The following is a 57,671-nucleotide window of genomic DNA, read 5'->3' as shown; positions in this document are numbered from 1 at the left end:
AAACGCGAGCAGACTTTCCCTGACGGTCTGAGCTGACTTGATATCGTTGGCTGCGGCCAGCGGATAGGCGCTGTAATAGTGGATGGTTTCGAGCTGGTTGTACTGAATATAGCGATGGAAAGGGGTTAAAGCGACCGACTTGGAATAGCGTATATTCCATTTCCAGAACAGATCGAGCCCGCCCGGTATCGCGAAGGTGAACGAGTCCACATACTGATCCCAGCTGCCATTGAAATTACTGAAAAACAGCATGTAGCTGTACTTCAGTTTTTCTTTAGGCTGCTCAGGCGAGACATGCGGAAATTGCTTACGTCCGACAATCACCCAGCGCGCGTAATGGATTAAAGACAGTGTGATCAGACCTTGCAAAGTGCTCGGGCGTTTCAGTGCAACCCAGAAAAACAACTTATTCACCCATGCCGTGTACCAGCGTACTGGTGTGATGACATTCATCGCATAGGCTTTACCGGCAATGTTCGACATATTCGTCTCCCAAATAGCGAGTCCGTTGGAAATTCGTAGTAAGGGGATACTGTGAATGTAGCGGTGCAGCGGTGCAGCATTAAAGCGCGGATCAGCATAGCATATTGCCAAAACGGAAGCTTGTCATTTTTATCTTGATGTTGTCATGATGTTGCGATGATGTTGTTAAATTCACGCAGACTTACTGCATAAAAAAACCCGCCAGCTGGCGGGTTGAGTGTGTTTGAAAACGCTGACTGTTACTTGACTTCAGGACGCGCATCGATTGCTGGCAGCACTTTCACGCGTAAGGCGCTGGCCTGGCCCGCAGAGCGGTAGACCCTGTGATTCGCTTTGATAAAGTCGCTGGCCTTGGCTTCGTAGATATTCGGCACAAAGGTTTGCGGATTGCGGTCTATGAAGGGGAACCAGGAAGACTGCACCTGCACCATGATTTTGTGACCGCGTTTAAAGGTATGCAGCACATCATTGATGCTGAAGCGCACCGGCGTGATCTGTCCCGGCACCATAGCCAGAGGCTGACTGAAACTTTGGCGATAACGCGCACGGAAAGGCTCGCCACGCACCAGAGTTTGCTGATGACCGCGTTGTACGCCTTGTTCTTTCAGATCGGGAGGCGATACGTCGATCAGCTTGACCACGAAGTCGGCATCGCTGCCAGTCACGCTCACAAACAAATCGGCTTCCAGCGGTCCAGCCAGCGTGACATCCTGCTCCAGCACATCCGTTTCCCAGCTCAGTACATCGGGACGGCTGCTGGCAAAGCGCTGGTCAGCAGCGACATAATTTTTACTCCAGCCATTCATGATCTCAGTGGTGTAGGGCACAGGTTTGGCCGGGTCGCTCAGGTATTCATCAAAGGCCGGTTGCTGTTCGGCCGGTGCACTGAAACGCAGCTTGCCATCGGCATGGAAATACAGAGTCTGATCTTTGACTTGCTGCGGCGGCCAGCTGTCAAAACCACGCCAGCGGTTGGCACCGGTTTCAAACATCCAGGCTTCCGGCAAACGCGGCTGCTCAGCGCCTTTCAGATGGTGACGGAAAAACGCCAGCTCGACGGGCTGATAATTGTTCACCGTCTTGTAGCCAAAGTGCGCATCGCCAACCTGATCGCCATTGCTGCGGGTCCAGCCACCATGTATCCAGGGCCCGATCACCAGGGTGTTCTGGATGCCGGGATTGAGTTTTTCTATCGCCTTATAGGTCTGCAAAGGCCCATATAAATCTTCGGTGTCATACCAGCCGCCCACGGTCAGCACCGCTGCCTTGATATTTTTCAGATGCGGCAGCAGATTACGGCTTTGCCAGAACTGGTCATAATCGGGATGCGCGATGATGTCGTTCCAGAACGGGATACCACCCTTAAAGTGGTTTGCATTCACATTCGTCAGCGGTCCCAGTTTCAGGAAAAATTCATAGGCATCCGGTGTGCCGTAATTGAATTCGCGCCAGCCGCGTTTTTCTGTCGGTTCCGGACGCGGTACCCCGAAGCTGTGAAAGAAGGTAAATGCCATAGACAGATTCAGCGCACCGTTTCTATGCATATCATCGCCGCGGAACCAGTCAGCTATCGGTGCCTGCGGTGAAATCGCCTTCAGCGCCGGATGGCTGTCGATTGCACCGGCCGAGGTATAAAAACCGGGATAGGAAATACCCCATTGCCCGAACTTGCCATTTTGCTGAGGCAGGTGCCTGATCAGCCAGTCTATGGTGTCGTAAGTGTCTGAGCTTTCATCGACATCATTGCTGCCACGTTTGACATCGATATGCGGCCGCATATTGAGGAACTCGCCTTCCGACATATAGGTGCCACGCACGTCCTGGAATGCAAAAATATAGCCTTCTTTTTCATACTCAGCGGTCGGTCCCAGCATGCCCTTATACTGATCCGCGCCATACGGTGCGATCGAATACGGTGTACGCACCATCAGCACCGGATAAGTCTTTTTGCGATCCGCATCATTCGGCACATACACCGAAGTAAACAAGCGTTTGCCATCGCGCATGGGGATACGGTATTCGAATTTGGTGTAATGCTCGCGGATGTAATCGGCGCGCTGCTTGAGCGGATCGACACGCGCATCCTGACTGGCAGCGGCTTGTGGCGCAGCAGATACCGGCAGCGTAGCGCCGGCGACAACAAAAGCGGCCAGCACACTGGCCAGCAATGGAGTAGATTTCATGAAGTTCCTGTCAGAGCTGAGGCATGAGAAACCGGGAACTGCCCTCACATCAGACAGGCAGCGGCTTGCAGGCTTAGTATGCCAGAGCGCCTGGAAGTTCCATGCGCAGTGTGGAAATATATAAATACGACTAATAAAAAGTCACTGCCATTCCTGTCAGATCAAAAGTAGTCGGGCACATTGCAAAATAACGCGCCTGTCCTAAGCCTGTTCAATGGCAGAAAGATAGTATGAAAAAAATCAAAAGACTTCTGTGATTTCACATGCAATGCATGCCGAACTAATTAGGGAGAGAAGCCCATAAATAGAATGACGCTAACACGACACCTACCACGTATCCGCTAAACATGATAGCAACATAGAAAAGATCATTTTTTGATTCGTTCATTTTCATAAGCTCTCAACATTATTTTGAAAGATATCGTTCGAAGATTTTCACTTTGCCTATCTGAGCAGATGCGCAAACGGAAATTAGTCAGGTGCTGACAGTTTCCATTTTGTCAGAACGTTGGGAACGTTTCATGCACATTGTGGAAATAAACTCACAGTTTTCATGCAGACTTTTGTCTGATACGTCTTATTCCAGTCGTGCTGCGATAAAGCCGCCTAACGCCGCACATAAAATAAGTACGAAATACAGCACGAGTACTAACTTCGATTTTTTGATACCGGTTGCGTTATTTTTTTCTTCACTGACTTCAATGCTCATCGGTGCAGCCTTTCATTGCAGAGGTCCGTAAAACTCACCTTGAACATACCAGTCGGCTGGAATTTTCCGATACAGGCTGAACAAAATAAGGATATCCCCGGCAGCACCAATTAAATTAAAAATGGATACCCAGGAAAGCAGACCTACGTAAGATGGAATATAGAACGCAAGTATAAACGGCAATACCGTCAACACAAAAATGGGGAAAACTAAAGCAAAAAAATATCGGTTGCGACTGAGTAAACCCTGATACGAAACATAGGGGAAAACAGATTTCGGATCAAATCCTATATATGTGTGCTGACTGATGCCCATACGCGGAAATGCCAGCAAATGACATATTTCATGCACGACCAGTACCGATAACAATATCAAAAATCCCTGCAACGGATTCAGGCGGAAAATCGCGTTAATCTGTTTGAATGACCAGAATTGTGTCCAGATCACATAAGCTAATGGCATGAATAAAAGCGTACCTAAGGCTGAGGCTTTCACATGCAAATTCACATAGTCAAAGCCAAACCGGTGCGGCGTGATTTTTACTTCATCAATTGGTGGCGGTAAGCCTAAGCGAAATTTCATAAATACTAAGCTAAATTCTCGGGAAGTCCATGGGCCTGTTCGCATTTAAATTGCGTGTCTTGTCAGACCGGATGTAAAGCAGCCGAAGGCAGCTCACTCATCCTCTTCCGGCCGGTATTCCGGTAGCGGGGCTTCGATGTCGGTGATGCTGTCTTTGCCTTTGGCCTTGGCTAGCTGCAGGGCTTGCGTCGCTCTTTGCAGCATGATGTCGGGCGTATCCTTGATGGCGTTGGTGGTGAGGCCGGTACAGAAGCTGATTTGTAATCCGGGTGCGACGGCATTCCAGTCGCACTGGCTGACACGTTGTTTGAGGCGGGCGATGGCTTTCAGGCTTTGGTCCAGCCAGGTGGTTGGCATGATGATGGCAAATTCATTGGCGGCGACCCGGCCGAAAGAATCCAGCGTACGTAACATGGTCAGCGCTTCTTTGGCCACCATTTGCAGCACTTGTTTGGCGACGGCCTGTCCATGTTGTTCCAGTATCAGTTCCAGCCCGTCGATGCTGATCACAGCCAGCGTAAAGGTGTGGCCGGTACGGTAAGAGCGCGCCAGCTCTGAATCCAGATATGACAGCAGGGTGCGCCGGTTATAAGCACCGGTCAGGTGGTCGTGTTCGGTGAGGCTGTCTAACTGCTTCAGCAATTGCTCCAGATTCGGCACCAGATTGTCCTGTTTGCCGTGGACTTTAATGTCCTCGATCAGCCGGGTCAGCTGTGACCGCGCATGCTGCAAGGGTTGTTGCGAATCTGTTGGCATGTCCTCTCCGACGGGATTGCTGGTGGCCTGTCAGGCCGGGTATGGTTTGGTCCTGCGTATCCTGGATGCGCCTGCAGAGTTAGCGGATGTCACTTACAATAGCGCGGCCTTACTTTAGCATTTTGTCAGCCATAACACTATCGTGATTCCAGCCGTCTCTCCTTGTCAAGCTGTGCAGAGTGATCTGTTTCCCGGTATCCGTTTATGGATGAAGCGGGATGATTTGCTGCATCCTGAGGTGTCTGGCAATAAATTCCGTAAGCTCAAATATTCTCTGCTGGCCTTGTCGGGTCAGCCGTTGGTACTCAGCATGGGGGGCTTATGGTCTAACCATTTGCACGCACTCGCGCATGCTTTACAACTGCGCGGCATGCAGGGACGTTTCCTGGTGCGTGCACATGCGGGGATGGACAGTGCGATGCTGGCCGATTGCCGCGCGTTGGGTATGCAGCTGGTGTGCGTGAGCCGCGAGGATTACCGTCGTTTGCGTCAGGAACCGGATTTCTGGCGCCAGTACGCGCAGCCTGATGAGGGATATAGCGAGGCGGTCTGGCTGCCGGAAGGCGGCAGTGCCGCGAGCGCTTTGCATGGCGTGGCTGAGCTGGTGCCTGAACTGGAGCAGGAATTAGGTTTTTTACCTGATCATGTCTGGCTGGCAGCTGGAACCGGTGCCACTGCCGCCGGGGTGCTGGCAGGCATGCGCGGACGTGGTCAGGTTACAGCAGTGGCGAGTTTTCCAAATGCGGCTTATCTGCAACAGGAGGTGGCGGATTTGTTACGTCAGGCTGGCTATCCGCAATGGCAGAATTTCCAGCTGCTGACCGATTTTCATCACGGTGGGTATGCGCGGATGTCGCCTGAATTAACTGAATTTTGTAAAAATTTTTATGCCAGCACTGGTATCCCGACGGAACCCGTCTACACTGGCAAGATGTTGTATGCATTGCATCAGCTTTGCCTGAACGGCTTGGTTCCGCCGAGGCAGACGGTGGTGGCAGTGCATACCGGTGGCATGCAGGGTGTGCGTGGTTTTCCGGGTTGGGCCTCATTCTGAGTGGATTTTTCGTGTCACAAAAATGCTTAATAACTTTGTCGTTGATACTCCTTGGCCTGTCAGTGAGCGGCCGGGCCGGCGCGCGCGCCGAAGAAAAATTGCGCATTGCCGTCATTGAAACCCTGGATTATCCGCTCAATGTATTTGATAAGCCGCATCAGTTGACGGGCGGTTTGCTGAAAGACTATACCGATGCGATTGCGCGGGGCTTGCAGGCACAAGTTGTGTATCAGACTTACTCGCGGCGCCGGGTAGAACCGGCGCTGCAGCGTGGTGACGCTGATCTGGTTTGTTATTTCAGTCCGCAATGGATGGATCAGCCCTCAGATTTGCAGTGGAGTCTGCCGAATCTGCCGCAGTTCGAGCGCGTGCTGGTGCGTAAGGGGAATGCAGTGCCGACCAGCTATCCTGCTCAGCTAATCGGAAAAAAAATTGCTACCCAGCTGGCCTATCATTACCCACAGATACAGCAAGAAGTGGCAGCCGGTAAAATTCAGCGTCTGGATCAGGTAGAAGTCGCCAGTATGTTCCGGCTGGTGGCGATGGGCGCGGCCGATGCGCTGATCACCTCTGAGCCTGAGATAGAAGGCTATTTCAAACTGCATCCCGAACAAAAGCCGCACTTCAGTGTCGCCCCTACGCTTTTTTCCAAGGTCTATACCCAATGTGCGCTTTCTGCAAAATCCGCCTGGAAAATAGAGCAGATTAACCGCCAGATTCAACGTTTGCTGGACAGTGGCGAACAAAGCAGGCTGTTACATCAATACGGCTTGACTGAAAAATAAAGCTGCAACGCCGTTATCCAATCAAAAAAATTTTTCATTCCAAAAGTCCCCGTATTTATTGAGTACTGGCCGCATTTCGTCTTGTGAGCCGCGTCCTTGCTCAGTCTTTCTCTTCAAACTGAATACAAATCAGCCTTGGCAGCGGATTTAATTTATTTCATTTTTCTTCAGTGTTGTAAATTGCCGACGAGAAATTAGAGGCGCCGCTCAGTTGCAGGCAAAAATGGACTGAAATCGCACGAAATTTGTGCATTTTTTGTCGAAACCACGATTCCATATCGCGCACATTTGGTGCATTTTAGAAAATGCTGGTGCGCAGCATTCATTTTTGACAAAATTTATCGTCAAAATGATTTATAAATTCGTCAAAATGTAATTTTTAACGGATTTTTGACGTCATTTTGCTCACTATTCTTGGACAAAATTTCCCCCTACACTGAGCCAACGTTGTTGAAGTAACTAGCCCGGCGGGGCTGCCACATGGGCGCAGCGATGCGCAAATAATGAATGATTTCCGGCAGTGAACTGACTGGAAATCCATATAACCAGGGAGAAGTACACATGCGGTTTCAATCACGATCCATCCTCGCAACACTCATTTTGTCTGCTGTTTCCAGCGGTGCTTTTGCAGCCAGCCACACGGTCGAAAATCTGACCATATTCGCTGGTGAAAAAGCGGCTTCTGCAAAAGATGTGCTGGCCAAAAACGCTGCAAAATATGGACTGCCAGCCAGTCTCGATAATCTGGTGCTGACCAAGGTGCAGGATTCCCTGCTCGGTAAGCATTACTACTATCAGCAAATGCTGCGCGGTATCCCGGTGGATCGCGCTGAAATCGTCATTTCTATCAGCCATAAAGGCGACTTGCTCAAAGTCTTCAATGAGACTAAGCCAGTGTCTGCACAGGCCGATGCCAATGCCGTCAATCAGTTGTATGTGCAAAAGCAAATCACTACAGAGCAGGCTTTGGATAAAGCCTGGACCAATATGAAAGTGCAGCACAAACTGGTGGATGCACCGAAGACCGATCTGGTCTGGATTGCAGGCCCTGCCGGTTTCCAGCTCGCACATAAAGTCAACATCTCGGCACAGATGCCTACCGGTGGTTTCGTACAATACATCAGCACCGCCGATGGCAAATTGCTGGACTCGTATTCAACCACGCTGCCACGTATGTCCAAAGGTGGTGAACGCAGTCTGGCTGAACGCGCCAAGCTGAACGTCTCCACACTCGACCGTCAGTCTGAAACAGCGGCATTTTCTGCCAAGCTGGGCAAAGTGGCAGCGGCACCTGCTGCCAGCAGTCTGGCCGTGGCAGCGGCGGCTTCCGGCGTGAATGGCAGCGGCCTGGTGTTTGATCCTGATCCACGTACTGCACTCAATACTGAAAATCTGACCGACACCTCAGCGGCCAGCGCGTTTGATGCCGCGTATTCGACCAAAACCCTGCGTGATCTGACCGTTACCAATGGCGTCTATAAGTTGTCCGGTCCTTTCGTGAATATCACGGATATCGAAGCCCCAAATACTGCACCTAGCACCACCACCAACGGCGTGTGGGCAGCTAAACGCGGCAACAATGCGTTTGACGATACCAACATCTACTTCCATCTGGATCAGAGCCAGCGCTACATTCAGTCGCTGGGTTTCACTGGTTCTAAATCCATCATTAACCGTCCGCTGAATGTGGATACCGATGGCGTGAATGGCGATGACAATTCCCATTACCAGCCAGCTGCTGCCGGTAAGGATTATCTGGCCTTTGGTCATGGCTGTGTGAATGACTCCGAAGACGTGGGCGTGATCCTGCATGAATACGGTCACGGTATGCAGTACAACATCAACAATAGCTGGTCTGGTGGCGACACCGGCGGTATGGGTGAGGGCTTCGGCGATTACTGGGCCGCTTCCTATTCCTACAGCACTGCAAACGGTAAAACCTTCCATCCGGAATGGGCGTTTAAATGGGATGGGCATAATGCATGCTGGGGTGGCCGTATGCTGAACCGCACCGATGCCAAATACAATGCATCGAAATCCTATCCTGCACATACCTCAGTGACAGAAAATGGCGTGACCTTCCAGTCTGATGAATTATGGTCTGCTCCCCTGTTCCAGTCGCTGGTCGCGCTGATCGCTGCCGGTAAGCCACGTGAGAACGTCGATAAGATTATCCTGGAAGCGCATTTCGGTCTGGGTTCTAACGTCAAGATGCCAGCGATGGCGACAGCGATCGTGAATGCGGCAACTGCCTTGTTCCCGAACGATGCGACCTATGCCAATACTTTCCGTGCCAAGTTTGAAGCGCAGAATATTCTGGCTGGCGCTGTACCTCCGGGCACCGTCATCAGCGAAACAGAAAGCAACAACACCACAGCGACAGCAAACGTAATCAGCACTTCGAACACGACTGTGAATGGCACGATGAGCGCCAGCACCGACGTGGATTATTTCAAGGTCACGGTTCCAGCCGGTAAAACCCTGAAAGTGGTGATGACACCAAACTCCAGCTCTGACTACGATCTGGAACTGTATAGCAGCACTGGCACCAAGCTGACTTCCAGCACCAACGGTAACGGTGCAGCTGATACAGTAAGCAATGCGAATACGGGTACAGCGGCGAAAGTCGTGTACGCCAAAGTACTGTATTACAGCGGTGGTACCGGTGCCACGAATGGTAAATACAGCGCGGTATTCACCTGGTAAGTATGCAGGGCAGGACACATAATAAAAATAAATAATAAGAAAAAATAATAATAACTCTCCTTTAGATTGAGCCCATCCCTGACCGGATGGGCTTTTTTTTATTCGGTCGCGATACGCGAGAGGTGACAAAAGGCTTGGCTGTATGCTAAGGAAGTAGCGCAATATCGGCCGCCTAGCTTGCTTTTGACCGTTAATTTGCTGAAAAAACAGGCGAACTTTCCTTATCCTGCACCTATACTGGGAACAACAGAGTAAACTAGCGTCCCAAATATCTTGTCGCATCCTGCGATACGAGCGAACGAGCGAGCATCGCCATGTCAGAAAACACCACCCCCTTATCTTTTGCCGACCTAGAACTGAGTGCGCCGCTGCTGCGCGCGCTGCAAGATGTCGGTTACGAAACCCCGTCGCCTATCCAGGCGGCCACGATTCCTTATTTGCTGGATAACCGCGATGTACTGGGCCAGGCTCAGACCGGTACCGGTAAAACCGCATCGTTTGCATTGCCTATCTTGTCGCGCATCGACATACGTCAAACCACGCCGCAAGCCTTGGTTCTGGCACCGACCCGTGAACTCGCGATTCAGGTCGCTGAAGCGTTTCAAACCTACGCGCGTCATATTCCCGGCTTTCATGTACTGCCGATTTATGGCGGCCAAAGCTATGGTCCGCAATTATCAGCACTGCGCCGTGGCGTGCATGTGATCGTTGGCACACCGGGCCGCGTGATCGACCATCTGGATAAAGGTTCGCTGGATTTATCCGCACTTAAAACTCTGGTGCTGGATGAAGCCGATGAAATGCTGCGTATGGGCTTTATCGACGATGTCGAGCGCATCCTGCAAGAAACGCCGGAAGGCCGCCAGACTGCGCTGTTCTCCGCCACCATGCCATCGGTCATCAAGCGTATCGCCCAGACTTACCTGAACAAACCGGCAGAAGTCACCATCGCAGCCAAAACCGGCACTGCCGACAATATCCGCCAGCGTTACTGGCTGGTTTCAGGCATGCATAAACTGGATGCGCTGACCCGTATTCTGGAAGCAGAAACTTTCGACGGCATGATCATCTTCGCTCGTACCAAACTGGGTACCGAAGAGCTGGCCGCCAAACTCGATGCACGCGGTTTTTCCGTGGCCGCGATTAATGGCGACATCAATCAGCAGCAGCGCGAGCGCACCATTCAGCAACTGAAAGACGGCAAGATCGACATTCTGGTCGCGACCGATGTGGCTGCCCGTGGTCTGGACGTAGAGCGTATCAGCCACGTCATCAACTACGACGTGCCGTATGATCCGGAAAGCTATACCCACCGTATCGGCCGTACCGGTCGTGCCGGTCGCAGCGGTGAAGCGATTCTGTTCATCACGCCACGTGAAAAAAATCTGCTCAAAGCGATAGAACGTGCCACCCGTCAGCCGGTATCGCCGTTGGAATTGCCAACCATACAAACCGTGAACAATGTGCGTATCGCACGTTTCAAAGATCAGATCGCCACCACGCTGGCGCAAGGCGGACTGGAAGAATTCGCCGCCGTGATCGAAGACTTTGAACAGGAACACAATGTGCCTGCGATTGAAATCGCAGCGGCACTGGCGAAAATGGCGCGTGGCGATGAGCCGCTGCTGTTGGACAAAAACTATCGCGAAACTAAAGCGGATGACAGCTGGCGCGAAGAGCGTGCGGGCCGCAATGATCGCAATGACCGCAACGACCGTGCCCCACGTGAGCGTGGCGATCGTTTTGAGCGTACGGATCGCGCTGAACGTGGTCCGCGTCGCGAACATAGTCCACGCGTTGCTGAGCCTGGCATGCAGACTTACCGCATCGCAGTCGGTCATGAGCATGGTGTAAAGCCAGGCAATATCGTCGGTGCGATTGCGAATGAAGCCAATATCGAATCGAAATTCATCGGTCGTATCGATATTTATGACGACTACACCATCCTCGATCTGCCTGACGATTTGCCGGGCGAGATGCTCGATCATTTGAAATCGGTACGCGTGGCCGGTCAGTCTTTGCGCATCAGTGCTGAGAACGGTACTGCAGCTGCATCCGATTTTTCTGCACCACGTGCAGCACGTTCGGACCGTCATGAGCGTACTGAACGCACAGAGCGCACAGAGCGCGCGCCACGTATCGCTGACAGCGCACCGGGCAGCCGTTTGAATCAGGTGGTAGACCGTGCCTTCAGCACACGTGAAGAACCGGAAGAGCGCGCCGCTAAGCCAAAAAAGGACAAGACCAAGGTCGCGATTCCTATGCAAAGCTACCGCATTGAAGTTGGCAAACAGGATGCCGTCACACCATCCAATATCGTGGGTGCGATTGCAAACGAAGCCGGACTGGAAGCCAAATACATAGGCCGCATCGAAATCTTTGACGACTACAGCACACTGGATTTACCAGACGGTATGCCTAAGGAATTGCTGCAGCAACTCAAAGGTGTCTGGGTCGCCGGTAAGCAAATCAAAATCAGCTCGATCGGCCCATCCAGCGGCGGTATCGCGCAGGATTTCCCGGCCGGTGCTAAACGCAGCGGCGGTGACCGTCGCGTCGCAGAAAAAGCAGGCGGTAAACCAGGCGTGAAATCCTTTGCCGGTGCGCCACGCAGCGGCGAGCGTCGTCCGTCCAAGTTCGATAAAAACAGCGGTACTTCGCGTCATAAGTCGGGCAAATAAGCGTACAAATAAGCGCACAAATTAGCAGACGTAGTGTCCACAACTTGAATCACTCAGTTTGTTGTTGTGATCCGGTTCAGAAAACCCCATGCAAAAGGATTTGCATGGGGTTTTTTGTTTTTGTGCATCAGCTCAAGCCTTAGAATAGAAGCTCACGCTGCGCGGATTTGCGTCGCGCTGTCACCTGAATATGAAAGGACCGTCCAGCATGGCCAGCTCTGTGCCTGTAATGCCGTTTTCGGTACGTGCGCAAATGTTCACGCATCTGGCAATGATGGAAAAATCCGGTCTGTCTGCGCATCATGCGTTTTCTTTGTTGCGTTTGCCTGCGAGGCTGCAACCCAGGGTGCAGCGTGCTTTGCGTGAATTAAGGCGCGGTAAGGATATTGCGACGGCGGGACAAATTGCAGGCTTGTTGAGCGACCTTGAAAGTCAGTTATTACGTGCGGCCTGTCAGGCGGGCAGCCCGGCTGTGCTGTATCAGCGCCTGGCTGATAACTATACCCAACGCAGTGCTCAGATCGCAGCCGTCCGCAGCCGCTTGCGTTTTCCTTTACTGATTTTACTGATCGCGCTGTGCGTACGACCTTTGCCGCAACTGGTTAGCGGCCAGATTAGCGGCACGGCTTATCTGGGCGGATTGTTGCTGCCGTTTTTGCTGCTGGGTGTGCTGGCCTGGCTGATTGCGCGTTTGTGGCAAACCTTGGAGCGCGGCGATTCTGCATTCGCTGACAGCGTGCTGCAGGGCGTGCAGCACGTGCCTGTGCTGGGACGTTTTCAGTTGCGCCACGATGCCAGAAATTTTTATGAAAGTCTGGGACTGTTACTGGAAGCCGGGGTGCCGGTATTTGATGCGGTGCCCAGGGCCAGCCAGACCGTGCGCAATCCAGCCCTGCGCGCGCACTTTCGTGCTGCGGTGAAGGAATTACATGCGGGTCGCAGCCTCTATCAGGCGCTGATGCAAGTGCCGGATGGTGGCAATGGTGCGATTATGCCTTTGTTGAATGTGGCGGAACAAAGCGGGACTCTGAGCGAGACCTTATTGCGTTATGCGGCGCAGGAAAATGCGCAGCTGGCGGATAGCTGGCGTCAATTGGCGGATTGGTTACCACGTCTGTTTTATGCCGTGATCGCCATCTGGATCGCGATGCAATTATTATCCGGGCCAGGCATCATGCCGCGCATGCCAGCCGATGTCGGACTGGCTCATCAGGACTGGCTGTCTGTTGTTGTGAACAGTTGATCTGTCCCTGTTACGACCTGCTGTGCAGCTTTGCACCAAAGTACAATTCGCCTGCTGAGATGTTTGCCTTATCGTGTACGTCATAGTACGCAACCGTCTACAGGTGAAATCATGAAACAGCCAAACTCCTCAGCCAGATTTTCTGCTTTTCCTCTTTCCGCATGTGCCTGCGCCGCAGCCTTGCTGATCTTGTCCGCTTGTGGCGGTGGTGGCGGTACGGGTAGTGGCGGTAGCAATGGCAATGATGGGAGTGGCAGTTCCTCAGGTGGCAGCACAGGTGGCGGCAGTCCGCCGGTCGCAGTGAAAACAGCGCTGATCATCAGCAAGGCAGAAGTTGCCCAGACCCATCTGATACCGCCCGAGGGGCTGAACTGGAGTCTCAAAAACAGCGCGCCTCTGACGCTGGCAGCGCAGCGTGATGCGCTGGTTTTGCTCAGACTGGGCAGTGCAGATGCACAAAATCCGGTTGTGGAAGTGCTCAAGGATGGCGCAGTATTAGGCAAGCTGGCTTTGACGCCACCCCCTCAATTGCCACCTTCTGAGGGACTCGACACGCCTTACGGCAGTGACTTATGGAGCCTGATTCTGCCAGCGAATCTGGTACAGCCCGGCATCAGCCTGCGCGTTTCTGCCAGCAATTACGATTACAGCAAGCCGGTCGCTGTGACGGTTGGCGCCAATACCGAATTGCAGATGCAGATACTGCCCTTCGTGTTGTTTGGCGCCACCAATGCCAATACCGGTCTGAATCTCGATAACGAACGTGTGTTGAATATGGATGCGGCAGCTCAGCTGCGGGCTGCTGCGACCTGGCCTGCCTCACAGGTCAAGATCAGTAATCATCCGCTGGGCCAGTTTGTGGCAGATGCGATCGTGATTCCACCCAAGGCTGGCGCTGCTGCCTATGTGGTCAGTTCTCATCATGAAGTCAAAGGCGGTCACCTGATCGAGACCAGCAGTGATATGGCGCTGCTGATGCATCGTGCCAATGGCGATGGCGCGATGAACCGCGTTACCTACGCCTCTATCATTGCGATCGATAAAACCATCAAGAACAGTAATCAGCTGGCCTGGATAGGCGGCGGCGTCAGCTGGGTAGGTTCCGGCGTCGGTGCCGGTGCTAACACCTATGGTTTGTTATTGCATGAAACCGGACATGCGATGGGATTGGGGCATTCTGCCGGCGAGTATAACGATGCCAATGACCGTACATTCCCATATATCGCGGGGTCGATCAAGGGCTCTGTCTGGGGCTTTAATATGGTGACCCGTGAATTCCGCAATCCGCTGATGCCACCGACCGCACCAGCCTTTATCTGGTGCCGTACCAATAACGGCTATCAGCTGGATGAAAAAGGACGTTGCTATCGCAAAGATCCTATGGATGATGCGGATAATGGCAGCGATCCTAAATACACCCTGTCTATGTTTTCCGATTTCAATACCGCGCGCATACAGCGTTGGATACTGGAAAAATTCAAAGCAAATACTGCGTCGGTGACCGGTTTGTCGAGCTGGGACAGCAGCCGTGCAGCCTGGGTCGATTACACGCCAAAAACTCATTCTTACGGTGTAGATGGAATCAAACAAAATTTACCGCTGAGCCAGAATATACCTGTGCATACTATCGTGGCAACGTATAGCAATGTGGCGACTGCCGGAGCATCGCGCTTTTATCATCCGGTCACACATCAGGGGAATCTGATCGAGACCATTGATCCTATGGACAGTGCGCAGCTCAGTAAAATTTTCCCTTACAGCCAGAACGGCAGCAGTCCTGAGTATATGTGGTACTGCCATTCATCCGGTTGTGATTACACGCTGCGCGTCACCTTCTCCGATGGCAGTCAGATCTATCGTGTATTGAAAGAAGGTTTCAGAAAATACTCTTATCCGGAAACCTTTGATACCGGTGTCAATGACCCGCTCAATGGCAGAAGTCAGCAAAGCTGGGCCATCAATATTCCAGCCAAAAATGCTGCGCAAATCCGCAAGCTGGAATTGCTCGATACCCCACTGGTATGGCGTCTGACGCCAGCCCAGATCAGCAGTGCGCGGGTCGTAATGAGCAGTTCTTACTGAGCTCTTAGCGTTCGCGCTGTGTACGTTGATAGTGCTGATCAGTTCTTGCAGCAAGGTCTCGCGCGACGGGTGTGATGGTTCGGCGGCGTTGCTGAGTGCATCTGGCGCAATCAGACTCAGTTGCTTGCGCTGTCTGGCTGTCAATCCATCTTCCAGGCTGGCGAAATCCTGAGCTTTTGTGCAGCTTTGCACCAAAGTACAATTCACCTGCTGAGATGTTTGCCTTATCGTGTACGTCATAGTACGCAACCGTCTACAGGTGAAATCATGAAACAGCCAAACTCCTCAGCCAGATTTTCTGCTTTTCCTCTTTCCGCATGTGCCTGCGCCGCGGCCTTGCTGATCTTGTCAGCCTGTGGAGGTGGTGGCGGTACGGGTAATACTGGTAGCAATGGCAATGATGGGAGTGGCAGTTCCTCAGGTGGCAGCACAGGTGGCGGCAGTCCGCCGGTCGCAGTGAAAACAGCGCTGACTATCAGCAAGGCAGAAGTCGCACAGACCCATCTGATACCGCCCGAGGGGCTGAACTGGAGTCTCAAAAACAGCGCGCCTCTGACGCTGGCAGCGCAGCGTGATGCGCTGGTTTTGCTCAGACTGGGCAGTGCGGATGCACAAAATCCGGTTGTGGAAGTGCTCAAGGATGGCGCAGTATTAGGCAAGCTGGCTTTGACGCCACCCGCTCAATTGCCACCTTCTGAGGGACTCGACACGCCTTACGGCAGTGATTTCTGGAGCCTGACCTTGCCAGCGAATCTGGTACAGCCCGGCATCAGCCTGCGCGTTTCTGCCAGCAATTACGATTACAGCAAGCCGGTCGCTGTGACGGTTGGCGCCAATACCGAATTGCAGATGCAGATACTGCCCTTCGTGTTGTTTGGTGCCACCAATGCCAATACCGGTCTGAATCTGGACAACGAGCGTGTGATGCATATGGATGCCGCGGCTCAACAGCAGGCAGCAGCGACCTGGCCCGCTTCGCAGGTCAAAGTCAGTAATCATCCAATGGGCCAGTTTGTGGCAGATACGATGGTGATTCCTCCCAAAGCTGGCGCTGCTGCTTATGTGGTCAGTTCTCATCATGAACTCCGCGACGGCGCACACGTGATCGACACGACGAATGATCTGGCCTACCAGATTCATCTCGCCAATGGGGACATGGCGATGAATCGTGTGACCTATGCCTCCATCATCGCAATCGATAAATCGATTAAGTCCGCGAAACAATTGGCCTGGATAGGTGGTGGTGTCAGCGTGGTCGGTTCCGGCGTCGGTGCCGGTGGCAATACCTATGGCTTGTTATTGCATGAAACAGGCCATGCGATGAGCTTAGGACATTCTGCCGGTGAGTATAACGATCTCAGTGGCAGTAAGTTTCCCTATATCGCAGGGTCTATCAAGGGATCGGTCTGGGGCTTCAATATGGCGACCCGCGAATTCCGCAATCCGCTGATGGCACCGACTGCGCCACGTTTTACCTGGTGCCGCACGAATAATGCCTATCAGCTGGATGAAAAGGGACGTTGCTATCGCAAAGATCCTATGGATGATGCGGATAGTGGCAGCGATCCTAAGTACACGTTCTCCTTGTTTTCTGATTTCAATATGGCGCGCATACAACGCTGGATACAGGAACAAATCAAAGTTGATGCAGCTTCAGCGACCGGCTTGTCGGGCTGGGACAGCAGTCGCGCGGCCTGGACCGATTACACGCCAAAAACCAGTAATTTTGGTGCCTATGGGATTAAACAGAATTTACCCTTGAGTGTGAATGTGCCTGTGCATACTATCGTGGCGACGTATAGCAATGCGGCGACCGCCGGGGCTTCGCGCTTTTACGATCCGGTCACGCATCAGGGCAATCTGATCGAGACCATAGATCCGACAGTGACGGCGCAGCTCAGTAAAATTTTCCCCTACACCCAGAATGGCAGCAATCCTGAATATATGTGGTACTGCCACACGTCTGGTTGTGATTACACGCTGCGCGTCACTTTCTCGGATGGCAGTCAGATCTACCGCGTATTGAAAGAAGGTTTCAGAAAATACTCTTATCCTGAGACCTTCGATACCGGTGTCAATGACCCGCTCAATGGCAGAAGTCAGCGTAACTGGGCTATCAATATTCCAGCCAAAAATGGTGCGCAGATTCGCAAACTGGAATTGCTCGATACGCCGCTGGTATGGAGCCTGACGCCAGCTCAGATCAGCAGCGCACGGGTCGTGATGAGCAGTTCTTACTGAGGTCTTAGCGTGCACCCTTGGCGCCCTTGGCGCGCCTGATCGTACTGATCAGCTCTTCCAACAAGGCGCTGCGGGCCGGATGTGATGGTCCGGCAGCGCTGCTGAGTGCCTCGGGCGCAATCAGACTCAGTTGCTTGCGCTGTCTGACCGTCAGCCCGTTTCCGTGGCTCGCGAAATCCTGAGGCGGCGTCCCTTGCCAAAATAAGCTATGCCAACGTTGCAGATCTTTGTGGCAGGCCGGATGCCAGTGCGCTTGCTGTGCTGCTGAGGTATCGAGTGTGCTGGCCAGACCCAGTAGCGGCGTCTGATAACGGTCTTCCAGTGCATTCGCGATCAAATGTAGCAAGCCACCCTGATACACATCAGCAAAGTGAGTCTGCTGCAGCGCCTGTTCGGCGATGCTGTAAATCTTCAACTGCTGTGGCTGCAGTGTGTGTTTGCGTAAGGCTGGGCCGAAATGGCTGAGTGCAAATTCCAGGCTGCAGGCGGGCGCGAGCAATTGCAGGCTGGCGAAATCTAAATCGCTGCCACTCGCGATCATTTGTCCCGCCAGTAAGGCACCGGCACGGTCGCCTGTCAGATGTAATTCCAATCCCGTACCACACTCGGCACAGTCACGTTTCAGTGCGTGCAGTACGCGCAGCAGCACATGCAGCGCGCGTGGCGGCTGATCAGCTTGTGCCGCCAGCCAGGCATTGTGTTTCATCTGCGTCCAGCGCGCTTTCCAGCCCAGTGCATCGGCCTGCGCCTCGATGCTGCGATTCAGCGCGGCGGACCGGCTTTGCTGAGCAAATTCCGCACGCAATTGCTGCTCCAGCCCGGTGAGGCCGTTATTCCAGCTCATAAAGACGGGATAAATCCCTTGCGCCAGCCAGGCCGGGGCACTTAGGGCGTTTTCCTGTATCTGCTGCGCTTCATCGCAGAGGCCACTTTGCGCGATCACTGCCAGCCTGAGCGGCCCGCGCTGCTTGGTGTGGGTATGCCAGGCCAGCGGAGCCTGCCGCGCGATATAGTCCACCGTGGCGGCCGCATTGGCAAATGGCAGCAGCCTTTGTATCACGCGCGCGCTGCTGTCGAGTACCAGACTCATGCTGTAAGCCTGATCCAGACTCAGCCCGGCCGGATTCTGGTGTGAGGCATGCTGGCGACAGGAATGCAGGCTATTGCGCCGGTAGGCGGCCGGTACGCTGCTGCTTCGCGTACCGGCGTCATTGCGCGGCACCCCGAGTGCAAAGGTCCAGGCATCGCTGCCATGCTGCAGCCAGTCTTCATAAGGCAGAATAGCCAGCCCCTGCCTGCCCCAGTCTGCGCCCCAGGAGTTTTGCACCACAAAGCCCAGCGTGGTATAGCCGATCAGCGCAAACGCATGCATGCCCTGATGATGCGCATGTGGCTGTATCACCGGTAAATCCTGCAGGCTGAGCACGGCAGGGCTGCGGCCTGCGCCCGGCTTTTTCGGATGATCCCAGCCTGCGTGTACTGCAGAAGATACATACAGCGCACCGCTTTGCGCGATGGCGGCCTGCATGGCACTGATATTGTCTTGTTCGACGCGGTAATACATACCCAAAGTACAGCTCAGCGCATCGATATCCCAGCCAGGCTGTGGGGCTTCAAACGCGGCCACAGTATCATCCGCTTTGACTGTGTACGGCCACAGACTGGCCGCGCACACGCCATGCTTATGCCAGCCCTTTAAGGCGCCGCGACAGCTGGAGCCGGTGTAATCTTCACCCGGCCATTCATCATAAAACTGTGCCAGGTGATACAGCATGCGCGCACTGCGCGGGGTAACCGGCTGACCGCGTAACCAGTTCAGATAATGGATGACGGCGGCCAGCCCGAAACCGGTACAGGCACCATCACTGCCCTGATTCATGACATAACCAGCCGCCAGATAATCCGGCCAGCGCTGACTGACACAGGCCGCATCCGGGAATTGCTGCGGCAGATGACGCACCTCCGGCACAAAGCTGCGGTCGCGCAGATCGAGCCGGTCGGCATGCGCACCGGTTTGCAGTGCGACGCTGTAAGGGAGTTGGCTGAGCTGGTTTGAACGGGAAGACATGAGCGGGCTCCAAAACAAAGCCCCGCCTTGTTTCCAAGCCGGGGCTGTGTAATCTGACGTGCTAACCGATTATTTTATTTTTTCGCTTCAGCGGATGCAGATGCGGAAGCTGGTGCCGATGCCGCAGGTGCTGCTGTAGCGGAGGCAGAAGCCGATGCGGATGCCGACGCGCCGACTATTTCAATCTTTGCTTTCTTTTTCAGGTCTTCCAGCATTTTTTTCAGGTTTTCCTGTTGCAGCTGTTGGGTCAGACCCGCTTTGATGTCATCCAGCGCAGGCACTGTCACCGGACGGGAATCGTCCAGGATGATCACGTGATAGCCGAACTGGGATTTGACTGGCTCTTCAGTGAATTTACCTTTTTCCAGTTTAGCGACTGCGTCACCGAATTCAGGCACCATGTTACGTGCATTGAACCAGCCCAGATCGCCGCCTTTGTCTTTAGAACCAGGATCTTTGGAATTGGATTTTGCCAGCGCGTCGAAAGACTTAGGATCTTTCTTGATTTTAGCGATGAGTTCTTTTGCCAGTTCTTCTTTTTCAACCAGGATGTGGCGTGCTTTGAATTCATTGCCGCCTGCCGAAGTTTTGAATTTCTCGTATTCTGCTTTCAGTGCTTCGTCAGTCACTGCAGCATTTTTCATATAGTCTTTGACATAGGAATTGGCCAGGATAGACATACGTGTCATTTCCAGCTGTTCTTTGACTTCCGGTGTCTTATCGATGCCTTTGTTGACCGCTTCCTGCGCTACGATGATTTGCATCGCGAGGTTGTCGATCACCATTTTGCGGGTTTCAGCATTGTCAGGCAGACCTTGTGCAGCCTGTTGCAACATGATCTGATCCAGTTGTTTTTTGCCGATAGGTGCGCCGTTGACGGTCGCAGCCACAGCATCCTTCTCTGCGGAAGCAGAGGCAGCTTTATCTTTGTCATTGCAAGCGCTCAGCGCGAACAGCGCAATGGCACTACCCAGAACGACGCGGGATTTGATCGACATGAATATTTCCTTAAAGTTGAACTGCTGTGCAGCGGATAAGCATTTTTGCATGAGCAACGGGCTCATGCATTCAAATTAATTTGACGCTGAATTCTACCTGTGAATTTGCCAAGTATTCACGCTTCCTTACTATTTGTAGCGAAAAAATCAGCGAAATCTGCGTAGATCAGGGTTTTCAGCGTCTTTAGATGCGTACTCAGCAAGGTAATTCCTTGCCTCAGACACAAAAAAACATCTATTTCACACTGCATGGAACCAAGTGCAGCTTTGCGGTTCATAGTCAGGATCATAATAATTTACCTGAGGAGACCAAGATGCGCCTGCCATCCCGCCTGCTGGGCTGTCTGTTGCTGTTGACTTTACCGTGTGGCCAGCTGTTGGCTGCGGAAGAAAAGACCGATCTGGAGCTGATTAACCGCCTGCGTGATGAGGCGCTCAATCATTCCAAAGCCCATGAGCACCTTGGGGTGCTGACCGATGAGATAGGCGCGCGTCTGACCGGCTCTGCCGGATTAAAAAAAGCGGCGGACTGGAGTCAGTCGCAATTGCGCACCTGGGGTTTGCACAATGTGCATACCGAAAGCTTTGCGCCTTTCGGACTGGGTTGGTCGTATCAGCATGCCAGCCTGCGTATGCTGAGCCCGATGCCGCTCGATTTGCTGGCGATTCCCAAAGCCTGGACCCCAGCTAGCCGCGGTGCACAGCGTGGCCGTGCCGTGATCGCCAGACTCAGTAGCGAAGAAGATTTGCAAAAGTGGAAGGGCAAGCTCAGCGAGGCACTGGTGTTGCTGGATGAACCAATCAGTTTCAAACCGCATCTGACCGGTGATGCCAAACGCTACAGCAGTCAGGAGCTGGAAGAACTGCAGAAAATGGAGCTGGAACCAGGTGCAACGCGTCGTGCCGATCCGCAGACGGTTCAGAAACAGCAGCAATTCCAGAAAAAACTGCAAAGCTTTCTGAGTGCGGAAAAAGTGATCGCAACCCTGCATGTATCGCGCGGCGAAGACGGCACCGTATTTGTGCATAGTGGGGGCTCGTATAAGACGGGCGAATCGGCGCAGGTTCCGGCGCTGGTGCTGGCGAGTGAAGCCTATAACCGGCTGTACCGTTTGCTGGAAAAAAAGAAGCCGGTCGAGTTGGAAGTGCAGGTCGATGCGCGCTTTGAAGACGAGGATGCGCAGGCAGCGGTCAATGTGATTGCCGATATTCCGGGCAGCGATAAAAAAGATGAAATCGTGATGTTGGGTGCGCATCTGGATTCCTGGCATGGCGCGACCGGCGCGACCGATAATGCGGCTGGTGTCGCGGTGATGATGGAAGCCGTGCGCTTGCTCAAAGAGTCAGGCTTGAAGCCACGCCGCACTATACGTCTTGCGCTGTGGGGTGGTGAAGAGCAGGGTTTGCTCGGTTCCCGTGCCTATGTACAGCAATGGGTGGCTGCGCGCCCGGAAAGCACAGACCCGGCTGAGAAAAGCCTGCCCGCATTTTTGCGCAAACCGGCTGGACCACTGCAGGTAAAGCCGCAGCATGGAAAAATTTCCGCTTATTTCAATCTCGATAATGGCGCTGGCAAAATCCGTGGCATCTATGCCGAAAACAATGTGGTGGTAAAGCCGGTATTTGACGCCTGGCTGGCACCGTTTGCCGATCTGGGCGCGACCACCACCACCTTGCGCAAGACTGGCAGCACCGACCATGTGAGCTTCGACAGTGTAGGCGTACCGGGTTTTCAGTTTATTCAGGATCAGATGGATTACATGACACGTACCCATCATTCGAATATCGACGTGTACGACAAAGTGCAAAAAGCCGACCTGAGTCAGGCCGCGCTGATTGTGGCCAGCTTCGTAGCGCACGCTGCCAACCGCAATGAACTGTTACCGCGCAAACCGATGCCGAAAGATCCACCTAAAGATGCAAGTAAGGAAGCAAATAAGGAAGCCGCCAAAGACGCGATTGAAAACAAAACTGAAAGCCTGAAATAAAGCGGCTGGCGCTGGCATACAATGCAGGCTGGCGTTGTTTAGCATTTTTCAGAATAGGATTTGGTCATGACAGATACAGCAAATACCCCTGTGCCGGATACGCTGGAAGACATGCTGCCGGTCGGTATGATCAGCAGCGGCGGCAGCGTGGCAGCCGCGATGGCCAGTGTGGCGCAGACTAAGCGCGGCTTGCCCGGCTGGGAAGCATTTCACTATGAGAGAGTGGCGCCGCTGGCGTATGAAATCACCGGCGGCATCGCGGTCAATATCGCCGGGGTCAAAAAATTTCAGGGCGAACACGATACGGTGCAGATCACGGAAACCGAAATCCTGAATGCGCTGCGCGCAGCCCAGCATCCGGCACAGCCAGATGTGATGAGCTTGCTGGAGCAGGATTTGCTGGCAGCCGATATTGGCCACAGCCGGACTGCACCGGCAGGCCATCAGCCTAAGTTTTTGAAAGTCGTATTTGCACTGCCTGAAGATGAAGCCGGACGCCAGCGCCTGCTGCAAGCCTTTCAATTGCAGGCCAGCTTCTTCGGCGCCAGGGTACAGGCCTGTTCCCTGCATGATCATCATCCGGTGTGATGATGAAGCATCACATATCTGCGCGAATTGCCGCGCCTGTGCTGACTGCTTTGCTGCCTGCGCTGCTCTATTGCAGCACTGCGCAGGCCGCGCCGCCAGACGGCTATCAACTGGTCTGGCAAGATCTGTTTCAGGGTGAGCAGCTCGATCTGAAGCGCTGGACGCCAGCCACCTATCTGCGCGATGCGGCACAGCTGACGGCAGACGCGGTCAGCGTGGATGCGCAGGGCCTGCATATCCGCACTTACAGCGAGCAGGGTCAGCATTACAGCGGTTTTTTGAGCACAGCCGGCAAGTATAGTTTTCGTTATGGCTATACCGAGTCGCGCATCCGCTTTCAGGACGCACCGGGTGGACATTGCGCATTCTGGCTGCAGTCACCCACGCTGGGAAAATGGACAGGCGACCCGCAACGCTCCGGGGTGGAGATAGACATCATCGAGCACAGACTGACCGATATGAAGGGTAAGGACGTGAGCCAGCTGGCTTCGTTTAACCTGCATTGGGATGGCTACCGTGAACAGCATCAGCATCTGGGTGGCAAATGGCAGTCGCCTGTGTCACTCGATGGCAGCTGGCATACCTATGGCTTATTGTGGACACCGCAGGAATACGTGTTTTACGTCGATGGCACAGAACGCTGGCGTACCACACAGGCGATTTCACAGGTGGCACAGGAAATCCGCCTGACCTGTGAACTGAAAGACCGCGGCTGGGCCGGGCCCTTGCTGCCACAAGGCTATGGCACGCGCGAACAAAGCCCGTATCGTATGGATGTGGAGTGGGTCAAGGTCTGGCAGCAGCCTTAAACCTGGTGCCGCAGCGAACACAAGTCGGAGAACAGCCATGCAGAATACATTGATGTGCAAGCCTGCTTCGCTAGCTGGAATGGTTGTGATGCTGTTATGCTGCAGCGACCGGGCACAGGCTGACCAGGCGGCCGACACCTATGCGTTGGCTGAGCGTATCCTGGCTCAGCTCAGTGATACCCGCTACACCCATCGCGGCCAGACTGGCGCAGCCGCGCAGCCCGACATCGTGCAGCAGCAGGATGGCAGTTACCGGGTAGTTACTGATTGTTCAGGCTGGGTCAGCTATGTACTCAGCCGCACCGCGCCGCAATCTATGACAGCAATCCGTGAGTACGCACAACAATTGAAGGACAGGCAGAAATGGCCCCAGGCTTATGTGTATCAGCAGTTTTTTGCTACGCTGGGCAACGGCACGGCACAGGGCTGGCAAGGTGTGCGCGATCTGCGGAAGTTGCGTGCCGGTGATGTGGTCAGCTGGTGTCTGAATCAGTATTGCATGAATGCGCCGCCAGATAGTGCACCGGCAGCAGATACCGGGCATGTGATGATCGCTGCCGGTCCGCTACAGCCGCTGGATGCCGATGCGCTGACACAGTTACAGACACTGCTGCAGCGTAAGCAATCCAGTCTGCCACCGGCTACGGCAGTGGTCATGCAAATGCCGGTGATCGATGCATCGACGCTGCCCCATTATGCAGACAGCAGCCGCTCCAAAACGACAGGGACTTCGGGGCTGGGACGTGGCAATATTTACGTGGCACTGGATGCGACAGGGCGGGCACTGGGCATACAGTTTCCGGGTGCTGCATTCCGCTATACCTATCGCGGGCCAGATGGCAGACAGCACACTCTGCATGTGAATGCGGCGCGGCCTTTTGCAAATACACCGGGGCAGTAAGCTGGCGCTGGCCGTGTTCAGGTGGCCAACGCTACATCAGATTCAGGGTAAAACGACTGAAAAACCGCCTGCCACTTCACGGAACATGCCGGCATGCCCTTTGGCATAAGAAAAGGGTGTGACCACGATCAGATTGACAATTTTGCGCTGACTCACAAAGCCCAGAAAGCCAAAGAAATTTTTGCCGGGCAGACTGCCTTCATACACCACTTCATAGCCATTGCCGCCCGCATTCGGACCTATGTGTTCCTCGACAAATTGCAGATCCGGTACTTCATTACTTTGCATCATGTCCTGAATGCCACGTACATGCGCAAATTTACGCGCTTCCATCAGAGACTTGGCGACACTTTCGATTTTATTCTTAGGAATATCCATCGCTTCCATACTGAGCGCCAGCGAGGTGCCGGTTTCCGGACAAAACAATTGCAGCCTGCCGTCATCACTTTGATTCGGGATTTTTTCCCAGTGCCGGTCAGAGATAAAAGTAAATTCTTTATGCGCCCAACGATTTGCCATCTGTGTTTCTCCGTGTCGGCATCAGTCTGTGCTGATGCGCTGCTGTTCTCAAGGTAGCCGCCACTGCATCACGCACCTGATTCAGGCCAGCGGATTGCAAGGCGGGACAGGCATTCTGCCGTATTTCTGCGACTTAGGGAACGGTGACGGAATTTGCGCAGAAAAATCGTAGTCAGTGTTGGCAAAAAAAAGCAAGGCGCATCGCGATGCGCCGCATGGCGGCGTCAGTCGCACGGGAGATGCTTAGCCCCCGTCAGCCCCCATGGGAAAATTCCCCGACGCACCGCAACATACTCCCCTGAAGCAGCAACAGCCCGCATATGCAGCGTTTTTGCTGCAGCACGGCATTGCTTCAGCACAAAGTCGGGCCGGAAAACGCTGTTTTTTTCATGGAAAAAAGCAAAGGTATTTGTCGCCTTTCGCAGTTTAGAGGATACTGGCGGCTGGCAATGAATTCGCAGTGATTTTCCCGTATCTTCCCACCCGAAGGAGAACGTATGACCACAACGCACTTCGCAGAGCTGATCGCTTATGCGCAAGCCCATCCTGGCCCTGCTGCCGACCGACAAGGTCCTTTTCTGGCAGCTTATTTCGAGAACACCGATCCCGACGAAATCACGACCCGTGGGCCAGCCACCCTGTTTGCACAGGCAAACGCGCACTGGCGTTTGCTGGATGCACCACGTGCTGCTGCCACGCCTGCCGTCAGGGTGTTTAATCCTACGCTGGCCGAAGATGGCTTCGTGAGTGAACACACAGTCGTGCAGATCGTCAATGACAATATGCCCTTCCTGGTGGATTCGGTCACGATGGCGATTAACCGCAGTGGCCGTACCGCGCACTGGATCGTGCATCCGCTGATGAGCGTGCAACGCAATGCGCAGGGACAGATCAGTGCCGTCAGTTCGGTCGCGGCTGCCAAGGCTGCTGGCCGCGATGATCCGGTTGAATCGCTGATCATGGTCGAATGCGACCGCATCGTGAGTGCAGCGGATCAGCAGGTGTTGGCGAAAGAATTACTGGCGGTGCTGGCCGATGTACGTGCCGCTGTGACCGACTGGTCTGCCATGCTGGAACGTGTGCAGCAAGTCAGCAGCGCTTGCGAGAAGCATGCGCCGGCGCAGACCGCCAATGAAGGCGTGGCCTTCCTGCGCTGGCTGGAAGACCGTCACTTTACTTTCCTCGGTGCGCGCGATTATGAGTTGCGCAAGGATGGCGATAAAGTCACGCTGGTGGCGATTCCTGAATCCGGTCTGGGTATTTTGCGTGGCAAAGTACAGACCAGTCTGGCCTATCTGCCACCGGAAGTGCAGGCCATCATGGAATCCGATGAGACCCTGCTGGTGACCAAGGCGATGACACGCGCCACCATACACCGTCCGGCCTGGCTTGATTATGTCGCGATTAAACGCTATGACGAACAAGGCAAAGTGATCGGCGAATCGCGCTTCCTCGGTCTGTACACCTCCACCGCGTATTCCGTACCGGTCAGTGAGATTCCACGCGTGCGTCAACGTGTGGCAGAAGTCATGCAAAGTTCCGGCGTGGTGCCGCAAAGCCATGCAGCCAAAGCCTTACAAGCGATTTTGGATGATTATCCGCGCGATGAATTATTCCAGATCGACACCGCAACCCTGGCGGAGCATGCGATTGGCATCCTGCGTCTGCAAGAGCGTCAGCGTACCCGTCTGTTCCTGCGCCGCGATCCGTTTGGCCGCTTCACTTCAGCGCAGGTGTTTGTGCCGCGCGACCGTTACAACACGGAATTGCGCGTCAAAGTCGGCAACGAATTGATGTATGCACTCAATGGTCAGTCGATAGAATTCACGCCTATGCTGACCGATAGCCCGCTGGCCCGTATTCATTACCAGGTCAGAGCCAAGGAACGCGCACCACAAAATGTGAATCTGGGCGCACTCGAAGCCCGTATTGCCAAGCTCGCGCAGCGTTGGGAAGATGACTGCACCGCAGAATTGCTGCGCACCCACGGCGAAGGTGGCGGGCTGGCGCTGGCCAACCGTTTCTCCGACGCTTTCCCAACTGCCTATCGTGAAGACTTCTCGGCGCTGGTTGGCGCTGAAGATGCAGAAATGCTGGCCAGCCTGACACCGGCTGCACCGATGGTCGTCAAGCTGTATCGCCCGCTTGATGCTGAAGCCGGCGTACTGCGCTTTAAGATCTATAACACCAGCAAAGTCGCCTTGTCAGATTCCTTGCCGGTGCTGGAGCACATGGGCGCGCGTGTGCTGGACGAGCATCCTTACCAGATCCTGAATGGCAATGACAATTTGTGGATACATGATCTGGGCCTGCAACTGCCTGCGACGACGGATTTATCCGCGATCAAGGGCAGGTTTGAAACCCTGTTCTCGCAAGTCTGGAAAGGCGATGTGGAGAGCGATGATCTGAACCGTCTGGTGCTCAATACCGCACTCGATGCACGCTCTATCGCTGTGTTACGCGCCTGTGCCCGCTACTTCAAACAACTGGGCTTTGCTTACAGCCAGACTTATATCGAAGCCGCGCTGAATAAGAATGCCGCGATCACCCAGCTGATCGCTGAATTATTCGGTGCCCGCTTTAAGCCTGATTTTGGCGGTGACCGCGAAACAGCGCAGCAGCAGATCAAAGAGAAGCTGGAAGCCGAGCTGGCCAATGTCGCCAGCCTGGACGAAGACCGTATCCTGCGCCAGTTCTACGCCACCATCATGGCAACCTTGCGTACCAATCTGTGGCAAACCACGGCGGATGGGCAGTTCAAGCCTTACATGAGTTTTAAACTCAACCCGCGTGAAGTGCCGGGCGTGCCTGAACCTAAGCCTTTGTTTGAAATTTGGGTCTATTCGCCACGGGTGGAAGGTGTGCATTTACGCGGCGGCAAAGTCGCGCGCGGCGGCTTGCGCTGGTCTGACCGGCGCGAGGATTTCCGTACCGAGATTCTGGGGCTGGTCAAAGCGCAGCAAGTCAAAAATACCGTGATCGTACCGGTCGGTTCCAAGGGCGGCTTTGTACTGAAAAATGCACCGCCGGCATCCGAGCGCGAAGCCTATCAGGCCGAAGGCGTGGCTTGCTATAAGATCTTCCTGTCCGGCCTGCTGGACATTACTGACAATATCGTCAAAGGGGCGGTGGTGCCACCTGCGAAAGTGGTGCGCCATGATCCGGATGATCCTTATCTGGTGGTGGCGGCTGATAAAGGCACAGCGACTTTCTCTGATATCGCCAACGGCGTATCAGCGGATTACGGTTTCTGGTTAGGAGATGCTTTCGCTTCCGGTGGTTCGGTTGGTTACGATCACAAAAAAATGGGCATTACCGCACGCGGTGCCTGGGAATCGGTCAAACGCCATTTCCGCTCCATGGGCATCAATACCCAGACGACACCGTTCACGGTGGCCGGTATCGGCGATATGTCGGGTGACGTGTTTGGTAACGGCATGCTGTTATCGGAACAGATTAAGCTGGTTGCAGCCTTCGATCACCGTCATATTTTCATCGATCCGGCACCGGATGTGGCTGCCTCATTTAAAGAGCGTCAGCGCCTGTTCAACCTGCCGCGCTCGAGCTGGGATGACTACGATAAGAAGCTGATTTCCGAAGGCGGCGGCGTGTATCCGCGCAGCGCCAAGGCGATACGTCTGAGTCCTCAGGCGCGCGCCGTGCTGGGTGTGGAGACCGAAGAACTGACACCGGTGGAATTACTGCGCGTGATTCTGCAGGCACCGGTCGACCTGCTGTATAACGGCGGTATCGGTACTTATGTCAAAGCCACGTTTGAAACCCATGCCCAGGTCGGTGACAAGGCCGGTGATGCCTTCCGCGTCAACGGCAATGAGCTGCGCTGCAAAGTGCTGGCAGAAGGCGGCAACCTTGGCTGTACCCAGAATGGCCGTATTGAGTTCGCACAAAAAGGCGGTCGCATTTATACCGACGCGATTGATAACTCGGCCGGTGTGGATTGCTCCGACCATGAAGTGAATATCAAAATTCTGGTTGGCGCCATCGTTGAAGCCGGTGATCTCACGCTCAAGCAGCGTAATGATTTGCTGGCCTCGATGACGGATGAAGTCGGCCATCTGGTGCTGACTGATAACTACTATCAAAGCCAGGCGCTGGACATTGCTGCGCACCGGCCGCTGTATGTGCTCGATGGTCAGCAAAGACTGATGCAGACCCTGGAAAAACAAGGCCGTCTGAACCGCGCGATTGAATACCTGCCTAGCGATGAAGAAATCTTCCATCGCAAAGCGCGTAAGCAAGGCCTGACTGCACCGGAAGGCGCGGTGGTGCTGGCCTATGCCAAGATGTCGGTGTTCGATGAGCTGGTGGCATCCAATTTGCCGGATGATCCTTTCTTCAGCCGTGCGCTCAAGGCTTACTTCCCGCAAGTCTTGTCTGAGCGTTTTGCCGATGCGATTGCGGTGCATCCGCTCAAGCGTGAAATCATAGCGACCTATATCACCAACACCGTGGTCAACCGCGCTGGAGCGACTTTCGTCAATTTCATCGCCTCTGAAGCCGGTGCCAGCGCTGCGGATGTGATCCGTGCATTCACGCTGGCGCGTGAGATTTTTGATCTGGAAGTCTTGTGGGATCAGATCGATGCGCTGGATTACAAAGTCGATGGCAAATTGCAGCTGGACCTGTTGTCGAAACTGATCGCGATCACCCAGCGTGCCTCGCGCTGGATGCTGCGTATCCGTGCCCAGAGCAGTGATATGCCTACCCTGATCCAGCGCTTCCAGCCTGCCGCCCGTGAATTGCGTGGCCAGCTGGAAAACTGGCTGCCAGCGAATGCGCGTGCGGCCTGGCAGCATGAGGCCGATGCACTGACGCAGGCTGGCGTGGAAGCAAAACTGGCGCAAGATCTGACCGCGCTGGAATTCATCTTCCCGGCACTCGATCTGGTCGATCTGGCTGGCAGCACTGGCAATGACATCGAAACCACTGCACGTGCGTATTTCGGGGTGGATGATGAGCTGGGCCTGAGTGGCTGGCGCAATCAGATCAACCGCCTGCCGACGGATACGCTGTGGCAGACGCAGGCGCGTGGCAGTGCGCGTGATGATGTGTATTCGATTGCGAGTCAGATCACACGTGGCCTGTTGTCGCGTCAGGAAGCACTGGCCGACTGGCATCAGCGCCATCTGAGCGCCATCGAACGCCTGAATACGCTGCTGTCCACCATCAGCGCCCAGGCCGCCGATCTGGCACCGGTCTCAGTCGCGATGCGTGAATTGCGTCATCTGGCATAAGTAGTAAGCCTGGGATGTCTGGCTTGCCTGTCCGGTTGCCTGATACCGGTACATGGGGCAGGCTGGGCATCACAAACAACGCAACAAAATGATGGCAGACAGCCTGCTCAGCTAACACTGAGCGGGCTGTTGTTTTTTATGCCTGAACGATGCAGCTCAGCACAGCCGCTGCAACTGCATCTTTATAATGGGCCTCACTATTTACCGGGGAGCGATCATGCAACGTGTGACAGGAATAGGCGGTATCTTCTTTCAGGCCAAAGACGCAGCCGCTTTGCGCGCCTGGTATCAGCGCCATCTGGGTATCGATGTGCAGCCCTGGGGTGGCGCGGCATTCAGCTGGGCGGATGAGACCGGTCAGCCTGTAGGCGGCACCACGGTGTGGTCGATTGGTGCTGAACAAAACGCGCAATTTGCGCCGGGTCGCGCCAGCTTCATGATCAATTACCGCGTCGCAGATTTGGCTGCATTGCTGGCAGCCTTGCGTGAAGAAGGTTGTCAGGTGCTGGAAAAAACCGAGTCCTCGGAGTATGGCGAATTTGGCTGGGTGATCGATCCGGAAGGGAATAAGGTGGAACTGTGGCAGCCACCTGCCGGGCAATGAAGCCGGATAACAGCATGCGTCAACTGGTCGCTACTTGTCATTGCGGTGCAGTGCGGATTAGCGTGCCTGCGATGCCGGCATCCATCGTTGAATGTAATTGTTCGATTTGCCGTCGCAATGGTGCACTCTGGGCATTTTATAGCGCTGATACGGTGCAGATTTTGGGCCATCCTGAACACACTACGCAATATATCTGGGGTGCCCGCTCTATCCGCACCATGCACTGTAAAACCTGCGGCTGTGCAACCCATTGGGAAACGCTAGATGGTGGGCCGACAGATCGGGTGGGAGTGAATAGCCGACTTTTTGACCCTGAACTGCTCAAAGGAATACGTATCCGGTATTTTGATGGCGCAGACAGCTGGACCTATACCGATTAAGGATGTGCCAGATCCGGGGCTGGTATTGCTACTGTATAGACAACGTGAAGGAGGCTTCACCGCTTGGGCCATCAGACAACATGCTGTCTCTGATTTTTTCAAACCTGGTCAGCTAATGATGGAAGTATCACGATGACGACAGTACAGTTCCTGGTTGCCGATTTACAGCGCCATCAGCAGCCGCTGTTGGCCTTGCATGAGGAATATCTGGGCTGGGTCTTCAGTCAGCTGGAGCTGGTCAAGGATTTGCCCATCAGTTCGCCCGCGTCGCCGCTGCGGGATTATCTGCCGACTGCGCTGGCAGCGGTCTGTACGCAGTCGCCACCGCAAGGGATTTTTTATTTACTGCAGGTGGATGGACAAATTGCAGGAATGGGCGGGCTGCGTGGTCTGAGCACGGAGCTGGCTGAATTCAAACGTATTTATTTGCGTCCTGCTTACCGCGAGCTGGGTCTGGCAGATAGTCTGATGCAGACTTTACTAGCTGATGCCCACGCATTTGGCTACACGCGTCTGTGTCTGGACAGTGCCGTATTTATGCAGTCCGCCCAGCGGCTTTATCGACGTTATGGATTTCAGTCTTGCCCACCCTATGCAGGTACTGAAGTGCCGCAGGAATGGCAGGCGCACTGGTGTTTTATGCAGCGTAGCCTGTAGCGGCGGGACTACGGATTAAAGCAGGAGCAAGTCGACTGCTTGAACAGAGTTGGCAAGATGGCAGAAGGAGAATATCGATGGCAGACAACAAAACCAAGGCAACCACAGCCGCGGTCGCTGATTATATGGCCGCGATCAGTGATGAGGCCAGGCGCAAGGATTGTCAGCAATTGCTGAGCATGATGGCTGAAATCAGTGGGCAGAATGCGGTGATGTGGGGCACGGCCATCGTTGGCTTTGGCGTCCACAGGTATGCCTTGTCAGGCGGTAAAACCGGTGAAATCTGTGCCTTGGGTTTCTCATCCCGTCAAGGCGATATCTCAGTGTACGGTGTGGCTGGACCTGAAGCCGATCAGGATTTATTAGCCCGGCTGGGACGATGCAAACTCGGTAAGGGCTGTTTGTATATCAAGCGCTTGTCTGACCTGGATATACCTGTGTTCCGAGAATTGTTAGCAGATGCAGTAAAACGTAAGCTCACGTGAGCTCGTGTGAGTAAATGAGGGCTGAGGCATTGCCGTGCCAGCGGTTTTGGGATGCCCGGCGATACAACATCATCAACCGTGCACCAGCACAAAGCAAAAAAGAAGCGTATGAATATCAGCGTTAGTGTCACCATCAAGTCCACACCAGAACAAGTCTGGCAGGCTTACACCACACCGCAAGACATCATGCAATGGAATGCAGCGTCGCCGGATTGGCATACCACCGCAGCGCAAGTCGATCTGCGCGTAGACGGCGTATTTTCCTCACGCATGGAAGCGAAGGATGGCAGCCATGGTTTTGATTTTGCGGGCGTCTACACGGAGGTCGTGCCTTGCCAGCGTCTCGCCTATCGTTTCGGCGAGCGTCATGCGCAAGTCGATTTTGTCACGCAGGCAGACAACAGTGTGCTGGTCACCGTCACGTTTGAACCTGAGAACGTATTCCCGCGCGAACAGCAACAGCAAGGCTGGCAGGCGATACTCGATAATTTTGCGCGTTATGTCGAAGCGGTAGCCTGAGCTAAACGCTAAACGCTAAACGCTGAACGCTGAACGCTGAACGCTGGACCGGGCAGCGCTCGTCCGGAGGCTGCCTGGTTGACGTCAGGGATTTCAGATCCGCATATTCTCCGGACCGATGGCGCGTAATACGCAGGTCAGACGGCCTTCGCGTTTGGATAGCTGGTTTTCCCATTGCAGCGGGCGCAGATTTTTTTCTTCATGGACGCCACCTTCGGCCAGTGGCAGGATGTAGTCGATTTCCCATCCGTAGTCTGAAAAGCGATTGCCAAATTCCGTGTATTTGATCCAGGCCCCACACTGATCGCGGCGCCACATACTGGCATCGACATGATCAACCGTGCTGGCTTTATTCCAGATATGCAGCTTCATCGCTTCGTCAAACAGCATAGACGGTCTCCCTGTGTCCATGGTTGAAATAGAGTCAGCAGTTGTGTATGTGCAGGCTGTTGTGTGACGCTGCTGTCGCCCACAAGTTGTATAGAAATGTAACTCGAATTTTTCCTATATGCAATTATTTTTGGAAACAGAGTTATTCTTGCTGAGTAGCCGCGTGGTCTGCAGGTCTGCAATTTGAGTAAATAAAAAAGCAAAGGCCTAGCAATGGCGCGGCTTTTGAGGTGAAAAAGGCTTGCAAGCCAATAGTGGTGCGGACATTGCTTTCAGTAACAAGCTGGAAATCGTTTGCCCCAGCACTTAGGCTGAAGCAAACTGGCTGTAAAACAATATGATTTTTTTGCAACACAAACGGCGCGCTATGCGTTTTCAGGCCACAGCCCAGCGCACTACAGCCATCTGCCACGCAATTCCTGCAGCGTAGTCCAGAGCAGGCGGGTGCCGAACAGGCCGACCATCAGGCTGGAAAAGCGGCTCAGGCTTTGCCGCTGCTTGTCATAGCGGCGTTGTATGGCCGGATGTGAGAAAGCCAGCGCCAGAAACACATGCCAGATCACTGCGTTTGCATACACCAGTAACACAGCACTGAGCGTCATGCTCCAGTCCGGTTGCGCCGGCAGCACGGTAGCGAACACGCTGCCGAAGAACAGTGCAGTTTTCGGGTTCAGGATATTGGTCAGGAAGCCCATACGGAAAGCGGCCGCCAGGCTGATTTGCTGCAGTGTTGCGCTTTGACTCTGGCCCTTGCTTTGCCACAGTTTGCTGGCCAGATAGAGCAGATACAGGCCGCCAGCGATTTGCACCAGTTGACGTAATGCGGGATGGGCGTGAAACACGATGCCTATGCCCAGCACTGCGAGTGTGGCCCAGGTCAGCGTGACGCAAGTGATGCCCGCAGCAGCGGCCAGTGCCTGTGAGCGCTGACCGCTGGCGGCTAACTGGCCGACCAGTAAAAAGTTAGCACCGGGCGTCACTAAGACGATCCAGTGCAGGGTGGCGAGGGTGAGCAATATGGCTAACATCAGAACTCCGGCACAAAGATGCTGAGTATGCCAGTATTGCTCAGACAAAAGCATAACAATTGCGCGCTACCCTGGCCAATACAGCGGGCAGCAGATACTGTATTTACTCGGTTTCTGCCAGCGGACGCTTGAACACCAATACCGGTGATTTGGCAAAGTGATTGTGTAAGCCGGCGATATGAATCAGCTCCCAGCCCTGTCGTCCGTAGTCGTTCAGTTGGTGCTCAAGTGAACTCGCCAGTTCCAACAAATTTCCACTGCCGTTCAGATAGCTGGAGGTGACCGATTTATACTCCCACTTTCGCATGCTGTTCTCCCGCAGATACGGATGTTCCCGGCGGGTGGAAAGGCAGTTCCGCCTGCAGCGCATCCTCCGCTTTGGAGTGCAGATAGCTGTCTATCTGCTTGCTCTCCGTTGCCAGCTCAGATTTCAATAGTGCAGTATGCAGCGAGCCATCTTTGACGTTGCCTGGCGTAGTTTGCGGTGCCGCTGAATTGCCGATTTCTTCCGTCAGTTCGCATTGTTTTTTGAGTAGCAATTGCGTGGTTTGCGCTTCACATTTTTCCACGGCGGGAGAGTACTCTTTGTTTTCAGTATAAAAATGCAGTATGTATTGCATGATGCCGACCAGTTCTTCAGTTAAGTCTTTCGCCAGCAAGGACACAACGGCTGCTTTACGAATCTGATAATCCTCATCCTTATCCTCAGTTTTATTCGAAACTTGCTGAACCGGTTGCGCGCCGGCGCTGCTGTTTGCTTGATACTCTGCAGTATGCATAGTGTTTCTCCTTTGTCCTTACCAGACCTGATGAAGTGCTGAGCCGCATGCTGTGCGGCACCTCAATTGAGCGCAACATTGCGCAGACTGAATGTAGTGGAGCGCTACTTACCTTACTGTTCGTCAGCCAACATTTACCGCTTTTATTGCGAACCGGATTTTAAAAAAAAACCCTTAGTCAGCGGCGTGATGTTCGTTAGCGAACGGTATGACGGAGGCCAGGCGGGCACCATAGTCTGACCAATTCTGGCGAAGGAGAGCAAAATGCGTAGCGACGTACAGATACAGTCCGATTTAATGGCGGAACTGAAATGGGAGCCATCACTGGATGAGGATGCGATACAGGTATTTGTCAAAGATGGGGTGGTAACGCTGAATGGTCAGGTGCCCAGCTATATACAAAAATGGATAGCAGAAAGAACCGCACTCGGTGTATTTGGTGTGAAGGCTTTGACGGTGCAGCTGACGGTGAATTTACCGCAATCCAGTGTGCGTAGTGATGCCGACATCGCGCGCCTCGCACAGAGCGTGCTGTCGTGGAACAGCCTGGTGCCGGACGAACGCCTGAAGATCATGGTGGAAAATGGCTGGATTACCATTTCCGGCGAAGTGCAATGGGACTTTGAAAAACGTGCAGCGGTCAAGACGCTTTCTTCTCTGTTTGGCGTAACCGGACTGACGGATCTGATTCATCTTACCCGGAAACCGCGTTCGCCACTGGCATTAAAAACAGATATCGAAGCAGCACTGCGACGCAGCGGTGGCGACGCGCACCCGCATATCGATGTCATACAGGAAGGCGATTGCATCACCTTGTCCGGCACTGTGCACAATGATTTTGAACGATCTATGGCCAAGCGGATTGCATGGCGGGCACCTGGAGTTCAGACCGTGGTCGATCATTTACAGATTGGATAAATACAAGCATAGCGGCTGACTGCAGCGTAGTGTCAGCACAGACGCTGACAGGCTTAACTTTTGGAGCGCGGATGATGCATATACAGGAAGCGGCGATTTATGTCTTTGGCACCCGTGCAGATGCCGAAGTGGCGATAGGTAAATTGAGTGTGGCCGGAATCGATGTCACCAAATTATCGTTGATCGGTAAGGGTTATCACAGCGAAGAGCATCCCATTGGTTTCTATACCATGGGGGATAAAATCAAATCCTGGGGAGCGAAAGGCGCATTCTGGGGCGGTATCTGGGGCTTGCTGATCGCACCTGCGGTATTTGTGTTTCCAGGTGTTGGTCTGGTGGCGATGGCAGGACCGATAGTGGCGATGATCGCATCCGCACTGGAAGGTGCGGTGATCGTCGGTGGTTTGTCAGCCCTGGGTGCAGCCATGACGGTGATCGGTGTGCCTAAAGAAAAGCAGATCATGTATGAAACTGCTTTGAAAGCGGATCAGTACATTTTGATCGCGCACGGCACCGAGCAGGATGTGGCCAGGGTGAAGGCAGAACTGGCGAATATCAGGATAGTGTCCGATTATCTGCAAATCTGAAGCTGATCTGCAGGAGCGTGTACCGGCTAACTTACATCTTGCTACAAATTTTCAGACTGTCGCAATCACACCCAGCGCGCGCAATGGCATGATGCGGTTTCTGACGATACCGGAGCCGGACATGAAGCCTTTGCTAGCGCGATTCTCTGTACTCATGTTGTGCGGCCTGACTCTGCCTCAGGCCATTGCGGCCAACCGCATCCGGCTGGAGCGCGCCGATAGCCAATTGCTGAATGCGATGGTGTATCCGGCCAGTGGCTCTTGTCAGGGCGTGGCAGTGATTTCGCATGGTGCCGGTGGCTCAGAACAAGGCTATGCCTATCTGGCGCAAGGATTGGCAGAGCAGGGTTGGCTGGCGGTGGTGCCCGATCATCACGACAGTGGCACCGACGTGTTGCGCAAGCGTCTGCGCGCCAGCAATCTGCAGTCAGCACTGAGCAGTATGGTGACCGACAGTGCCGCCTACCGCGCGCGGCAACTGGACATCAACGCGGCTCGCTTATGGGCACAGCCACATTGCACTGGCAAGGCGACGGTGCTGATTGGCCATTCTATGGGTGCAGCAATCACCATGATGGAAGCTGGTGCCGACAATCTGATGCAAATACACGCACAGAAAAGTTTTGACCGCTATATCGCGCTGTCGCCGCAAGGGCCGGGTAATATCTTTCCCGAGCAGGCCTGGGCTGATATCCGTCAACCTGTCTTACTGCTGACCGGTACCCGTGACTTTGAACTCGGTGGCTTGTCCTGGGAAACCCGCACCACGCCATTCAGTCAGATGCCAGGCGGCTGTAAATGGCTGGGAGTGATCGATGGCGCGACCCATCAACATTTTGCCGGGCACGGTGCTTCACGTTCTTCTGAGAAGCTGATCATGCAAACAGTACGCGCCTTCCTGCAGGCCGATGCCACATGCAGTTTGCCGCCGTCCAGTCCGGGTTTGCGTTTGCAAGCCAAATGAATTGCAGGCATTCGTCAGTGCGTTGTCTGCTCAGCCTGGCTGCACGCTAAAGCGATAGACTCCATCCTCACCCAGGCTGCGTTGTAACTGCCCGGCGAACCACAGCTGGTGCAGATGCGCGAGAGCCTCACCAATGGCAAAGGTCAGCTGATGCGCATCAAGCGGACGGCGGAACATCAGCGGCACAATATCGCAAGCCGATTGCGGCGTGGCGCAGGCTGTCAGCACTTCGTCCAGCCGTGCTGCATGATGTTCCTGCAATTGCCGTACGCGCGTCTGTACGCCACGGAAAGGCTTGCCATGCGAAGGCAGGATCAGCACATCCGGTGGCAGGTCGCTGTATTTTTGCAGGGAATCCAGATACTGCTGTACCGGATTGGCTTCCGGCTCTATCGCAAACACCGAGACATTGGTGGAAATACGCGGCAGCAGCATATCGCCTGAAATCAGCAGATTCAGCTCAGCACTGTACAGCGACGCATGCTCAGGCGAGTGGCCGTAACCGGCGATGATTTGCCAGGCGCGCCCGTTGATCATCAGCGGCACCCCTTCCTGCAGGCGGTGGTAGCTGGCTGGAACGGTAGGCACCAGCCGCGTGTAATGGCCTTTTCTTTCCTGTATCTGTTCTTCCATCGCCGGGTCCAGCAAGCCATGGCGGCGGAAGTGAGGGAACATGGCGGTGCCATCTGCTCCGGGCAGCGCGGCCGACATCATACGTGCAAACGCATATTCACCCGCCGTCATCCACAGCGGCGCTTTCCAGCGGCTGCACAGCCAGTCGGCCAGGCCCACATGGTCAGGGTGGCAGTGGGTGACGATGACGCGTATTACCGGCAGCCCGCGCAAATGATTATGCAGATCGCCAAACAATACTTCCCAGGCATCGCGCGTTGCGTCGCTGGCGATGCCGCAATCGACTACGGTCCAGCCATGTACCGGGCCCTGATCCGTCATCAGGGTATCTTCCAGCAGCCACAGGTTGATATGGTTGAGCGCAAATGGCAGGCCCATTCTGACCCACAGCACACCGGGCAGAATTTCCATGGTTTTGCCGGATTCCGGCAAAGTGTCAGCATAAGGGTAGGACAGTTCTTGTTCCAGCGGATTCATAGTGGCGATCTCAGGGTAGTTGCGGGCGTGCTGTCAGGACGCATCACGGCGTATATGCAGGCTTGGCTCTGAGCGAAACTTTGGCTCAAAACAGTTGATGCAAAAGAAAAAATGCAGATCAACAAGTCGCTCAGAATAGCCTACAATGCTTTTTTATTGAATTGACGTTTACGTTAACTGCAGATTGTAATCAGAGTACAGGACTTACGCAAAATTGTTGCGGCACCGCGCCAGCGCGCCACCGTAGTGATTTAGCTTCTTTTCTGCGAAAACTGATTTCTTGTTCTGGAAAACTATGGCTACTTATACGATTACTGAACTGGCACGTGAATTCGACATCACGCCGCGCGCCATCCGTTTTTACGAAGACCAGGGCTTGTTAAGCCCGACCCGCGAAGGTCCCAGTGGCCGAAATCGTGTCTATACGGCAAGAGAACGGACCCATCTCAAGCTTACCCTGCGCGGTAAACGCCTGGGGCTGAGCCTGTCAGACATCAAGAGTCTGGTCGATATGTATCGCTCGCCCAAGGATACCGAGGCCCAGCTACACAGCTTCCTGGAAGTGCTGGCACGACACCGTGCGGCGCTGGAACAACAGCGTGAAGACATCGAAGTGATGCTGGCCGAGATCAGCGCCCACGAGGAAAAAAGCCGTGGTTTGCTGGGGCTGGCCAGGTTGCAGGAAGAAGCAGAAACCCCCTGAGCAGCAACTTCTCGCTAATTGACGTTTACGTAAACGTCAATTAGTCGTATGATTTTCACTTTTGCAGCGTCTGATATGGAGTTGGCATGAGTATTGACAGCATCCCAGCAGCAGAACAGCCAGCTTCCGGCGAACTGGAACCGCAGCTTGCCTTGCAGCTGCTGGAAGCCTTTAACCGTCAGGGCGCATTGATGGCCTGGCAGGCGAAAGTCACAGCGATGGCGCCCGGCAGTTGCGAAATCAGCCTGCCGTACAGCGACAGGGTGACGCAGCAGCATGGCTATTTCCACGGCGGCGTGATTGGTACGCTGGCCGATGTGGCAGGCGGCTTTGCCGCGAATACCTTGTTGATGCCACACAGTGAATGCCTGACTGCCGAATACAAGATCAACATCCTGGCGCCCGGCACCGGTGACACCCTGATCGCGCGCGGCAGGGTGATCAAAAACGGAAAATCGCTGGTAGTCGCAAGTGCAGACGTGTTTGCAGTACAGGATGGCAAAGAAAAGTTATGCGCAGTGATGCAGCAGACCTTATTTGTCATCAGCAGGAAATAAGCTGTCCACAAGATAGCTTGCAGGATAGCGGCTCAGCGGTCGCAACAGCGTTGCCGTGACAGTTTGTGTAAATTCTAAAAATGAATGAATAAAGTGAGGATGACATGCTCCATTTACCTGGTTTGACTTTTGATCATGGCGAAGACATCGCCGCCCTGCGTGAAGCCGTACAACAGTTTGCCGCCGCAGAAATCGCGCCGCGCGCAGCGGAAATCGACCGCTCCGATCAGTTCCCTATGGACCTGTGGCAAAAGATGGGTGAGCTCGGCATCCTCGGTGTGACCGTCAGTGAAGAATACGGCGGCGCCAATATGGGCTATCTGGCGCATATCATCGCGATGGAAGAAATTTCACGCGCTTCGGCATCCGTCGGTTTGTCTTACGGCGCGCATTCCAATCTGTGCGTGAACCAGATCAAGCGCAACGGTAATGAAGCGCAAAAGCAAAAATACCTGCCAAAACTGATTTCCGGTGAACACATAGGCGCACTCGCCATGTCAGAACCGAATGCCGGTTCCGACGTGGTCAGCATGAAGCTGCGCGCTGATCTGAAGGGGGATCACTATGTGCTGAATGGCACCAAAATGTGGATTACCAATGGTCCGGATGCCGATGTGCTGGTGGTCTACGCAAAAACTGATCTGGAAGCTGGCCCACGCGGCATGACCGCTTTCCTGATCGAAAAAGGCTATAAAGGTTTCTCGATTGCGCAGAAACTCGACAAGCTCGGCATGCGTGGTTCGCATACCGGCGAACTGGTATTCGACAACTGCGAAGTACCGCTGGAAAATGTACTTGGCGGCGTCGGCAAAGGCGTTAATGTGCTGATGTCTGGCCTGGATTTTGAACGCACCGTATTGTCCGGCGGCCCGCTCGGCATCATGCAGGCCTGTATGGATGTGGTCGTGCCTTACATTCATGACCGCAAACAGTTTGGTCAGGCCATCGGTGAATTTCAATTAATGCAGGGCAAGATTGCCGATATGTATTCCACCATGATGGCATGTAAGGCCTATGTCTACGCCGTTGGTCAGGCTTGTGACCGCGCCACCACACCGGAAGCCGTGCGCGCACTGCGTAAAGATGCGGCGGGTGCTATTCTGTATAGCGCCGAAAAAGCGACCTGGATGGCTGGTGAGGCAATTCAGATTCTGGGTGGCAATGGCTATATCAACGAATACCCGGTTGGCCGTTTGTGGCGTGATGCGAAGTTGTATGAAATCGGTGCCGGTACCAGCGAAATCCGCCGTATGCTGATCGGTCGCGAACTGTTCGCAGAAACCCGTTAAACGCAAGGCTGACCAGGGTGTACTCATAAGGATACCTATGCAGAATTTGCACACCTCTACCCCTGTCGTCGTCCATCGTGGCTTATCTCAGGCCCTTAATAAGCGTGTCTGGCTGAAGCTGGAAAATACCCAGCCTTCAGGCTCCTTCAAGATGCGCGGCATAGGCTTATTATGTCAGCGCGCCCATGCCAAGGGTGCGCGGCATTTCGTTTGTCCATCGGGTGGCAATGCTGGCTACGCGGCTGCGCTGGCCGGTCAGGCGCTCGGTGTGGCAACGACCATTCTGGTGATGCAAGCGACGGCGGAATCCGTCAAACAGCGCATTGCCGCCTTAGGTGCCGAGGTGCGTGTCGCCGGAGCCAGCTGGGATGAGATTCGTGCCGCCGCACTCGAATTGAGTGCACAGCCTGGTCATGTGTATATTCCTCCTTTTGATCATCCCGATATCTGGGAAGGGAATGCCAGTCTGATCGCCGAGGCGGTCACTCAGGCAGAATTCGATGCCGTCATCTGTTCCGTCGGTGGTGGTGGTTTGTTAGCAGGTATCGTACAGGGTTTGCATGCGCAAAATCTGACACAGTTGCCAGTGCTCGCGGTTGAAACCGAGGGGGCAGCTTCTTTGCGTGCTGCATTGGAAGCGCAACAGCTAGTCAGCCTCCCTGCAATCCGTACTATCGCGACTTCGCTGGCAGCTAATCAAGTCGCGCAAGGCACACTGGATTGGTGTTTGCGACATCCTGTGAGCAGTCATGTGGTCAGCGACCGCGAAGCCGTCGATGCCTGTTTGCGCTTTGCGAATGACAGTCGCATGTTGGTTGAACCCGCGTGCGGCGCAGCTCTGGCGATAGCTTACAGTTATGCCGAAAAACTCGCTGCTTACCAAAATCCCCTGATTGTTGTGTGTGGTGGCCTGGGGGTGGATTTGGAAAAACTGACGAGCTGGAAAACCCAATTCGCACTGTGAACGCCATGCCCCATACCCATTTCCCCAAATTGCTGTCGTCGCAAATTGCGTTTGATATCGCGCGCACTATACTCGATGGTTTTGATAAGCATTACCGCTTATTCCGCGCCAGCAGTCAGGCAGCAAAAACGCATTTTGAAAAAGGCGATTGGAAAACGGCACAGACTGCGGCTACGGAACGCATACAATTTTATGATCAGCGCGTGCGTGAATGTGTGCAGGTGCTGGAAGATGAATATTCGCAGGAAGATCTGAGTGATGAAGTCTGGCGCGAAGTCAAACTGCATTACATGGGTTTACTGATCGATCATTTGCGCCCCGAACTGGCGGAAACCTTCTTCAATACGGTGTGTACCAAGCTGCTGCATCGCACCTATTTTCATAATGATTTTATTTTCGTTCGGCCTGCCACTTCGACCGAATACATAGAGCGCGAAGACACACCACCGACTTACCGCGTGTACTATCCGGCTACCGATGGCCTGCGCTTCACCATCAAACGCATCGTGACCAACTTCCGGCTCAATGCGAGTTTTGAAGATCTGGATCGCGATGTGGCGCTGGTGGAAGCGCGCCTCAAAGAAAATTTTGGCAAGGAAAAGCTGGAGCCGAATCACCAGATTCAGGTGCTCGCCAATCTGTTTTACCGCAATAAATCTGCCTACATCATCGGCAAAGGTATCAACGGTAACCGCGAATATCCTTTCGTGATTCCCGTTATGCATAAAGCCAAGGGACAGCTGGTATTGGATACCGTGTTGTTCGACAATATGCAGATCACGGTCTTGTTTTCGTTCACCCGCGCTTACTTCATGGTCGATATGGAAGTGCCGTCGGCTTATGTGCAATTCATACGCAGCATCTTGCCACGCAAGCCGCGCAGTGAGATTTACACCATGCTGGGTTTGCAAAAGCATGGCAAGAACCTGTTCTACCGCGACTTTCTGCATCACCTCAAATATTCATCCGACCAGATCGCGGCAGCGCCCGGTATCCGTGGACTGGTGATGCTGGTGTTTGCGCTGCCATCCTTCCCGTATGTGTTCAAGCTGATCAAAGACAGCTTTCCACCGCCTAAGGAAACCAGCAAGGAACTGATCAAAGAAAAATATCTGCTGGTGAAAAACCATGACCGCGTAGGACGCATGGCCGACACGCTGGAATATTCCGATGTGGCTTTTCCACGCTCGCGTTTTTCCGAGGAATTGTTGGCTGAGATCGCCCAGTATGCGCCGTCTTTACTCGAAGTCAGCGATGAAGAAGTGGTGATACGCCACCTGTACATAGAGAGGCGCATGACACCGCTGAATATCTGGCTGACCGAAGCGGAACAACGCGGTGATCTGGAAGCCATGGAGCATGGTGTGCGCGAATATGGCAATGCGATCAAGGAACTGGTGGCCGCCAATATTTTTCCGGGCGATATGCTGTACAAAAACTTCGGTGTCACACGCCATGGGCGCGTGGTGTTCTACGACTATGACGAGATTGAATACATCACCGATTGTAATTTCCGTCAGATCCCGGCTCCACGCAATGAAGAAGATGAAATGGCGGCTGAGCCCTGGTACCCGATCGCTAAGAATGATGTCTTCCCCGAACAGTTCGGCACCTTTTTGCTGGGTAACCGCAGAGTCAGGGAATTTTTTATGAAACACCATGCGGACTTGCTGACCGCGGAATACTGGCAAGGCCGTAAATTACGCATCGTGGCCGGCAAGGTCGACGATGTGTTCCCGTATCCGCAGGAAATACGTTTTTGTCACCAGACGACGGCAACTCAGCCCGTGGTCTGAATTCAGTTTTTAACAGGAGATAATCATGAACGACCCTATCGTTATCGTTGGCGCAGCGCGTACCCCTATGGGCGCTTTCCAGAGTGATTTCGCTGCGCTGACTGCCAGCCAGCTCGGTGCAGTTGCGATCAAGGCAGCGGTTGAGCGCGCCGGTGTGGCACCTGAACTGGTAGAAGAAGTTTTGTTCGGTAACTGCCTGATGGCCGGCCAGGGTCAGGCTCCTGCGCGCCAGGCTTTGCTGGCAGCCGGTTTGCCTATGTCCACAGGTGCGGTCACATTGTCCAAGATGTGCGGCTCCGCAATGAAAGCGACCATGATGGCCTTCGATTCCATCAACGCTGGCAGCAATGAAGTGCTGATCGCTGGTGGTATGGAATCCATGACCAATGCGCCATACCTGATCCCGAAAGCACGTGGTGGCTATCGCATCGGTCACGGCATGATGTATGACCACATGATGCTCGACGGTCTGGAAGATGCCTACGACAAAGGCCGCTCCATGGGTACCTTCGCCGAAGACTGCTCTGCCAAGTATGCGTTCAGCCGCGAAGATCAGGATGCATTTGCCATCGCCTCCGTGAAACGTGCCCAGGCAGCTACCGCTGATGGCTCCTTTGCCTGGGAAATCGCACCGGTCACCGTCTCCAGCCGCGCTGGTGATGTGGTGATCGATAAGGATGAAGGCCCGCTCAAAGCACGACTGGATAAAATTCCAGGCTTGAAAGCCGCATTCAAAAAAGACGGCACCATCACGGCTGCCTCTTCGTCTTCCATCAACGACGGTGCTGCTGCGCTGGTACTGATGCGCGCTTCCAAAGCCAAAGAACTGGGCCTGACACCGATCGCTAAAATTCTGGCACATGCTTCCCATGCACAGGAACCAGGCTGGTTCACCACAGCACCGGTAGGCGCGATAGAAAAGCTGTACAAAAAAACCGGCTGGACCACAGAAACTGTCGATCTGTTTGAAATCAATGAAGCCTTTGCCACCGTGCCTATGGCAGCGATGAAAGAGCTGAATATTCCTCACGATAAAGTGAATGTACACGGCGGCGCCTGCGCACTGGGTCATCCTATCGGCGCATCCGGTGCCCGTATCATCATCACATTGATCGGTGCATTGAAGAAGCAGGGTAAAGCACGTGGTGTGGCTTCGCTGTGTATTGGTGGTGGTGAGGGTACAGCCATCGCCATCGAGCTGGTTTAAGCTGCCCTAAGCTACTGCGCGGCACACTCTTGAGCCTGCGATGCTCGTCGTACTTCAGTACGACTGCGCTTCTTAACTCAATATTGTGCCGCTCGCTACGCTTATGCCAGCTTAACGAGCGTTGTAAAAATTCATTTGATTCCTTGAAAATTGAATGAACTCGCGCACTAAAGAAACTTGATTCCGTTATGTCGTGAAAGACACTGCAAGAAGTACAAAAAGCGTAAAAACGAAGATGCGCGGTGCGCATCGTTTGAATTAAAGGAAGCAACATGCCTGTCGCATTAATCATCGGCGCTTCGCGTGGTATCGGTCACGAATTGGCCTTGCAATATAAGGCTGCCGGATGGCGCGTGATCGCGACTGCGCGTCAGCCTGAGCAACTGGCACAACTGCAGGCAGCTGGCTGCGAAGCCTTGCCGCTGGATGTGAATAAGCTCAATGATTGTGCTGGTCTGGGCTGGCGCCTGGATGATGAAAAAATCGACATCGCGATTTTGAATGCCGGGGTCTATGGTCCGCGTACCAGTGCCCTGAATGCGCCTTTACAGAACCAGTTTGATGAAGTGATGCACACCAATGTATTAGCTGCGATGCGCATTTTGCCTATGGTTTTGCCGCTGGTGGAAAATGCACATGGCAAGCTGGCGGTGATTTCCTCACACATGGGTTCTATCGCCAGCCGTTCAGCTTCACAGGGTTGGTTATATCGTGCCAGCAAAGCCGCCTTGAATTCAGTATTGAAAGATGTGTCGCTCCATACCAGCAAAGCAATTTGCGTCGCATTGCATCCTGGTTGGGTGAAAACCGACATGGGTGGTGCAGGCGCTGATCTGGACATCAGCGATAGCGCACAACGCATACGCAAGCTGCTGGAAGGTTTGCAAGCAGAACATAATGGCGGATTTTTTAATGCAGAAGATGGCGCCAGTCTGCGCTGGTAAGCGCTGAAATAATAACGAGAAATTGAAGAGAGACTCACATGTTACTGACACCAGAACACGAAATGATACGCGACGCGATTCGCAGCTTTGCCCAGGAACGTTTAGTACCAAATGCAGCACGTTGGGATAAAGAGCACCATTTTCCGGCAGAAGAATTGAAGGAGCTGGCACAAATGGGTGCGTATGGCGTCGCAGTACCTGAAGAGTTCGGTGGTGCCGGTATGGATTACCTGTCACTGGCGCTGGTGCTGGAAGAAATCGCTGCCGGTGATGGTGGTACCTCGACCGTGGTTTCAGTGAATAACTGCCCGGTCTGCAGTATCGCCATGATGTATGCGAATGAAGCGCAAAAACAGCAATGGCTGGTGCCGCTGGCACGTGGTGAAATGTTAGGCGCATTTTGCCTGACTGAACCGCATGCCGGTAGCGATGCATCGGATTTGCGTACCACCGCAAGACGCGAAAGCAGTGCAGACGGCGACGTGTATGTACTCAACGGCGTCAAGCAATTCATCACCAGCGGCAAGCATGCGGATGTGGCCATCGTGATGGCCGTCACTGACAAAGCCGCCGGTAAAAAAGGCATCAGCGCATTCTGGGTTCCGACCGCTACCCCTGGCTACATCGTGGCAGGGCTGGAACACAAGATGGGACAACACTCTTCTGATACTGCGCAGATCATGTTCGACAATTGCCGCATTCCGGCCGCGAATCTGATTGGCGAAGAGGGCATGGGCTATAAGATCGCCCTGTCCGGACTGGAAGGCGGACGTATCGGTATTGCCTCGCAATCGGTCGGTATGGCGCGTGCCGCATTTGAAGCGGCGCTGGCCTATGCCAAAGACCGCAGCAGCTTTGGTAAATCGATTTACGAACATCAGGCCGTCCAGTTTAAACTGGCTGATATGGCGACCCAGATCGAAGCGGCGCGACAACTGATCTGGCATGCCGCCAGCATGAAAGATGCAGGCAAGCCTTGTCTGAAAGAAGCGGCCATGGCCAAGTTATTTGCCTCGGAAATGGCAGAAAAAGTCTGTTCGGATGCGATACAGATACATGGCGGTTACGGCTATGTGAGTGACTTCCCGGTAGAGCGGATTTACCGCGATGTGCGCGTATGCCAGATTTACGAAGGCACCTCAGAAATCCAGAAAATTCTGATCAGCCGCGCGCTGGCCTGAGCGGAGTTTTGAAGAGCCAGGTCAGGCTCCTGATTGCAGCATGAAATGTCACTGTAGCGCACTAATTGACGGATGAGGAAACATCATGAAAGCACCTGTTGAATACTGGTTTGATTTTGTATCCCCCTATGCCTATATCGCAAGTCAGTCTATAGAGGCATTGGCAGCACGCTATGAACGTGAGGTAGTCTGGCAGCCAGTCTTGCTGGGCGCGGTATTCAAGGTGACGGGCTCCAGTCCGCTGACCATGCGCCCGCCGGTGATGTCTGACTACTTCCGGCATGATTTTGTGCGCTCGGCACGTTATGCCGGGCTGCCGTTTGTATTGCCTGAACCTTTCCCTATCAATACTCAAAATACGGCCCGCGTTTGTCTGTGGTTACGACAAACCGCGCCGCAGCGTTGTGGTGATTTTGTGCGTGGTGTCAGCCGCGCTTATTTCACCGGACCGGCAGCCATCAATGACATCGCCTGGCTCAGCGGCTTTGTCGATCAGATGGGGCTGGATGGCAGTGCGGTAGCGGCTGTATGTGCAGCGGATGAATGGAAAGATGCGCTCAAGCAGCAATGCGAGCAGGCGGTGGCACAGGGCATCTTCGGTGCGCCCTGGATCAGGGTGGATGGCGAATCCTTCTGGGGTAATGATCGCTTACCGCAAGTGGAAAAATGGCTGGCCGAAGGTAGTTTTTAAGTTTGGCCTTAGGCAGATAGTGGTGGACTTGTGAATCAAGGAGATTGCCGTGTTAAAAAAAGGATACAAGCAACTGGTCGATGAGGCATTTGCGCAGATCAAAACCTATAGCGTGGCAGAAGCACTGACCAAGCTTGATCAGGCTGGTGTGCAATTCATCGATGTGCGTGATGTACGTGAGCTGGAACGTGAAGGCGTGATTCCGGGTGCGTTTCATGCACCACGTGGCATGATTGAATTTTGGGTGGATCCGGACTCTCCTTACTTTCGTCCGGTATTTGAAGATAACAAAGAATTTATCCTGTTCTGTGCAGCCGGCTGGCGCAGTGCACTGACCACCAAAACCTTACAGGATATGGGCTTGGAACGTGTGGCCCATATCGAAGGTGGTTTCGGTGCCTGGAAAGCTGCAGGCGCACCGGTGCAGGAAAAGGAAGTGAAAAAAATCGTATGAGTCGTAACAGTAAGAAAACCGTGGCGGGCTGTCCTTGCGGACAGGCCGCAGCGTATGAACAATGCTGTGCTGTGTATCACCAGGGGCAGCCTGCACCAACTGCCGAAGCACTGATGCGCTCGCGTTATAGCGCTTACACCCGCAATGATGAAGCTTATCTGCGCGCTACCTGGGACGAGCGTACCTGTCCCGCGGAACGCATCACGCATGATGATCCTACTCAATGGCTGGGACTGGAAGTCAGGCGCCATCATACCGATGGCGAGCAGGCGACAGTGGAATTTGTCGCACGCTATAAGATAGGCGGCAAAGCCCATCGTCTGCATGAAATCAGCCGTTTTGTGAAATATGACGGCAAATGGTTGTATGTGGATGGCATCGTAGAATAAGCAGGGCAGCGCGATGGTTGCCGGACGAGACAGGCAGCGCTGCGTTCTGCAAAAAAATGAGAAAAAACGGAAAGAAATTATGACGACATTAGAGTCCAAACTGAATCCACGTTCTGAAGAATTCAAAGCCAACGCCGCTGCGATGCAGCTGGTGGTGGATGACCTGAAGCAAAAGATAGCGCGTATTGCGCTGGGTGGCGGAGACGAAGCGCGTGCCAAACATTTAGCTCGTGGCAAATTATTGCCGCGTGACCGGGTGCAGATGCTGCTTGATCCAGGTACGCCGTTCATGGAATTTTCGCAGCTCGCTGCGTATGACATGTATAAGGAAAAAAACGGCAATGACGCAGCACCATCGGCCGGTGTGATCACCGGTATAGGCCGGGTCGCGGGACAGGAATGTGTGATCGTGTGTAATGACGCGACCGTCAAGGGCGGTACTTATTATCCGATGACGGTCAAAAAGCATTTACGCGCACAGGAAATCGCTGAGCAAAATAATCTGCCCTGCATTTATCTGGTCGACAGCGGCGGAGCCAACTTGCCGAATCAGGATGATGTATTCCCGGACCGCGATCATTTCGGACGTATCTTCTACAACCAGGCCAATATGTCGGCCAAAGGCATACCGCAAATTGCAGTGGTGATGGGTTCCTGTACCGCAGGTGGTGCCTATGTACCGGCGATGAGCGATGAATCCATCATCGTCAAAAACCAGGGTACGATTTTCCTCGGCGGCCCGCCACTGGTCAAAGCGGCCACCGGTGAAGTAGTGAGTGCCGAAGACCTCGGCGGCGGCGATGTGCATACCCGCTTGTCGGGTGTGGTCGATCATCTGGCACAGAACGACACCCATGCCTTATCGATGGCACGCACTATCGTCTCTCATCTGAATCGCCAGAAACCGGCTGAAGTCGTGCTGAAAGCGCCGCAGGAACCGAAGTATCCGGCCAGCGAATTATATGGCGTAATACCGGTCGATACGCGCAAGCCTTTCGATGTGCGTGAAGTGATCGCGCGTATCGTCGATGGCAGTGCATTTGATGAATTCAAAGCGCGTTACGGCACCACGCTGGTGTGTGGCTTCGCGCATATCCACGGCATGCCTGTCGGGATTATCGCTAACAATGGTATTTTGTTTTCTGAATCTGCACTCAAAGGTAGCCACTTTATCGAGTTGTGCTGCCAGCGCAAGATTCCCCTGGTCTTCCTGCAAAATATCACCGGCTTCATGGTTGGCCGTAAATATGAAAACGAAGGTATCGCCAGAAACGGTGCCAAGATGGTGACCGCTGTGGCGACTGCCAATGTACCAAAATTCACCGTGATTATCGGCGGCAGTTTCGGTGCCGGTAACTATGGTATGTGTGGCCGTGCTTACTCGCCACGCTTCATGTGGATGTGGCCGAATGCGCGTATTTCGGTGATGGGTGGTGAGCAGGCAGCCAGCGTGCTGGCAACAGTCAGACGCGATGGCATAGAAGCCAAAGGCGGCAGCTGGAGCGCCGAAGAAGAAGCGGCCTTCAAACAACCGATCAAAGAACAATATGAGCATCAGGGCCATCCATATTATGCCTCAGCCCGCTTGTGGGACGATGGCGTAATCGATCCGGCCGATACCCGCATGGTACTGGGCCTGGGTCTGAGTGCTGCGCTGAATGCGCCGATACCGGACGTGAAATTTGGTGTGTTCAGGATGTAAAGCAATGATGCGCTCTGTGCTCAGGCTGGCATTGCTGCTGTTGACGACAGCAGCAATGACTACGCCCTCGTATGCAGCAAAAAAGGCATTATCTGCAGCCGCCGCTACAGCCGATGCTGATACAGCAGATATCCACGAATCGGTGACCGATATAGCGGTGAGCGTTAATGAACGCTCGGGCCAGTCCGTCACCGGTAAGGTCGTTATCACGCAATTTAAGCCGGATGGCGATGGGCCGTTTCCATTTGTGCTGCTGAATCATGGGCGTGCGCCCAACCGCGCGCAGCCGCCGCGTTTCCAACTGACGCAGCAAGCCAGATATTTTGTGCAGCGTGGCTTTGCCGTATTCGTCCCTACCCGGATCGGATACGGCGCCTTCGGCACCGAACCAGACCCGGAAAATGCCGGTCCTTGTAAAGCTAAAAATTATGCATCAATCGCACAAGCCGCCAGCGATGAAATTCTGGCCGTGATTGCGTATGCAGCGCGCCTGCCCTACGTGGACGCGCAGCGTTTGCTGCTGGTCGGGCAATCGGTAGGTGGCTACAGCACGGTCGCTACCGTCTCCAGAAATCCCCCCGGACTGATCGCTGCAATTAATTTTGCAGGCGGTTCCGGTGGTGATCCTAAGACACGTCCGGGTGAGCCTTGTGAAGCTGATAAACTGGACCAGATGTTTGCGGCTTTCGGTCGTACCAGTAAAGCGCCTATGTTGTGGCTGTACACCGAAAATGATCAGCACTTCTCACCGAAATACGGCCGCGCGTGGCACGCCGCATTCATCAATGCAGGTGGCCAGGCAGAGCTGAACGTATTGCCGCCTTTTGGTCGTGACGGACATAGTTTGTTCAGCGCCGGTTTCGATATCTGGCAACCGCTAGTCAGTCAGTTCCTTGATGAGCATGGTTTTCCCGCTCAGAAGATGTGATGTAACAAAAGTGACCTTCCTGCAAAAATTGATAACGCCAAAATAAGGTGTCTTATGCACAGTTTTAGAAATTATATTCTCCGTCAAAGCCTGCTGCTGATGATGATTGCACTGCTCGGTATTACCCGTGCCTATGCATTTGATCTGGCGCTCGCAAACCAAGGTGATCGCGTCGAAGATGGCATCGTACAAATAGGTGCACGTGAGTTCGCGCTGCCGCCGGGTGTTTGGATATTGACGGCCAAACATAAGCGTCGGGTCTCCTTCAGGACCACAATTGATGAAGGTGCAGATGTGTGGACTGGGTATTTCGTGAATCTTAAAGACAAGCAGTTTCGCGCTGCAATCGAGCTGGGCGCATCGGTGTCATCGACCTCAACCAGGCGTTGGTTGCCTGAGCCATGCAAGCGCGACGATGTTTATTTTAAAGACAGTTTCAATAGCCACATCGATTTTCCCGAATGTTTGTTGATCATGCATAGCATAAAAATGTTTGAACGCAGTGCACAGCCTTGGTGGCAGCCGACTTCGTTATGGTTTGCTGAGCAGGGTATCAAATTGCCGACAACGACGCTGGCAGCCATGTATGACAAATATCAGTTTGGCGATTGTTTGCTGGTAAAGGTTTGGTGGAATCCTGAGTTTGCTGGCTTGCCGCCGTCAAAAAATGTGACACAGTGGTCGAAAAATGACTGGCATAAAGACAGGGTGGAAAGCGATCCGGCTCGCTCTGCATATATGCAGCAGTTCATTGCATGGTCACAGTTAATGTCTGATACTTACCGCGCCAGTCTGAACAAGAAGCCCATGATCGCTTTGCCTGACTTTCCCTTAGCAAAAATCGAAAGGTGACTGAATCATAGAATGGCTATGCAGTTGCGTAAAAAGGCGATCAATCGCAATATGGAAAAATTCAGGTTGCTTGTAGCAAGATAAGTCTTAAAGGACAGTTCAGAATAACTGAAATCTGGAAACGTAGAGCCTGCATTTCCATGCAGTTCAGTGATATTTCTATCGACGGAAACTGAGTATGCAAAAGAAAAAGTTAGGTCAATTATTTGCAGGTTTGGCGCTGTTATCTGCATTGGTTGCCTGTGTCACGACGTATGTGCCACCGGTGGGAGGCAATACAGTACAACTCACTATACAGCCAAGCGTGTTGGCGGGGCGTAGCTTCCGGCTTAATCTGTTTCAGAGTCCGCTGTCCTGCGCTGGTCCTATGACAATTATGCATGGAGATGGCCCGACCAATAAGCATACCACCCGCTTACAGGCTAACGTGCTCAATACGATGAGTCTTGAGGGTTTTCGATCCGGATCTACATGCAATGTGAATTTTTCTTTTGTGCCTAAAGCTGGACGTAGCTATTTGCTCGATGCCAGTCTGGATGAAAGCGGCTGCCTGGCGATAGTTTATGATGTGACTGAAGCTGGCAAGCCCAGGTTTGAAGAGAGTTTGTTGTTTCGTAATATCAACGGCAAACAATGCGTGCCTTTGAGCGAATCCAAGCGTATGCAAGCCTCGAAAGCAAATAGCCCGAAAAGCAGCCTGGATGACTTTAAAGATTTGCTACCGGCCAGATAAGCAAAGGATGACACGATGAGATTAACTGTGCACCGTGCGGTTTGCCTTGGTTTGCTATGTACCCATGCGGTATTCGGTAACCCGACTCGTGCGGAGAGTCCGGACAAGCTGTATGCAAGGCTGGCACCCAGTGTGTGGCGGGTGTTCAGTTTTGATAAAGCTGGTAAAGCAATGAGCCAGGGTAGTGCCGTCGTGACTGGTAAGGGTGTGCTTTTGACCAATTGCCATGTGATCAGCAAGGCTGCCAAGATTATGCTGAATCAGCAAAATAAAAATTTCCCGGCGCAGTTAGAGCATATCGATATAGAGCGCGATTTGTGCCAGTTACGTGCCGCAGATCTGCCCGCTGTGCCAGTACCGATGGGAGATGCCAGTCAGTTGGTGGTGGGGCAAAGAGTTTATACCATAGGCAATCCGGTCAATATGGAACAGACCTTGAGTGACGGGCTGGTCTCGGCTTTGCGCCGTGATAAAGAAAATCAGCTGAATCTGATACAGATATCGGCACCGATTTCTCACGGTTCCAGCGGCGGTGGCTTGTTCGATGAGAACGGTAATTTGGTCGGTATCACTTCTGCTGGCATTGATGCGGCACAGAACTTGAATTTCGCGATACCGATTAACTGGGTTCGTGAATTGCCGGCACGTAGTCAGGCTGCACTTGAGCGTTACCGTACGGGTACTACTGCGCAAAATAATGTGCCTAAGCCCGCTGATACCATTGCGGTGGTCAGTCCACCCGCCAACCCTAGCCCAAGTCCAAACCCCAGCCCCCGGCCTGTTGTTACCGGACCGGAATTGAATGAGATATTCAAACGTCCGACACCGGTTGTTGAGTCCGGTTTTGCTGACATCAATGATATTGCAAAGCTCGATCAGTTCGGTGCGAGAAAAGGGTATGAAAATTTCCTCAAAGCTGAAATGCCACGTGCATTTGCGATAGCGGAGGGTGGAACGGGCTGGTGGATAGCGTTTGGCAGATCACCAAAAAATCCGGCCTCCTCCCCTGAACCACGGTTACGTGCTGCAAAGGATTGCGAAGAAAGATACCAAAAACCTTGTTATTTGTATGCGGTTGATGATCGTGTAGTGTTCAAGCCGACACGAGATATCACTGTTTACACTGGAGCTACACCCTTACCGCCTGCATCCGGTTTCGCTAGTATCAGCGATATTAGTAAGCTCGAAAAATTTGGAGTCAGGGTGGGCTACGAGGTATTCCTGAGCAAGGCATTTCCACGCGCATTTGCGATCACTGCTGATGGGAGATCTTATTTGTCAAACGGTACTACTTCAAAGAGTCCGGAATCCTCGCCTGAACCGCATGTGCGCATACTGGGTGAATGTGAACGCTATTACCAGCGTTCCTGTTATCTGTATGCGGTGAATGGCATCGTGGTGTTCCGTCTACCAAAAGAGTTGCAGTCTACAAACTAAATTGATGGTGCTTGCGCACATACTTTAACGGTGCAAATTGTGCCAGGGTGAATGTAGTAGGTGCTCAAGCAGCAGAACAGAACTTATCAGGAGAATTTGTTGGAAACACTAATCGTCAGCACAGAACATAAGATCGCCACCGTGACCCTGAACCGTCCCGATGTGCGTAATGCATTTAACGAAACCACCATCGCCGAACTCACTCAGGTGTTTCAGCAATTGGATAATGACGACACGGTACGTGCAGTGGTGTTGGCTGCCAACGGTCCGGCATTTTGCGCTGGTGCCGATCTGAACTGGATGAAAAAAATGGCGGACTATACCCATGCTGAAAACCTCGCCGATGCGGGGCAGCTGGCCGCCATGCTGGCAGCGATTTACCGTTGCAGCAAGCCGGTGCTGGCTAAGGTGCAGGGCGATTGCTATGCCGGTGGCATGGGGCTGGTGGCGGCTTGTGATATCGTGGTCTGCGTGGATAGCGCGAATTTCTGTCTGAGCGAAGTCAGGCTGGGATTGATACCAGCCACAATTTCTCCGTATGTGATCAAGGCGATGGGCGAAAGCGCGGCACGCCGTTACTTCATCACGGCTGAACGCTTTAGCGCCGCCGAGGCGCAGCGTTGCGGGCTGGTGCATGAGCTGGTGAGCGCAGAGACGCTGGACAGCAAGGTCGCTGAACTGACAAAAGCGCTGGTATCGAACAGCCCGCATGCGGTGCGTCAGGCTAAGCGTCTGGTGCAGGATGTGGCCGGGCGCGAAATCACGCCGACGCTGATCGCGGCTACGGTGGAAGGCATCGCCCAGATCCGCGCCTCTGAGGAGGGACGCGAAGGAGTGCGTTCTTTCCTGGAAAAACGCAAACCGTCCTGGCTGAACTGAAGTGCAATTTTAAGTAGTAAAAAATTAAGAATAACCCGCTATCCCGCCCGGATTGCGGGGTCTAACACCGGAAGCTGGTGAAAAGTCGCATAAAATACGCGCTTTGTTAACCGGATTGAGCTAAGCCGGATGCCGCCGCAGCGATGGCGGCTTAGCTCAGTCTGATCCGTAGTCTGGAGTGATTTTGGAAACACAAACGAACTGGGTCAGCAGGAGCCTGCAACATGTCTGGCATCCCTGCACTCAGATGCAACATCATGAATCGGTGCCGCTGATACCGGTCAGTCACGGTCGTGGTATCTGGCTGTATGACATGGAAGGCCGGCGCTATCTGGATGCGATCAGCTCCTGGTGGGTCAATCTGTTCGGCCATGCCAATCCACGTATCAATGCTGCACTCAAAGACCAGCTGGATCAGCTCGAACATGCGATGCTGGCTGGTTTCACCCATGCGCCGGTGATTGAATTATCTGAGCAACTGGCGGCGCTGACTGCGCATCAGCTTGGACATTGCTTCTATGCCTCAGATGGCGCTTCGGCAGTGGAAATTGCCTTAAAAATGAGTTTTCATGCCTGGCGTAATCAGGGCCAGACTGAGAAGCAGGAATTCATTTGCGTGCAGGGCAGTTATCACGGCGAAACCGTCGGTGCACTCGCCGTCACCGATGTGAGTCTGTTTCGCGATGCCTATGGTCCCATGCTGCAAAGAGCACATGTGGTCAGCTCACCCGATGCGCGTCTGGCGCAAGCCGGTGAAAGCGCAGCCGATGTGGCCTTGCGTGCTGCCGCCGATCTGGAGCGCGTGTTACAGCAGCGCAGCGGCAAAGTGGCGGCGGTCATCATAGAACCGCTGGTGCAATGTGCAACCGGTATGGCGATGCATGATCCGGTGTATCTGCAGCGTCTGCGTGCCTTATGCGACCAGTATCAGGTGCATTTGATCGCGGATGAAATTGCAGTCGGCTGTGGCCGCACCGGCACTTTCTTTGCCTGTGAATCGGCTGGCATCTGGCCTGATCTGCTGTGCCTGTCCAAGGGCATCAGCGGTGGTTATCTGCCACTGAGTCTGGTCATGAGTACCGATGCGGTGTATCAGGCGTTTTATGATACCGATGTGCGCCGTGGTTTCCTGCATTCGCATTCGTATACCGGCAATCCGCTGGCTTGCCGTGCGGCGCTGGCGACTTTGCAGATTTTTGCAGATGATCAGGTATTGAGCGCCAACCGTGCGCGTGCGCAGGCTATCGCGACTGCCTTCGCGCCGCTGCAGAATGACAGCCGGGTCGCACATGTGAGGCAGCAAGGCATGATCTTCGCGTTCGATGCGATAGAGCCTGACGCGGCACGTGCTGCGACCTTCTCGCGCCGCTTTTTCAGCGCCGCGCTGCAGGAAGAATTATTAATGCGTCCGATAGGGCGCAGTGTGTATCTGATGCCGCCGTATATTTTGAGCGATGAAGAAATCGCCTTGCTGGCACAGAAAACCATGAACGTATTTGAAAAGGTTATGCATGAGTAGTCGTCCCCAACATCCTGCCGACAGCAGCACGTCCGGCCAGCATTTGCAGCTGGCAGCGGCAGGCCATCCTTTACTGCAAGGCTTACAACAAGAACTGGCAGAGCTGGATAAGCAGCATTTGATACGTCGCCGTCGCACGGTAGAGCATGTGCACGGTGCCAACCTGCGCGCCGAAGACCGCGATCTGGTCGCATTTTGCAGCAATGATTACCTGGGTTTAGCGACCCATCCGCTGGTGGTACAAGCCTTGCAAAAAGGCGCATCGCTGTATGGCGCCGGCAGTGGTGCCTCGCATCTGATCAGTGGCCACAGCCGCGCCCATATGGCGCTGGAAGAGCGGCTGGCAGAATTCATGTCGCCCTGTATTGCGCAGGCACGTGCACTGTATTTCTGC

Annotated in this window: 51 protein-coding genes (2 of these 51 running past the window's edge); 39 read left to right on the top strand and 12 right to left on the bottom strand. The window is 53.8% G+C overall.

Features of this window, described 5'->3' with window-relative positions; all coding sequences use genetic code 11:
* The 4 genes from EYB48_RS05285 to EYB48_RS05270 form a co-directional block, all read right to left on the bottom strand.
* A protein-coding gene (locus EYB48_RS05285) for a hypothetical protein (RefSeq protein WP_162019257.1) crosses the window boundary here: on the bottom strand, window positions 1–483 show its 5' portion. The gene continues 186 nt to the left of window position 1, outside the view; 483 of the gene's 669 nt are visible here — the first part of the coding sequence; the start codon lies at window positions 481–483; its stop codon lies beyond the left edge, outside the window.
* 239 nt (window positions 484–722) lie between these two features.
* A complete protein-coding gene (locus EYB48_RS05280) occupies window positions 723–2,666 on the bottom strand; it encodes a CocE/NonD family hydrolase (protein WP_162019256.1) in 1,944 nt (647 codons plus the stop codon).
* Window positions 2,667–3,387: 721 nt separating this feature from the next.
* Window positions 3,388–4,002 (bottom strand): DUF3267 domain-containing protein, encoded by a 615-nt coding sequence (locus EYB48_RS05275; RefSeq protein WP_162019255.1) that lies wholly within the window; start codon window positions 4,000–4,002, stop codon window positions 3,388–3,390.
* Window positions 4,003–4,050: 48 nt separating this feature from the next.
* Complete coding sequence (locus tag EYB48_RS05270; RefSeq protein ID WP_162019254.1) at window positions 4,051–4,713, bottom strand: GGDEF domain-containing protein; 663 nt, start codon at window positions 4,711–4,713, stop codon at window positions 4,051–4,053.
* A 172-nt stretch (window positions 4,714–4,885) separates the two neighbouring features.
* Here EYB48_RS05270 and EYB48_RS05265 point away from each other — a divergent pair, with 172 nt between their 5' ends.
* The 7 genes from EYB48_RS05265 (at window position 4,886) to EYB48_RS05235 (ending at window position 17,505) form a co-directional block, all read left to right on the top strand.
* Window positions 4,886–5,767, top strand: coding sequence for a 1-aminocyclopropane-1-carboxylate deaminase/D-cysteine desulfhydrase (locus EYB48_RS05265; protein ID WP_162019253.1), 882 nt, complete (start codon window positions 4,886–4,888; stop codon window positions 5,765–5,767).
* A 35-nt stretch (window positions 5,768–5,802) separates the two neighbouring features.
* Complete coding sequence (locus EYB48_RS05260) at window positions 5,803–6,552, top strand: substrate-binding periplasmic protein (protein WP_162019252.1); 750 nt, start codon at window positions 5,803–5,805, stop codon at window positions 6,550–6,552.
* A gap of 561 nt (window positions 6,553–7,113) precedes the next feature.
* On the top strand, window positions 7,114–9,258 hold the full coding sequence (locus tag EYB48_RS05255; RefSeq protein ID WP_162019251.1) for a hypothetical protein: 2,145 nt from the start codon (window positions 7,114–7,116) through the stop codon (window positions 9,256–9,258).
* 314 nt (window positions 9,259–9,572) lie between these two features.
* Entirely contained in the window at window positions 9,573–11,939 is a 2,367-nt protein-coding gene (locus EYB48_RS05250) for a DEAD/DEAH box helicase (RefSeq protein WP_162019250.1), read from the top strand.
* 208 nt (window positions 11,940–12,147) lie between these two features.
* Window positions 12,148–13,182 (top strand): type II secretion system F family protein, encoded by a 1,035-nt coding sequence (locus tag EYB48_RS05245; RefSeq protein ID WP_162019249.1) that lies wholly within the window; start codon window positions 12,148–12,150, stop codon window positions 13,180–13,182.
* Between the two features lie 111 nt (window positions 13,183–13,293).
* Window positions 13,294–15,264 (top strand): M66 family metalloprotease, encoded by a 1,971-nt coding sequence (locus EYB48_RS05240; protein ID WP_162019248.1) that lies wholly within the window; start codon window positions 13,294–13,296, stop codon window positions 15,262–15,264.
* 267 nt (window positions 15,265–15,531) lie between these two features.
* Window positions 15,532–17,505: a M66 family metalloprotease gene (locus tag EYB48_RS05235; protein WP_162019247.1), complete on the top strand. Its 1,974-nt coding sequence runs from the start codon at window positions 15,532–15,534 to the stop codon at window positions 17,503–17,505.
* A 4-nt stretch (window positions 17,506–17,509) separates the two neighbouring features.
* Here EYB48_RS05235 and EYB48_RS05230 read toward each other — a convergent pair whose 3' ends face one another.
* Both EYB48_RS05230 and EYB48_RS05225 read right to left on the bottom strand, forming a co-directional pair.
* Window positions 17,510–19,573, bottom strand: a complete 2,064-nt coding sequence (locus tag EYB48_RS05230; protein WP_162019246.1) for a C1 family peptidase — start codon at window positions 19,571–19,573, stop codon at window positions 17,510–17,512.
* 74 nt (window positions 19,574–19,647) lie between these two features.
* Window positions 19,648–20,571, bottom strand: a complete 924-nt coding sequence (locus EYB48_RS05225; RefSeq protein WP_162019245.1) for a peptidylprolyl isomerase — start codon at window positions 20,569–20,571, stop codon at window positions 19,648–19,650.
* A gap of 314 nt (window positions 20,572–20,885) precedes the next feature.
* Between EYB48_RS05225 and EYB48_RS05220 the strand changes: the two genes are divergently transcribed.
* The 4 genes from EYB48_RS05220 to EYB48_RS05205 all read left to right on the top strand — a co-directional run bounded on the left by EYB48_RS05220 (window position 20,886) and on the right by EYB48_RS05205 (window position 24,857).
* Window positions 20,886–22,559 (top strand): M20/M25/M40 family metallo-hydrolase, encoded by a 1,674-nt coding sequence (locus EYB48_RS05220; RefSeq protein WP_162019244.1) that lies wholly within the window; start codon window positions 20,886–20,888, stop codon window positions 22,557–22,559.
* 66 nt (window positions 22,560–22,625) lie between these two features.
* Window positions 22,626–23,147: a hypothetical protein gene (locus tag EYB48_RS05215; RefSeq protein WP_162019243.1), complete on the top strand. Its 522-nt coding sequence runs from the start codon at window positions 22,626–22,628 to the stop codon at window positions 23,145–23,147.
* Complete coding sequence (locus EYB48_RS05210; protein WP_235934913.1) at window positions 23,147–23,956, top strand: glycoside hydrolase family 16 protein; 810 nt, start codon at window positions 23,147–23,149, stop codon at window positions 23,954–23,956. Before EYB48_RS05215 ends, EYB48_RS05210 begins: the two co-directional genes overlap by 1 nt.
* 37 nt (window positions 23,957–23,993) lie before the next feature.
* Window positions 23,994–24,857, top strand: coding sequence for a hypothetical protein (locus EYB48_RS05205; RefSeq protein ID WP_162019241.1), 864 nt, complete (start codon window positions 23,994–23,996; stop codon window positions 24,855–24,857).
* Between the two features lie 42 nt (window positions 24,858–24,899).
* On the opposite strand, the gene EYB48_RS05200 is transcribed toward EYB48_RS05205, so the two are convergent.
* Window positions 24,900–25,376 (bottom strand): hypothetical protein, encoded by a 477-nt coding sequence (locus tag EYB48_RS05200; RefSeq protein ID WP_162019240.1) that lies wholly within the window; start codon window positions 25,374–25,376, stop codon window positions 24,900–24,902.
* 497 nt (window positions 25,377–25,873) lie between these two features.
* Between EYB48_RS05200 and EYB48_RS05195 the strand changes: the two genes are divergently transcribed.
* The 6 genes from EYB48_RS05195 to EYB48_RS05170 all read left to right on the top strand — a co-directional run bounded on the left by EYB48_RS05195 (window position 25,874) and on the right by EYB48_RS05170 (window position 33,276).
* Complete coding sequence (locus EYB48_RS05195) at window positions 25,874–30,631, top strand: NAD-glutamate dehydrogenase (RefSeq protein ID WP_162019239.1); 4,758 nt, start codon at window positions 25,874–25,876, stop codon at window positions 30,629–30,631.
* 217 nt (window positions 30,632–30,848) lie between these two features.
* A complete protein-coding gene (locus EYB48_RS05190) occupies window positions 30,849–31,235 on the top strand; it encodes a VOC family protein (RefSeq protein WP_162019238.1) in 387 nt (128 codons plus the stop codon).
* A 14-nt stretch (window positions 31,236–31,249) separates the two neighbouring features.
* Complete coding sequence (locus EYB48_RS05185; RefSeq protein WP_202927673.1) at window positions 31,250–31,615, top strand: GFA family protein; 366 nt, start codon at window positions 31,250–31,252, stop codon at window positions 31,613–31,615.
* A gap of 132 nt (window positions 31,616–31,747) precedes the next feature.
* Window positions 31,748–32,272: a GNAT family N-acetyltransferase gene (locus EYB48_RS05180; protein WP_162019237.1), complete on the top strand. Its 525-nt coding sequence runs from the start codon at window positions 31,748–31,750 to the stop codon at window positions 32,270–32,272.
* Window positions 32,273–32,349: 77 nt separating this feature from the next.
* Entirely contained in the window at window positions 32,350–32,757 is a 408-nt protein-coding gene (locus EYB48_RS05175; protein WP_162019236.1) for a DUF1801 domain-containing protein, read from the top strand.
* A 108-nt stretch (window positions 32,758–32,865) separates the two neighbouring features.
* Complete coding sequence (locus EYB48_RS05170; protein ID WP_162019235.1) at window positions 32,866–33,276, top strand: SRPBCC domain-containing protein; 411 nt, start codon at window positions 32,866–32,868, stop codon at window positions 33,274–33,276.
* A gap of 93 nt (window positions 33,277–33,369) precedes the next feature.
* On the opposite strand, the gene EYB48_RS05165 is transcribed toward EYB48_RS05170, so the two are convergent.
* The 4 genes from EYB48_RS05165 to EYB48_RS05150 all read right to left on the bottom strand — a co-directional run bounded on the left by EYB48_RS05165 (window position 33,370) and on the right by EYB48_RS05150 (window position 35,473).
* Complete coding sequence (locus EYB48_RS05165) at window positions 33,370–33,666, bottom strand: HNH endonuclease signature motif containing protein (protein WP_162019234.1); 297 nt, start codon at window positions 33,664–33,666, stop codon at window positions 33,370–33,372.
* Between the two features lie 395 nt (window positions 33,667–34,061).
* Window positions 34,062–34,694 carry a LysE family transporter gene (locus EYB48_RS05160; protein ID WP_162019233.1) on the bottom strand — a complete coding sequence of 211 codons (633 nt, stop codon included), beginning with the start codon at window positions 34,692–34,694 and terminating at the stop codon, window positions 34,062–34,064.
* Between the two features lie 103 nt (window positions 34,695–34,797).
* Window positions 34,798–35,001: a DUF4177 domain-containing protein gene (locus EYB48_RS05155; protein WP_162019232.1), complete on the bottom strand. Its 204-nt coding sequence runs from the start codon at window positions 34,999–35,001 to the stop codon at window positions 34,798–34,800.
* On the bottom strand, window positions 34,982–35,473 hold the full coding sequence (locus tag EYB48_RS05150) for a hypothetical protein (RefSeq protein ID WP_162019231.1): 492 nt from the start codon (window positions 35,471–35,473) through the stop codon (window positions 34,982–34,984). Before EYB48_RS05150 ends, EYB48_RS05155 begins: the two co-directional genes overlap by 20 nt.
* 264 nt (window positions 35,474–35,737) lie before the next feature.
* On the opposite strand from EYB48_RS05150, the gene EYB48_RS05145 reads away from it, so the two are divergent.
* From EYB48_RS05145 to EYB48_RS05135, 3 genes are all read left to right on the top strand, one after another.
* Window positions 35,738–36,391, top strand: a complete 654-nt coding sequence (locus EYB48_RS05145; protein WP_162019230.1) for a BON domain-containing protein — start codon at window positions 35,738–35,740, stop codon at window positions 36,389–36,391.
* 71 nt (window positions 36,392–36,462) lie between these two features.
* Window positions 36,463–36,978: a DUF1269 domain-containing protein gene (locus EYB48_RS05140; RefSeq protein ID WP_202927672.1), complete on the top strand. Its 516-nt coding sequence runs from the start codon at window positions 36,463–36,465 to the stop codon at window positions 36,976–36,978.
* Window positions 36,979–37,132: 154 nt separating this feature from the next.
* Entirely contained in the window at window positions 37,133–37,942 is an 810-nt protein-coding gene (locus EYB48_RS05135; protein ID WP_162019229.1) for an alpha/beta hydrolase family protein, read from the top strand.
* A 30-nt stretch (window positions 37,943–37,972) separates the two neighbouring features.
* On the opposite strand, the gene EYB48_RS05130 is transcribed toward EYB48_RS05135, so the two are convergent.
* Window positions 37,973–39,052 (bottom strand): MBL fold metallo-hydrolase, encoded by a 1,080-nt coding sequence (locus EYB48_RS05130; RefSeq protein ID WP_162019228.1) that lies wholly within the window; start codon window positions 39,050–39,052, stop codon window positions 37,973–37,975.
* Between the two features lie 295 nt (window positions 39,053–39,347).
* On the opposite strand from EYB48_RS05130, the gene EYB48_RS05125 reads away from it, so the two are divergent.
* The 19 genes from EYB48_RS05125 to bioF form a co-directional block, all read left to right on the top strand.
* Window positions 39,348–39,755 (top strand): MerR family transcriptional regulator, encoded by a 408-nt coding sequence (locus EYB48_RS05125; RefSeq protein WP_162019227.1) that lies wholly within the window; start codon window positions 39,348–39,350, stop codon window positions 39,753–39,755.
* A gap of 86 nt (window positions 39,756–39,841) precedes the next feature.
* Window positions 39,842–40,312, top strand: coding sequence for a PaaI family thioesterase (locus EYB48_RS05120; protein ID WP_162019226.1), 471 nt, complete (start codon window positions 39,842–39,844; stop codon window positions 40,310–40,312).
* Between the two features lie 104 nt (window positions 40,313–40,416).
* Entirely contained in the window at window positions 40,417–41,601 is a 1,185-nt protein-coding gene (locus EYB48_RS05115; protein WP_162019225.1) for an isovaleryl-CoA dehydrogenase, read from the top strand.
* 37 nt (window positions 41,602–41,638) lie between these two features.
* Window positions 41,639–42,565, top strand: coding sequence for a pyridoxal-phosphate dependent enzyme (locus EYB48_RS05110; RefSeq protein ID WP_162019224.1), 927 nt, complete (start codon window positions 41,639–41,641; stop codon window positions 42,563–42,565).
* Window positions 42,566–42,570: 5 nt separating this feature from the next.
* Entirely contained in the window at window positions 42,571–44,361 is a 1,791-nt protein-coding gene (aceK, locus tag EYB48_RS05105; RefSeq protein WP_162019223.1) for a bifunctional isocitrate dehydrogenase kinase/phosphatase, read from the top strand.
* A gap of 25 nt (window positions 44,362–44,386) precedes the next feature.
* Entirely contained in the window at window positions 44,387–45,568 is a 1,182-nt protein-coding gene (locus EYB48_RS05100; RefSeq protein WP_162019222.1) for an acetyl-CoA C-acetyltransferase, read from the top strand.
* A 272-nt stretch (window positions 45,569–45,840) separates the two neighbouring features.
* The gene (locus tag EYB48_RS05095; protein WP_162019221.1) at window positions 45,841–46,512 is read left to right on the top strand and encodes an SDR family oxidoreductase; all 672 of its coding nucleotides are present in this window, start codon (window positions 45,841–45,843) and stop codon (window positions 46,510–46,512) included.
* 38 nt (window positions 46,513–46,550) lie between these two features.
* Window positions 46,551–47,693, top strand: a complete 1,143-nt coding sequence (locus tag EYB48_RS05090) for an acyl-CoA dehydrogenase family protein (protein ID WP_162019220.1) — start codon at window positions 46,551–46,553, stop codon at window positions 47,691–47,693.
* A gap of 85 nt (window positions 47,694–47,778) precedes the next feature.
* Entirely contained in the window at window positions 47,779–48,384 is a 606-nt protein-coding gene (locus tag EYB48_RS05085; RefSeq protein WP_162019219.1) for a 2-hydroxychromene-2-carboxylate isomerase, read from the top strand.
* A gap of 49 nt (window positions 48,385–48,433) precedes the next feature.
* Window positions 48,434–48,838, top strand: coding sequence for a rhodanese-like domain-containing protein (locus EYB48_RS05080; RefSeq protein ID WP_162019218.1), 405 nt, complete (start codon window positions 48,434–48,436; stop codon window positions 48,836–48,838).
* Window positions 48,835–49,227, top strand: a complete 393-nt coding sequence (locus tag EYB48_RS05075; protein WP_162019217.1) for a YchJ family protein — start codon at window positions 48,835–48,837, stop codon at window positions 49,225–49,227. The genes EYB48_RS05080 and EYB48_RS05075 overlap by 4 nt, the downstream gene beginning before the upstream one ends.
* A 79-nt stretch (window positions 49,228–49,306) precedes the next feature.
* Window positions 49,307–50,929, top strand: a complete 1,623-nt coding sequence (locus EYB48_RS05070; RefSeq protein ID WP_162019216.1) for a carboxyl transferase domain-containing protein — start codon at window positions 49,307–49,309, stop codon at window positions 50,927–50,929.
* 4 nt (window positions 50,930–50,933) lie between these two features.
* The gene (locus EYB48_RS05065; RefSeq protein WP_235934911.1) at window positions 50,934–51,857 is read left to right on the top strand and encodes an alpha/beta hydrolase family protein; all 924 of its coding nucleotides are present in this window, start codon (window positions 50,934–50,936) and stop codon (window positions 51,855–51,857) included.
* A gap of 99 nt (window positions 51,858–51,956) precedes the next feature.
* Window positions 51,957–52,709 carry a hypothetical protein gene (locus EYB48_RS05060; RefSeq protein ID WP_162019215.1) on the top strand — a complete coding sequence of 251 codons (753 nt, stop codon included), beginning with the start codon at window positions 51,957–51,959 and terminating at the stop codon, window positions 52,707–52,709.
* Window positions 52,710–52,887: 178 nt separating this feature from the next.
* Entirely contained in the window at window positions 52,888–53,442 is a 555-nt protein-coding gene (locus EYB48_RS05055; RefSeq protein WP_162019214.1) for a hypothetical protein, read from the top strand.
* A 15-nt stretch (window positions 53,443–53,457) separates the two neighbouring features.
* On the top strand, window positions 53,458–54,879 hold the full coding sequence (locus EYB48_RS05050; RefSeq protein WP_162019213.1) for a S1C family serine protease: 1,422 nt from the start codon (window positions 53,458–53,460) through the stop codon (window positions 54,877–54,879).
* A 99-nt stretch (window positions 54,880–54,978) separates the two neighbouring features.
* Complete coding sequence (locus EYB48_RS05045; protein ID WP_162019212.1) at window positions 54,979–55,758, top strand: enoyl-CoA hydratase/isomerase family protein; 780 nt, start codon at window positions 54,979–54,981, stop codon at window positions 55,756–55,758.
* Between the two features lie 178 nt (window positions 55,759–55,936).
* The gene (gene bioA, locus EYB48_RS05040; protein ID WP_328823254.1) at window positions 55,937–57,277 is read left to right on the top strand and encodes an adenosylmethionine--8-amino-7-oxononanoate transaminase; all 1,341 of its coding nucleotides are present in this window, start codon (window positions 55,937–55,939) and stop codon (window positions 57,275–57,277) included.
* Window positions 57,270–57,671: the 5' portion of an 8-amino-7-oxononanoate synthase gene (bioF, locus tag EYB48_RS05035; protein ID WP_162019210.1), read on the top strand. It continues 882 nt past the right edge of the window; the window shows 402 of its 1,284 coding nt (coding positions 1–402); it begins with the start codon at window positions 57,270–57,272; the stop codon falls past the right edge of the window. The genes bioA and bioF overlap by 8 nt, the downstream gene beginning before the upstream one ends.

It is taken from the genome of Cognatundibacterium crateris (assembly GCF_010078235.1).
Taxonomy (GTDB): Bacteria; Pseudomonadota; Gammaproteobacteria; order Burkholderiales; family Burkholderiaceae_D; genus Undibacterium; species Undibacterium crateris.
The sequence above is the reverse complement of the archived record's forward strand: the minus strand, read 5'-3'. Positions and strand labels throughout refer to the sequence as shown.

Excerpts from the sequence above, each read along its gene's own strand:
- EYB48_RS05280 (WP_162019256.1), bottom strand. The coding sequence starts at position 2,666 with ATGAAATCTACTCCATTGCTGGCCAGTGTGCTGGCCGCTTTTGTTGTC.
- EYB48_RS05275 (WP_162019255.1), bottom strand. The coding sequence starts at position 4,002 with ATGCGAACAGGCCCATGGACTTCCCGAGAATTTAGCTTAGTATTTATG.
- EYB48_RS05270 (WP_162019254.1), bottom strand. The coding sequence starts at position 4,713 with ATGCCAACAGATTCGCAACAACCCTTGCAGCATGCGCGGTCACAGCTG.
- EYB48_RS05255 (WP_162019251.1), top strand. The coding sequence starts at position 7,114 with ATGCGGTTTCAATCACGATCCATCCTCGCAACACTCATTTTGTCTGCT.
- EYB48_RS05250 (WP_162019250.1), top strand. The coding sequence starts at position 9,573 with ATGTCAGAAAACACCACCCCCTTATCTTTTGCCGACCTAGAACTGAGT.
- EYB48_RS05245 (WP_162019249.1), top strand. The coding sequence starts at position 12,148 with ATGGCCAGCTCTGTGCCTGTAATGCCGTTTTCGGTACGTGCGCAAATG.
- EYB48_RS05240 (WP_162019248.1), top strand. The coding sequence starts at position 13,294 with ATGAAACAGCCAAACTCCTCAGCCAGATTTTCTGCTTTTCCTCTTTCC.
- EYB48_RS05235 (WP_162019247.1), top strand. The coding sequence starts at position 15,532 with ATGAAACAGCCAAACTCCTCAGCCAGATTTTCTGCTTTTCCTCTTTCC.
- EYB48_RS05230 (WP_162019246.1), bottom strand. The coding sequence starts at position 19,573 with ATGTCTTCCCGTTCAAACCAGCTCAGCCAACTCCCTTACAGCGTCGCA.
- EYB48_RS05225 (WP_162019245.1), bottom strand. The coding sequence starts at position 20,571 with ATGTCGATCAAATCCCGCGTCGTTCTGGGTAGTGCCATTGCGCTGTTC.
- EYB48_RS05220 (WP_162019244.1), top strand. The coding sequence starts at position 20,886 with ATGCGCCTGCCATCCCGCCTGCTGGGCTGTCTGTTGCTGTTGACTTTA.
- EYB48_RS05215 (WP_162019243.1), top strand. The coding sequence starts at position 22,626 with ATGACAGATACAGCAAATACCCCTGTGCCGGATACGCTGGAAGACATG.
- EYB48_RS05210 (WP_235934913.1), top strand. The coding sequence starts at position 23,147 with ATGATGAAGCATCACATATCTGCGCGAATTGCCGCGCCTGTGCTGACT.
- EYB48_RS05205 (WP_162019241.1), top strand. The coding sequence starts at position 23,994 with ATGCAGAATACATTGATGTGCAAGCCTGCTTCGCTAGCTGGAATGGTT.
- EYB48_RS05200 (WP_162019240.1), bottom strand. The coding sequence starts at position 25,376 with ATGGCAAATCGTTGGGCGCATAAAGAATTTACTTTTATCTCTGACCGG.
- EYB48_RS05195 (WP_162019239.1), top strand. The coding sequence starts at position 25,874 with ATGACCACAACGCACTTCGCAGAGCTGATCGCTTATGCGCAAGCCCAT.
- EYB48_RS05190 (WP_162019238.1), top strand. The coding sequence starts at position 30,849 with ATGCAACGTGTGACAGGAATAGGCGGTATCTTCTTTCAGGCCAAAGAC.
- EYB48_RS05185 (WP_202927673.1), top strand. The coding sequence starts at position 31,250 with ATGCGTCAACTGGTCGCTACTTGTCATTGCGGTGCAGTGCGGATTAGC.
- EYB48_RS05180 (WP_162019237.1), top strand. The coding sequence starts at position 31,748 with ATGACGACAGTACAGTTCCTGGTTGCCGATTTACAGCGCCATCAGCAG.
- EYB48_RS05175 (WP_162019236.1), top strand. The coding sequence starts at position 32,350 with ATGGCAGACAACAAAACCAAGGCAACCACAGCCGCGGTCGCTGATTAT.
- EYB48_RS05170 (WP_162019235.1), top strand. The coding sequence starts at position 32,866 with ATGAATATCAGCGTTAGTGTCACCATCAAGTCCACACCAGAACAAGTC.
- EYB48_RS05165 (WP_162019234.1), bottom strand. The coding sequence starts at position 33,666 with ATGCTGTTTGACGAAGCGATGAAGCTGCATATCTGGAATAAAGCCAGC.
- EYB48_RS05160 (WP_162019233.1), bottom strand. The coding sequence starts at position 34,694 with ATGTTAGCCATATTGCTCACCCTCGCCACCCTGCACTGGATCGTCTTA.
- EYB48_RS05155 (WP_162019232.1), bottom strand. The coding sequence starts at position 35,001 with ATGCGAAAGTGGGAGTATAAATCGGTCACCTCCAGCTATCTGAACGGC.
- EYB48_RS05150 (WP_162019231.1), bottom strand. The coding sequence starts at position 35,473 with ATGCATACTGCAGAGTATCAAGCAAACAGCAGCGCCGGCGCGCAACCG.
- EYB48_RS05145 (WP_162019230.1), top strand. The coding sequence starts at position 35,738 with ATGCGTAGCGACGTACAGATACAGTCCGATTTAATGGCGGAACTGAAA.
- EYB48_RS05140 (WP_202927672.1), top strand. The coding sequence starts at position 36,463 with ATGATGCATATACAGGAAGCGGCGATTTATGTCTTTGGCACCCGTGCA.
- EYB48_RS05135 (WP_162019229.1), top strand. The coding sequence starts at position 37,133 with ATGTTGTGCGGCCTGACTCTGCCTCAGGCCATTGCGGCCAACCGCATC.
- EYB48_RS05130 (WP_162019228.1), bottom strand. The coding sequence starts at position 39,052 with ATGAATCCGCTGGAACAAGAACTGTCCTACCCTTATGCTGACACTTTG.
- EYB48_RS05125 (WP_162019227.1), top strand. The coding sequence starts at position 39,348 with ATGGCTACTTATACGATTACTGAACTGGCACGTGAATTCGACATCACG.
- EYB48_RS05120 (WP_162019226.1), top strand. The coding sequence starts at position 39,842 with ATGAGTATTGACAGCATCCCAGCAGCAGAACAGCCAGCTTCCGGCGAA.
- EYB48_RS05115 (WP_162019225.1), top strand. The coding sequence starts at position 40,417 with ATGCTCCATTTACCTGGTTTGACTTTTGATCATGGCGAAGACATCGCC.
- EYB48_RS05110 (WP_162019224.1), top strand. The coding sequence starts at position 41,639 with ATGCAGAATTTGCACACCTCTACCCCTGTCGTCGTCCATCGTGGCTTA.
- aceK (WP_162019223.1), top strand. The coding sequence starts at position 42,571 with ATGCCCCATACCCATTTCCCCAAATTGCTGTCGTCGCAAATTGCGTTT.
- EYB48_RS05100 (WP_162019222.1), top strand. The coding sequence starts at position 44,387 with ATGAACGACCCTATCGTTATCGTTGGCGCAGCGCGTACCCCTATGGGC.
- EYB48_RS05095 (WP_162019221.1), top strand. The coding sequence starts at position 45,841 with ATGCCTGTCGCATTAATCATCGGCGCTTCGCGTGGTATCGGTCACGAA.
- EYB48_RS05090 (WP_162019220.1), top strand. The coding sequence starts at position 46,551 with ATGTTACTGACACCAGAACACGAAATGATACGCGACGCGATTCGCAGC.
- EYB48_RS05085 (WP_162019219.1), top strand. The coding sequence starts at position 47,779 with ATGAAAGCACCTGTTGAATACTGGTTTGATTTTGTATCCCCCTATGCC.
- EYB48_RS05075 (WP_162019217.1), top strand. The coding sequence starts at position 48,835 with ATGAGTCGTAACAGTAAGAAAACCGTGGCGGGCTGTCCTTGCGGACAG.
- EYB48_RS05070 (WP_162019216.1), top strand. The coding sequence starts at position 49,307 with ATGACGACATTAGAGTCCAAACTGAATCCACGTTCTGAAGAATTCAAA.
- EYB48_RS05065 (WP_235934911.1), top strand. The coding sequence starts at position 50,934 with ATGATGCGCTCTGTGCTCAGGCTGGCATTGCTGCTGTTGACGACAGCA.
- EYB48_RS05060 (WP_162019215.1), top strand. The coding sequence starts at position 51,957 with ATGATGATTGCACTGCTCGGTATTACCCGTGCCTATGCATTTGATCTG.
- EYB48_RS05055 (WP_162019214.1), top strand. The coding sequence starts at position 52,888 with ATGCAAAAGAAAAAGTTAGGTCAATTATTTGCAGGTTTGGCGCTGTTA.
- EYB48_RS05050 (WP_162019213.1), top strand. The coding sequence starts at position 53,458 with ATGAGATTAACTGTGCACCGTGCGGTTTGCCTTGGTTTGCTATGTACC.